A 56,054-nucleotide genomic window follows, 5' to 3' on the forward strand; every position below is an offset into this window, starting at 1 on the left:
TAGACGATGTAGCGCTTGCCTCCGATGATTGCGGGGTGGGGATCGTAGATGCCGTCCTCATCGGTGTCGGGCAGCGACAATATCGCCGCATTGAGCACCACCCAATGAAAGCCGTCATTGGACACCGCGTGCTCGCAACGTCCGCCGGACTTCATGAATTCGGTCTGGATAAACATGTGGAAGACGCCGCACTCATGAATGACGCCGGGTGCCGCAACGCCCGATCCGGTAATCGGCAAGACGATCGGCTCGTGCTCTGTCCAGGGTCCATAGAGATCCGGCGCCGTGGCATGGAGTATTTTCCAGCTTTCGGTCGTGACCGTGCCGCTGGAGCCGAAGACGTGCCAGAGCGTGCCGTCGAAGACGGGACAGGGGTCCTTCAGGTCATCCACGGCCTGCGGGTGAAACAACGGAAAGACGTTGGTTTCAAAGTCGATCTTCATTCGCCAACCATTCCTCGATTCCTCGCGGGCTCCATTCAAATGAACCATCTGCGCGACTCAGATGAATCGATTCGCAGGCCTATTTATAGCTCCGCTGATGAACGGTTGTTGAACGATTGAAGGATTTGAACCGCTCTGTGGCAAAGGGCCACATTTGGGGAGCCCGACCTGACGCGATGGGCTTCATCATGTGGATCGAATGGGGGCGGCCGGCTCGCCCCTTCTCTGTCGAGCCGTCGCAAGTGGAGCGGACGGCTGGTCTCGCCCGAGACAGTTTGGAGCTATGGAACAACTTATCGGGATGGAAGTTATATAGAAGGCTGCGAACTTCATGTCAAAGCTGCCTCGATTGACTTTTGTTAGTCGAGGCATTTTGTAACTATATCGAAGGATAATCTACATGGAAATGGCGGCGGGCCGGGCCAAAACACCAAAAAACCCTGTACAACCGTCTATTTTAATTTGCTTTTCACACCTCCGATGGAACTTCGTATATCAGAGACCACAACACATTCTGACCCTGGCGTCAAAACAGCAACAGCTAATTTACTTCGAAGAGCCGATCTTCGATGAGAGGAACCACCCTTCGATGCGGGTGCACAATATTACCCCCAAGATCAGAATAGTGACGCCGCTGATCCCAGTTGGTACTTCCGCGACCAGGGCGGACGCAATCCAGCGCAGGTTCGTCGATCAGATCCTCGCCTCCACGCCGCATGACCGATTGACGACCTGGTATTACACGCCCATGGCGCTACGCTTCAGCGATCATCTCGCCTGTGACGTCTGCGTCTACGACTGCATGGATGAACTCTCCGCGTTCAAAGACGCTCCCGCAGAGTTGACGCAGTTGGAAAAGGCGCTGTTGCAACGTGCCGATGTCGTCTTCACGGGCGGGCAGAGCCTCTACGAGGCCAAGCGCAGCTTGCATCGGGCGATCTTTCCCTTCCCGAGCAGCATCGACGTTACCCATTTCCATCAGGCTAGGGCGCCAGGTGAAGACCCGTTCGATCAGGCCGACATACCTCACCCGAGGGTGGGGTACTTCGGGGTCATCGACGAACGGCTCGACCTTGAACTTATCGCGCATGCGGCTGCGGCAATGCCAGACGTGCATTTTGTCATGCTCGGCCCTGTCGTCAAGATCGATCGGGCGAGCCTTCCCACGGCAGGCAACCTGCATTGGCTGGGCGGCAAGTCCTATGCAGACCTGCCGAACTATCTCAGGCATTGGAGTGCCGGCTGGATGCCGTTCGCGCTCAACGAAGCGACCCGCTACATCAGCCCGACCAAGACTCCCGAGTTTCTTGCGGCAGGGCTGCCGGTGTTGTCCACGGCGATCGTCGACGTTGTGCGTACCTACGGCGTCGAAGGCCTTGTCGAGATTGTCGAGGCGGAGGACATCGAGGCCAAGCTTCGCTCGATCCTGGCCCACCCCCGCGATTTCCTGGTGAAGAAGGCCGACGCCTACCTCGCCGACATGTCCTGGGAGAAGACCTGGAGCGCGATGGCTGCCCACATCGAGCGCGCCCATGCGATGAAGAGCGTCGTCCCATTCCTGAGGAGGGCGTGAGCGTGTTCGACTGGTTGATCGTAGGGGCCGGTTTCGCCGGCAGTGTGCTGGCCGAGCGTATCGCATCGCAACGGCAGGAAAGCGTCCTGATCATAGACCGACGAAATCACGTCGGCGGCAATGCCTATGACTGCTACGACGAGGCGGGAATACTAATTCACCGTTACGGGCCTCACATCTTTCACACCAACGCCCAATCGATCGTCGACTATCTGTCGCAATTCACGCAATGGCGGCCTTACGAACATCGCGTGCTGTCGCTTGTCGATGGAAAGCTGCTGCCGATACCGATTAATCTCGACACCATAAACCGCCTCTACGGCCTTGAATTGACGTCCGAGCAGCTGCAGGACTTCTTCGCTTTCCGACGCGAAACGGTCAAAGAAGTCCGCACCGCCGAGGACGTCGTGGTGAGCACAGTAGGCAGAGAGCTCTACGAGAAATTCTTCCGCGGCTACACGAGGAAGCAGTGGGGTGTCGACCCTTCCCAGTTGAGCAAGTCAGTGACGGCGCGAGTCCCGACCCGGACCGATCGCGACGATCGGTATTTTGGCGACAGCTTCCAGAACATGCCGGCAGGCGGGTATACGCGCATGTTTCAGCGCATGCTGGATAGTCCCAAGATCAAGATCATGCTGCAGACCGACTACCGCGAAATTCGCGACAAGATCGCCTTCCAGCAGATGATCTATACCGGTCCGATCGACGAGTATTTCGACTGGAAGCTTGGTCGCTTGCCCTACCGTTCGCTGCGCTTTGAGCACACGACGCTGGATTGCGAGCAGTTTCAACCGGTCGCCGTCGTCAACTATCCGCAGACGGAAAAATACACACGGATCACCGAGTACAAGCATCTGACCGGTCAGCAGAGTCCGAAGACCAGCCTCACCTACGAATACCCCACCGACGTCGGAGATCCTTATTACCCGGTGCCGCGGGCCGAAAACGAGGCTTTGTACAAACGATACGAAGCTTTGGCCGCGGCGTGCCCGGAGGTCTGGTTCGTCGGACGTCTTGCAACATATCGCTATTACAATATGGATCAGGTGGTCGGCCAGGCATTGGCTACGTTCGGGCGCATTCAGACACGCCTGCCAGCAAACGGGATGCTCGTCACGCCGACGCAGCGCGAGGCGGCCGAGTGAATGATGCGCCGGCCTGACCGGCGTCGGGCGACCCACGGCCAAAGAGACCAACGATGTTTCTCGGCTTCTCGGCGAACAGCTCTAGATATGCTGTGCTGTTGATGCAGCTGAAAAGCGCGCACTGTTCGTATCAGCGAGGCTATAGCGCGCTTGCTTGTTGTTCCTCAAACGCCAAGAACGATTGGCGCTGGCGCTCCAACTCGTCCGCAAGTGGCTTGCGAACAGTGCGCGAGCCGTCCGCATGAATGGTGGAGAACAAGCCGACTTCGGCGTGGCGCGAATTGTCCCAACCTGGGTAGGCCGTCACCGGGTACAGGCATATACCCTGAACAGGTGCACCGAGGCTCGTCGCATCGCGCACTTCGTCGCAAACGTAGTGAAGCCAGGCTGGCCGGCCTGAACCTTCGGCGCCGGTCTCGGCGATGAACATCGGCTTCTTGTATCGTTCGGCGACCTCGACCAGCAATTCCGAAAGTGCACGGTATTCGTGGTGCCCCATCGGTATCGTTGGGCCATTCAAGTACCATTGGTTGTGCGGATAGAAGTTGAGGCCGATGACGTCCACAACGTCCTCGCTGCCGCCCAACTCCGGTTCCACGCGCCCGATCAGCATGTCATACGCCTCGAATTGGCCCTGGCGAGCATTTTCGGCGCGCCGCCGCTCGGGGTGAGTACGGTCACGAGGAGCAATATGGATCAGCGGTTCAGCCCAGATGAACCTGCAGCCGGGTTCGGCCTCCCGCATGGCCCTCACGCCGGCGACCGCTGCCCTGACAAGGTGTCGTTTGAACCATCCACGCTTGTTCGGCCCGACGCGGGGGAAATAGCCGACCTCCACAGCCCATGCAAAAAACGAAATCTCGTTGATCGGGCACACCAGGGGAGCCACCCCGGTAGCGGAGCGATGAACCCGAACAGCTTCCGCGGCGAAACGGACGTAGGCCTTGATAAACCCCGGGCCACCTTGGTCGATATGGTCTGGCGAGCCATAGTGGAAGATATCCCAGATAATCTGCACCCCGGCCGCCTGGGCTGCTTCGATCGCCGACGTCCAACTCGACCAGTCGAAGACTCCGGGCGCTGTTTCAATCAGGTGCCAGCGCAAGCCGTCGCGGATCGTGCGAAGCCCAAGCTCGGCACAACGGCGATAGTCGGCATGTGCATGGATGTCATGTGAGGTCGCGCGGATCAGATCAAGACGGGCCCCGTCGGCGCGCCTGTGGGAGGAACACTCGAAACCAGCCATGAAAAAGCTGTCGAACCCGGAAGAGCCTGCCGTGGGCCGACGAGCGGTATCCTCGTTCATACCAACATCCTGTCGCCCAAGGCGTGGGCAAGTAATCGCATTCGCAGTCCCCCATTGTCAGTTCCGGTGGGCTAGTTGAAGCCGGTCGGCCACCACCACGTCGACGGCTCGGCGGCTGCGGTGTACACGTGTGCCTGGATTGGCGAATACAACCAAGCTCCAATCCAGTCTGCCGGGGGCCGCGGTCGCGTCGATTCGATCCGAAGTTATGCGGCCTGTTGCATCGCCCGTTCGTTGACGCCTGTTTCGCCTAGTCGGGTGAGCGCCTCATCGGTTGCTTTTTCTTCCTTGAGCGTCTGTTCGAGTAGCGGGACGGCGTCTTTCAAGCCAAGTAACCCGGCCCATGTGACAAGAGTCCCGTAGCGCGCTATTTCATAATGTTCGACGGACTGGGCTGCAGCCACGAGACCCGCGTCCAATGCCGGAGCCTCCTCGAATTCCTCCAAAATCTCCTGTCCTTCTTCGATGATGCCGTCGATCGCCGGGCACGTTTTCCCTTGGGCTCTCTTGCCAAAGGCGTCGAAAACTTGCTGCAGGCGCTCGATCTGCCCTTCCGTCTCGTCACGATGTTTTTCGAACGCCGCTTTCAACTCTTCGGACTCCGCGCCCTTTGCCATTTTCCGGAGCGCCGTCAGAATTTTTTGTTCGGCGTAGTAGATGTCTTTCAGACCATCATAGAAAAGGTCTTCCAAGCCCTTGGAGCTGCCCTGAGAGCTTTTTTTCGTCGCCATTGTCATCTCCTCTTTCATTTCTATCGACGCATGCATGGCTCTAACTGGACCAGTCTCTTGTTGTTCCTTCGGCGACGGCACACCGGCAGCCAACAGCGAGCGACGGTCGGGTTGACCGCTGATTTCAGTCCGCCGCGCCAGCAGCGGCTTGAGCATCTCGGCTGCGCTCCATTGCGGAAGTTCCGGAATGAGGATCGTCTGCCTGAAGGGTTTCCGCTGTCATCGAGTCCTTGCGGCCGCATTTTTCGCAACGGACCTTTGCCCGCACCTGATCAAGGTTCCCGATCTCTTCTCGGAGTTCGAGAGGGTTGGAGAAGCGCTTAAGGCGTTGGCGTCCCGGATCATTGCAAATTACATGGCCGGACTAGTGGACGAGGAAGAACTACTGTCGGCTTCCCGGCAGGCGCTTGGACGGCAAGTGCAGACCTGAGCGAATCCCCTGGCTAGAATTGGTCCGGAACCGTACAATAGCAAATCGTCAGCAATACAACATGGCCGCTGACGCTTGGGAGCGACTGTCGCACTCTTGGCCCAATACGAGGCATTGGTGTAATGGCGGAAGAACAAGGGCGGCTCGGCCCGAAATCTGAAATCGTCAGCGAGCTCGCGCGAGAGTCAGGCGTATCCGAACACCACATACGCGAGATAATGTCGCTGGTCGGCTTCGATCGCGGCTCAATCCTGAGGGAAGCTCGTCTCCTCAAAAAGAACAAGTAGGGCCGGCGGTTTTGCACGGCGTCGGCGGCATCTGGTCCACCGGAAATGCATTCTGGGCCGAAGCATCCTTCTGGTTGCTCGGCTTTGTCCTGTTGATGAGCGCTGCCGCGGCGCTGGCCGGCTTTACCGATTTTCTTGGAAATTCAAGGGTGCGGTCCATCAATGCAGCGAGGCACCATATGGTCGGCAATGTCGTGGCCATGGTGCTGGCGCTGGCCAGCTTCATGCTGCGCCTAAGCGCCGGTGCCGCCGAGGGCGCCTTGCCCTGGGGCCTGGCGCTATCAACGATTGTCGTTCTGCTGCTCGTCTACACCGGCTGGAAAGGCGGAACGCTTGTCTACGAACACAGGGTAGGCCTCCATCCCGAAGAGGGTGAGGATCTCAACTCCCGCCCGGAATTATCCCGATAGGTTGACGAATGGCCGAACTGCGGGGAGCCGTCGTCGTGGTCGCCGGCGCCTCGAGCGGCATCGGCAGAGCGACTGCTCTGGGTTTGGCGCGCAAAGGCGCACGGCTAGTGCTGGTCTCAAGAAACGCGGACGCACTCGACAAGGTCGCCAAGGAGTGCGCCGGCTTGGGCGGTGAGGCGCTGACCTTTGCCACCGACATGGCGGACGATGCGGCCGGTGGAGAATGCGCAGCTTTGCCGTGTCGCGTTTCGGCAGGATCGACGTGTGGGTGAATTGCGCCGCAGTCCTGCTTTTCGGCCGCTTCGAGGAAATCCCGCCGCATGTGTGATCAGGACGTTTCTGGTGGATGGCGCCGGTACTGAACAAAGCTTGTGACCAGTCGGATGCGGTGAGTGGAAGAGCCCGCCGGCTTCCCCAGCCCCCTTGGGGTGCAACCTGTAGTGAATGGACTGGAAGACAATCTTGCCGTCCTGAATGACGGAACTGTCGGCGCCCTCAATGGCGTCGGACCTGGACGAAGTTGCCGACCAGATCAGCAGTGCATAGGGGCCGCGGACCTGTTTTGCGATGTAGTTGAACTCACCTTGAGGCAGCTGCTCGCGCAGGCGTTTGGACGACAGGCGGACGGCATCATGGCCTCTAAATTCGAATTCGCGGTCAAGAGGACCACGTCCACAGCATAGTTGCGCCTAAGATCCTCCTCGATGTCGCCAGCGGCGCGAAGCCTCAGATGGTCTTCGAAAACCCCCTCTGCGGCCGAGCACGTCATGTCTCCTTTGCAGTACCGGAAAGGCCGTGGACAGCCGTCTCGTCCTTCGCGATGCTGAACGGATGCGACCGCGGTTTGTTCCTGAGGCCAACATGCGCTGGAGCCGGATTGCCTTGTACCCCCGATCACAAACGAATGAGAACATTCAATCGGGGTCCTCATGGCTTCCGCCATCGACATTCTGGCATGCTGACCAGCGACGAGGTCGGCAATTGTCCAGGACTAGAGCGGCCGGCCAGGTGCGCTTGCAGCGGTGCCGGGGGGACCTCACGCTCCAAGGCCGTCCTGGCCTTCGCCAGCGACAACCACAAGGCCTGCAAAAAAGCTTCATCTGCTTGCGGTGTTAATCCGACCTCCTTGCAATGTTCAACGATCCTGTCCTGAATCGACACTGCGGTTTCATACCGTTGGACAACCCTTGCCAGAACGTCCTGACAGGTGCCAATCGCCACCTCCCGAATGTGGTCAGCGACGGGAGAGAGGGCAGCACGGGTGACATCATGAGCAACGGGGCGTCCCGATCAGTCGGATGTATTCCGCCTCGGGCTGCCCATAAGAACGATCCGCCAACGCGCGTCTATAGCAATAGCTTCAGCCTTCAATTGAACAAGCAATCGTGCGGGGACTGGTCCTCACCCATGACCAGGGCTGATCCGGTCATACCGTCAAAGCCAATAATGCCAACCTCGGCCCCGACCTCAGCCCGAAGCTTCGCCACCATTGACCCGAGACCGCTCTCGAAGAAATCGAGGTGTCAATCGGGACCGAGGCCTGCTCCAGGTGCGTCGTCAGTCCCAAGTGACGGCCTTCGAGGTGAGGCTGCAGCAATGTCAGATCCGGCGCGCTCAGGCGCCGCAACAGTTCGTTCTTGAACGAGGTTTCCATCTGCGCTGTCTCCCGATCGGGGCGGAAGCGCGATGGTCGCTCACAGCTGACGACGCCCTAACAATTGTCGACAGTCAGGGGAAAGTATACCTAAAAGGGCCGGGAGTCTCAAAAAGCTACTATGCTGACCAGAGAAGCTCGTCACTTTGGCGATCATCAAGATGCTGCTAACAAGCAGTGTCCACCTCTACTGGTCGAAGGTTGCCTTCGCAATCTGGTGTGCGTCTTTTTTCGAAGCATACGGCCCCAAACTGATTCATCCTGTGGGGAAGCCAAGCGGTATCGACGCTGCCTGAAAACTTACGCGCAAGCGCTCCACACTTTCGGGCGGCGCTTTGTCGATCGCCCAGAGTAGCCAAGCACCCCTTCTTTATCCCATAGTATTCGTCTTCGCCTATTGCTCCGGAACGGCAGAGGTTTGCGGACGATTTCGTGCTGCTTCGGCAATTTCCGGGATGTATTTCGTCGCGGTGCAGCTTCGGTTCACATTGGCGCGTGCGTCGAATACCTCTTTCTCGCAGACCCGCTTGGCGAGCTCGATAGGCACATGAACTGCCAGAGGCACTTCCACCTCGGAGATTCCAAGCTCCCGTGCGATCTGCTGTTTCACTTCGTGCCTGCCAAGCGAAACGTCGACGCCGACATCCTCGGCATCTTCGGTTGTCGATGATGCGCCTTGCCCCGGAAGATCTTGCTGCTCGGTCTGAGCAAATGACTGCACGGCAAAGAGTTGCAACGCGAACACGGCGAGCGGCAAAATTCGTTGGAATACTCTCATGCCTGGCTCCTGCAGGTGCCTTTAACAACGGCAAAGTGTTTGAAGCGTTCCAGAGGCGGGGATGCGCGCGCTTAGCGGCAGTCGAGGCGGGTTTTTTCTGTTGGCGTGGAATACGATATGGCGACCATGGTTGGGTGCCGACAGCCGACTGTGCTGGCACATCGGAGTGTAGGAAGTTGCCTACCGAGAAAGAAAGACAAGCCAGGAGACGAGCGCGCCTCGGATGCTGCACGAGGATTGACCGACATTGAGCCTGCGGCACGAGACGCAAAGACCGCGGCTTCGGGAGCAGCGCCTGAAGGCCGCACTTGCTGTGACGTCGGCCCGCGGCATCTAGGCTCTGCAGCTCTCTAGGCTCAGAACGTCGTGCACCCAAGTTAGATCCTGCTGCAGCAGTCAGGACTACCCCAGAACGAATATGGCCAGCAGGGCAACAAAGAGAACAAGGGCGATCGCGGCGCCCCAGATGAGGACCTTTCCGGTGCCGCGTTGCTCTTCCTCGCGAGAAACGTCTTTCGCCATTCCATGCATCCTTTGCGAAGGTCCAAACTGAGCAACGTGCCGTGCCAGGCTGTTCCCAACGCTCTCGGAGCCAACTTGGTGTCAGTCCAACTGCCGGTTGCCGTAGGGCTTCTTCGCTCCAGCGCTATCGGCAATACAGCGCGGCTCTCCTCTGAGCGCGACCGCAGCTCCCTTCAGGCAAGATGCGCGAGCAGACGGATATCTATCTGACCGAAAGCAAAAGAAACCACGCGTGCCCCACTGAAAGCACAAGCAAGCGCAAAGGTTCCTGAACTGATGCTCGGCTGGCGGGAACTTGCTCGCCAGCCGAGTTGAGTTCAGGCGGTGGTCGGGGGAGATCAGCCAGCCACACGCTGGTGATTCCAACCTGAGCCGATGTGCCAATCAGCAACCTTCGTCGGTCTTTTTCACCTGGCCCGGCGCGGCGGTGTTGGCTGCCGTGTCCTGCTGACCAGGCGCCGCCTGCTGAGCGCTGCCAGTCTGCTGGCCGGGCGCGCAGTCCCTGGCCGAGTTCGGATTCGTGGTGCCGCTGGTGGTCGTCGTGTCGGTGCCTTGATCGCCGGACATGTTGGTCCCGCTGCTCGTCGTGCCGGTGCCCTGATCCGTCGTGCTGGGCATGGTCGTCGTGGTCGAGGTTCCGCTCGTCGAGGTTCCGCTCGAAGTTCCGCTGGTCGTCTGGGCAAAGGAAAGCCCGGCCGACACCGCCAGCACGGCCGAAGCCAAAAGGATGCGTTTCATCTTCTTTCTCCTGTCTGAATGCGCGGGATGCGCCTGGCAAATTGAACAGGCAGACAGAAGGAGTGTTCCCCGATGACGTTCAACTTTTGTAACTCTGGTCGTAGGTCAGCCTTAGGATGGCCGGCGTATATTAGAACCTCATGACGGCGGCTCGAGTCGAAAAGCAATCAACGAGCGGAGAGGCCGTCGCGTTCCTTGTGACTGCGGTGGCGCGGTGAGGCACAAGGCTCAATGCGGAGCGCCAGCGGCCGCGATCAGCGCCTCGTCGAGAATCCACTTCAGCTTCGCCGAGCGCTGGTAGCTTCATCTGCTTGCCGTTCTTACTTGCCGGGAACGACATGCAGCGGTCGCAGTATGCCATGCGGGACCTTCAATATGTCGCCGTATGTCGCCGCGTCGGATGGCCAGGAAGCGGCCAGTGCCAGTTGGACTTTGTGATGGAGCGGCGCAGCGGCGAGCGTCCACGGGCCGTTTTCCTTGCGCCGATCTTCCGCGATCTTGGCCTTTTCCACGCATCGCTGCAGGATTTTTCGCGAGGTGAATTGAGACCCGCCACGACGCTGATCTCTGCGACGGTCAAGGCCCGTTCGGCGGGCTCTACTCCGGAACAATGTCCTCTTCTGAAAGTTTCCTTAGATCGCAAAGGAGATTCGAGATGTCAGAAAGCCGCGAATGGTTTGTCCAATGGCTTAGAGATGCCCATGCCATGGAAGAGCAGGCCGAAACGATGTTGAACGGGCAGTTGGGTCGCATCGAGAACTATCCCGAGCTGAGCGACCGGATCCGACAGCACCTCGACGAGACGAAGCAGCAGGCTGCCCGGCTGAAGACTTGTCTCGATCAGATGGACGAGGGTTCATCCACGATGAAGGACGCTGGCGGTAAGCTGACGGCGATGGCGCAATCGCTGAGCGGCGTCTTCGCTGGAGACGAGGTGATGAAAGGATCGCTCGCGAGCTACACGTTCGAGCACATGGAAATCGCCTCCTACACGATCCTGATTGCCGCTGCTCGATCGCTCGGCGAAACGGAGGCTCTTCGGGTTTGCGAAGAGAATCTGCGAGAGGAAGTCGCGATGGCGGATTGGCTGAAAACCCGTCTTCCCTCGACGACCGAGCAGTTCCTTGCGCGGGCCGAAGCGGACAGCGACAGCGCCAAGCGGTGATCGGGTAGGAACGTAGTGACCGTGAACTGGGTGATCGGGATTCGTCCGCTAGCGCGTCCCCTTCGTGAAGGCTGGACGACGAACACGCCTGGCTGTAGCAGGCGGTTGTCGAGCTGCGCATTTCGAGAAATTGCAACGACGAGCGATGCTAATATTGCGGCGTCGTCACTTAGAGAGTTGAAGCGTTCGTCTGCGCAAGCCTGGTCGAATACGCATTGGCACCAGCCAAGATCGGAAGGGCTAGCGCAGCGCTCGGCGAGATCAAGCTTGAGGGGGCGTGTTAAAACGTTCGAAACGAGGTCGCGATAGCGGAATGCCCGAGAACACTCGTCCCTGATCACTGAGCAGTGCGTGCGCGGGCACCGGCAGCGCCAAGCCGGATCGAAGAAAGTTCGTCCTGACAGCGGACAGAGCGCGCCGTTGCGCTCACGTTATGGGGTCGGCAGCACTTGCACGGTTCGGGGTGAATTCCGCTTCAGCCGGTCGCTGGCGGTTTCGCTGAAGGCCGTGACCGACCGGCCGACGATCATCATGCTCGAAGGGGTTGACCGCTTTGTCCGATCTTCTCCGCCGTGCGCATCGTCATCGCGCCGTCCGTGGTTCCAGAATATGCAATCCGATGGCTGAACTCGTCGGGACTCGATAAATGTGAGCGCGGCATCATACTTTGCCTTCAGGACGACTGTTTCTCTGCAATGACCTCTGTCTACGCTCATCCAGTTCGGTCGGTGTCCATCCGGTCATTCAGACGTCGTTGATAGGCAAAGCCGACAGCCGCGGCGACTGCCAAACCCGCCGCCGCCAGAAGGAGTTTGTCCTCGGTATGCTCATTGCCCGATGCGTCTTGAACAGCTAACGAAGCTTCATCGAAGGGTGCGGATGCTTTTGCGACAGTCTCGCCCTGGTGCGGCCCAACGCCGCTATGGCGGATACCCGCAGCCAGACGTTCTGTCTTCTCTTTAACAGTTTCCTTGGCCACGCCGGTCAACTCGGCAGCTTCGCGTTTTATTTTGCCAGCCGTTTCAAGAGCGAAATCACTGACGCTTTCCGCCAAATCGCTAGATTGCTCCTTCAGGCGCTCCTTGGCGTACGATAGGTGATCAATCTGCTGCTCGCCGGGTGGCCGGGCTGAATTGGTCCGCAATAAGCTGATCAATCCCGCTCCGACGAGTGCGGTTGCGATCGGCGGATGGCGGAGGAAACGCCACCCCAAACCGGCCCCTATCGCCAAAGCAGCGCTCGGATTGGCAGCCGCCTTGGCCTTGAGATCGTCAATAATCGCCTGCGCCACCGATTGCATTGAGGATCTTGCTTTCTCCACCAGCGCATCCTTTGTCTCAAGCGCTTCGTGTTTCAAATCATCGGTAAACTCGGACAGCATGTTTGGCGACCGAAGTGTCGACAAGTCGTCGGCGAGCTTAGCCCGGGCAGCCTCAACTTCGTATTCAAGATGCTCAAGTTGCGGATCCGCCATCATAAATCTCTCTTGCCACCGGGGCGGGCAGGTTTGCTCGACCGAGCGTTGCCCGCCCGCTGCGATTTGGCCGTTATTCCTTCCGAAGGGGTGGCGCTGCCCGGGTGCAGCTTGGCGGCCGGACTGGATGGACCGCTAGATCCACGTGGGCTTGGCGAAGACGGCTGCACGGATTCACTTGATTGCTGTTCTGATAAGGCGCTTCCAAAGGTGCCCGCAACGTCCTTTGCGACCTCCTTGAGGCCGTCCGAATTCAGCCCATGTTCCTCGGCGGCGCTTTTGAGCCGTTCGCCCGCCTTTGCTGTCGAGGACTTCAAGCGTTCCCCAGCTTTTTCAGCAGCATCCGTCAATCGCTCTCCTGCTGGGCCGAGCGTGCGCCTCTCGAGATCGCTGGCCGGCAAAGCAGCAGCTATAGCGGCACCAGCTGCGAAGCCGGCCAGAACAAAAGCCAATGGCTGTTCTTCCACCATGCGGCCAATCGTGTCTTGCAACGTTGATTGGGCTTGCTGCACCACGCGCCCTGACTTCTCGGATACGGAGCGACCGGCCTGTTCTGCGTATGACGCGGCGGATGATGCGTACTGACTTGCGGTTTCACTCACCTTCTCCCCAATGCCGGCTAAATTGTCGCGCATGGCCTCTGCTGTCTCGCTAGCCTCTTCCTGCGCTTTGGACGCCCCGCCGCTGGCGGTGCGTACGTGCGGAGCATTTTGGCGCCCGTCGGTTGCACGGGATTGCTCGCGATGCCCGGCACTTGAACTGCGGCTGCGCATTAGCAGCGCGCACCCTGCTGCGACGAGCAGAAGGCCTTCGGGATTGTTCCTAGCGGAGCTGAGAAGCCATTCTTTCGTTCCAAAATCCTGGACCTGTGAATTGCGGCTCATGTTAATTGCTCCTTGGTTGTCGCAATATCCTGCTTTATTTGGCTTATGGAGTGTGTCGGCAGAAGTTCTTTTTGCGCATCAGCGCGGCCCCGATAGTAGGCGAAAGCAGCGGCGAGGGCCGTTGCGGCCGCGACGATCAGACACGACCAGTGCAGGGCCATCCCTAAGCTGGCTATTCCAAGTACGAGGGCTTGCACTAGAAGCAGAGCGGCGACCACTCCCAGCACGCCAGCAGCAGACATCCACACACCTGCTTGGAGCTTCGTTGAGACGTTGGCGGACAGCTCCGCATGCGCCAGGCGCAACTCTTTTTGAAAGAGGTCCGCGACGTCCGCCAACACTGCCGACAGTGCTTGAGGGAGAGGCGAATTCTTCAGTTGTTCCTGTGCCATCAGATCAGTTCGCTCCCTGCCGCCTTCCCTTGTTGGACTCTGGTGCGGGAGGCGCGCTCTTCAGTGTGCGGAACGTCAAAAAGCCCGCTACGGCGGCCAGCCCAAACACCAAACCCGGCTTGCGCCTCGCCAAATCGGACGCTGCAAGAACCAGCTGATCGACGGACCTGTCTCGCAGGTCGTCTGCGTATCCATCAAGCCTATTCGCGAAGGTGCGCACGACCCCAGCGACTATCGGTGCGTTTGCGTCGAGGTCCTCGGCCGCACGCTTGGTCGAACTCGCCAGTTGGCCCATCACCTCGGCGCCGCTGCCGACCTGACGGTCCAACATCTCCTTCACCTGATTGGTCACGGTGGACGCGCCACCAACGGCCGCCCGTTTGGCGGTTTCCGCTGCCCCTTGCGCTATGTCGGACGCTTTGGATAACGTGCCGCTTACGGTCGCTCCTATGTCTTCCGAGGTACCGTCACCAGCTCTTACCGCAGTCGGGGGACGCCGTTCAGAATTCCGGTTGTTCATGGTTTCCTCCATTCGAGGAGCAAACGGAGGTAAGGCCCGTTGGTTCCCAATGAGTGACTATCTGGGGTGTCAAGTTGCGTTTGCGAACTCGTGGCGCGCATCGCGTGCTTTTGCATTGGGAATGATGGGTAGCTTGCGGGCGGGCGCAATGCGAATAGTCATCTTTTCCTTTCCTGTCTGAAGGCGCGGGGGGATCATATCTGGCGACGGTGAGCGCGATGAGGAAGAGGCTGGAGCGCGGACCTTTACGGCCGCCGCGCACCGGTCTTCGACCGCTGCGTCTGCCGCTGTCATTGGCGATCGGCGCCAAGCCCACGAGTTTGGCGATGGCCTTATTGGAAAGGTGTCAATCTCGGACAACTCGGCCATCAGGAGTACGCGGGGCCCTTGACCGAACCGAAGGCCTGATCGAGACAGGCCCACAGCGGATCGTCGTCGAGTAGCGAGGCGATCTCGCCCTTCAAGTCGGCGGCTCTGACGCTTGAGCAGAACAATGAACCTCGTCGAGGCTGGCGAGGTTTCGGCATCGGCGACGATGCTTTTGCGTTGCTTCTGGATGGTGAGACGCCAGTCACCTGGGCAAGCCGGGCGACCAGCGCCTTGAGCCGTTGCTCACGCTCGGCTGCAGCCGCTTGACGATGGCGTGCAAATTGATCTGCGCGCTACGCGTTGCGCTCGTCCAAACGCGACTGCTGGTCGGCGGCATCGGCCGGTCCGCCCAGTGTGTCGGCGACCGTGGCACCTCGCGCACCCATCGGCTGCTGCGCACCTGTGGTGGTGTCCATCGCTGTCTGATGCTCCATCTCGGAATTCAGCTCCGCACCTACAACCAGGATAATCACAGAAATCCAAGTCCACATCATCAAGCCGATGACTGCCCCAAGAGCTCCATACGTGGCGTTGTAGTTGGCGAAGTTTTCAAGATAATAGGAGAAGCCTATCGAGACTGCGATCCAGACCACAGCGGCGAGGAAGGCGCCCCATGTCGCCCATTGCCACTTTGCCCTTTCCCGGCTGGGTCCGTAGCGGTAAATCAGCGTGATCCCGACGCCCACCATGATCAGCATCATCGGCCACCGAAAGATCCGCACAAGGGCTTCGGTCCAGCCGCCGAGGTTCAGCAGCACAAGCATGGCCGGCACAATCCCCACCGAGATGATAAAGCCGATACCAATGAGGATGGCGCCAAGTGTGAAGCCCAAGGCCAGGAGATTCAGGTGGATGAAGCCGCGCTTTTCACTCTCCTCGTAGGCGATGTTCATGGCTTCGAATAGCGTCTTTATGCCGTTACTGGCGCTCCACAGTGCGACGGCAAGGCCGAAGATGAAGCCGAAGCTGAGCGCGCCAGCCTTCTGAGCGGCCAAGGACGCAAGCTGAGATCTGATAATATCCAGACCTCCCGAAGGCAGTACGCCGCCAAGGAACGCAATGTGCTCAGCGATGGTCTGAGGGTCGGCGACGAAACCATAGATGGACACGAACGCGGCAAGCGCTGGAAAGAGGGCAAGAAGCAGATAGAATGCAGCCCCCGCCGCGATCAGCATAACACGGTCCTCGGTTACCTCAGCAAAGACCCGCCACAGCACGTCCTTCCAGCCGCGGCTGGGAATCTCTGACGGCCATTCGGCATTGCGTCCGCGGCTCTCCCGTTCGGCCCGCCGCTCAAGTTGCACTTGACCTTCGTAAGCGTCCTCGGTTGGTTTCTTCGACATGGCCGCCGGTCCGGAGCATCTTCTTCGCGGGGCAAACGTATAATAGCGCCAAAGGATGCAGGTGCAGACCTGCGCTTACAAATAAACATCCGCCGCCTGCAGCAACACCTGCGCCATCCCCACTTGGCCCTTCGGCTCCCATGCCCATCGGCTGAGCGTGCATGTTGTCGGGACGACGCAGCCTGATCTAAATCCTCATTGCGCTGGATCACTTTAACGACACCCACGTTACCAGCCATGATCTCACTCGCGCCTGAACATCAGTTCGTCAACGCCGGAAGTATTCGGCTCATGTCGTTCAGGCCGGGCCTGCCGAGGGTAAGCCGGTCATGCTCCTGCACGGCTTCCCGGACTTCTGGATCGGCTGGAGACGGCAGATCGGTACGCTCGCTTCCGCCGGATATCGGGTCATCGTTCCCGACCAGAGGGGCTACAACACCAGTGACAAGCCAGAGGGCATCCGCGAGTACACCCTCCCCAAGCTCCTCGGCGATGTCGTCGCCCTGGCCGACGCGCTCGGCATCGGAAGGTTTCACCTCGCCGGCCATGACTGGGGCGGCATCGTCGCTTGGGCCGCCGGGGCAAAGTTGCCTCATCGCCTGGACAAGCTCGTCATCCTGAATGCGCCCCATCCCGAGGTGCTGTTTACCCATGCCCTGCGATCTCCGACGCAGTTTCTGCGGAGCAGCTACGCGGTTTTCTTCCAGAGCCCCTTGCTGCCCGAAGCCGTTTTGGGTGCGCGCCGCTCGGCCTTGCTCGCACGAGCACTCAGGACATCCAGCCGGGAAGGCGCCTTCGAAGAAGAGGAGATTGCAGAATATCGGCAGGCTTGGGAGCAGCCGGGAGCGCTGACCAGCATGCTCAACTGGTATCGCGCCTTGCGCTTTCGCCCGAGCCTGAAGGAGCGGATCACGACGCCTACTCTTGTTATGTGGGGGATGCAGGACCAGGCTCTGGAATCCGGGCTGGCCAAGCGCAGTCTCGCCCTTTGCGACGATGGCCGCCTGCAGACTTTCGAGGAGGGGACGCATTGGGTTCAACGCGAAGAGAGCAACGCGGTGAATGCGGCGCTTCTGGCGTTCCTGGAGGGCTGAGGAACTCAAAAATGGATAGAAACTGGGGGCAGCGTCAGATGGAGCCGGAGGAGGCCTGCAGGGCATTCCTGGCTGCTGCAAAAGAGGAGGGGACATTACAACTAGCTAAGTTGGATTGCGGTATAAGGTTCTATTATCTCCGACCAACACCGCGCTTTGCGGAGCCCGCCGCCAGCAAGGAGAGGCGACGGACCCCCGCCACAGCGGCTGCACATCCGAAGAACGACCGCTGCAACTGCAACCTCTAAACCCGCGAGGGGCCTACATCGTTCCCCTATCCGCGCCTACAGCTGGGGTGGTCAACGGGCTCTTCCCGCCTAAGTTCCCCCTCATGGCACTCCACTGGTTATCCCCTCCGGTCTACGTCAGGGCCAACCGACCTGGGCTCACCTACGGGGTGAGCCACGTCAAGGGAGCCGCCGAGGAACATGAAGTGGCCGAAGAGGGGACCGAAGTGGAAGCTGGCGATCCAGTCCTGCGCCGACGCATTTTAGGGGCGGCTGACCCCGGTGGAGGTCCGTCAGGCCTTCGAGGCTGCTGCCAAAGAGGCCAAGACGTTCCTTCCTGCTGATTAGCCATCGAGAACGATGCAGAGTGCCCCTCTTTGCGAATGCCAACGCCGGCACAGTCCCGGTTATCTTCGGTTCTCGTGCCGACCTGGCTGAACCAGCTGACGGCCACCACCAGATTAGTTGCCACCGCCGCGACTTGGGTCCTGGCTGTCCCGGACGAAGCCAGGGCCTTCTCACGTCCAGGCTAATAGCCCGTTTGAGGCGTTTCGGCTGCCGCGGGAGAAGGCAGTATTTCGGGCTTCAAGTGGGGCGGCTCTTCAGTGTTAGCGAGGGCGGCATGACCTCACATCAGATCTTCAACCATCCGCGCAATTTTCCCCAGACCTGCGGTGGTCCCTCTTGTTCTAAGGAGTCCCTGTTCAGCCGCCGCCTTGAAGGCCTCGAGCGCAGCTTGCTGGCTGCAATGCCCGGCGAGGGACTCCTCGACCATTCGGATCGCGTTGAGCCGCCCCGGCTTTCCCATTCTAGGCCATGGTTGCTGAAGCACCTTCATTGCGTCGGCTATGGACGCGACCACCGTCAGGTTGCGATTGAGGCAGATTGTAATTGGACTGAAGGCCCGCATTCTTGTCGCTCCCCACGATTGAACGCAGCTAAACGCGAAGACAAGGGCAGTGGTTGCATGAATGTGGATTACCGCGAATTCAAAGAACCGCTGGCCGATGCGATTGAGGCTGAGCAGGCTCTCCTTGGGCCCGGCTCTTTGCCTCGCCGGACCATCCTTCTCGTCGAACAACAGGACCCGACCGGCAAAAAGCATCTGTGCACCGTCCGACGCCGCGAACTATTTTTCGAGCTCGTCACGCCGCTTGCCCGACGGCTTCTCAAGCACACCGCGACGAATTCGACGGCTGTGAGGGAGGAGATGAAAAGATTATGGTCGTTTCGTTGGGCCGTCCTTTAGAGCAGGGGCTCCGAGGCGGTTTGTATCGAGCAGATGTCGCATCAGATCTTGACCTGGAGATCGGCTCCGGCAGCGGGATCGGCGCAGCGCGGCAAGGATGCCACGTTCCTTCGGCGGCTCATCGGCGATGGTCTGGCTGACGGCCCCGCGAAGGCGCGAAGCATCGAGGCCTTCTTCTGCCAGTCGGGCGAGCCAACTTTCTTTGGCTGGGAGGGCGGTGCAGTGCTTCGGCTCGGAACTGTTGACACATGCGCCAGACTGGCAGACCGGAAGCGGCGGCGTGCCCTGACGTCATGGAGACTAGCCTCGCTTCCGAAGCCGCAGATTGTGATCTCGTTGACTATGCAGAGCATCCAGCCGTCGTTTTGATCCGTTTCCGTCATCCAGAGCCAGCGACCATCCATGATCCGTCTCAACCGCTTAAAAGCCGGTCTTGCCCCGCCGCGACTGTGTGGAAATCAGCCATGTTTCAAAGTCGGAATGCTGGACGAACTCGCCAAGGAACTGGAGCGACGCAAGCACTGCTTCGTTCGCTACGCCGACGACTGCCCTCTATGTTCGCAGCGAGCGTGCGGGCGCACGGGTGATGGCCAGCGTCGAACACTTCCTCGACAGGCGTCTGAAGCGAGGGTCAAGATACGGAAGAGCGCGGGTCAGCTTAGGCGAGGAGCGTTTCATAGTCTGGTGGGGCCTAATTCGCCTCGTAGTCCTAGTGGTCACCTATAGGCGCTCACCGGTCCCCTGAAGCGCCGGATAAACGCTCCGCTCACTGACCCCCAGTTCCTTTGGCTATCGCTGTTCTGGTCATGCCCTCGGCATCCAACTTCACGATCTTGTCGCGCTTCCCCATCGCTGCTGGCTTCCGTCCTGGGTACTTGGTCTTGTCGCCTTTGACGGCATCGATCCCGATCCGTTGGCGCTCCAGCATGACGCTACGCTAAAGGCCATCCGCCAGTATCTGGCGCCCTTCTACAAGTGGCGGCAGGCCGAGATCGTGGCGACGGCCGAGCCGCTGATGCCTGGCCCCCAGGCCTTTATGCGCATCATCAGCCGGCGCGATCAGGCCAGACCTTTGATACGCCTGTTCGTGGCCTCCACGCTCATATCGGCGCAGCCGGCGCTCGACATCACTAGAGCTCATTGGCAAGCAGCCCGCCGATATACACTGGCCGTGTCCAGGCGTGGGCGTGGCCTTTCCGCTTGGGTATAGGGTGCGGCCTGCCCGGTCGGCCGTCCCTCGATCGACCCTGAGTTGCTGATCCGCATGCGGATCGTCGGCAGCTCGTCCTCGACTCGATGCGCGAAGTCGTCGACGCCGTGCGCACCGGGAAGACAAGCCTGGAGCTGTAGCGGCCCCGCCTGTCCCGCCCCGGTGTCGTCGCTTCGCTGGCGCTAACGGTGAGACCGCATAGATCTGGTCCAGTATTTTCAGCATCAGAACGTTGAGCTGGCGGGAACTTGCTCGCCAGCCGAGTTGAGTTCAGGCGGTGGTCGGGGGAGATCAGCCAGCCACACGCTGGTGATTCCCAACCTGAGCCGATGTGCCAATCAGCAACCTTCGTCGGTCTTTTTCACCTGGCCCGGCGCGGCGGTATTGGCTGTCGTGTCCTGCTGACCAGGCGCCGCCTGCTGAGCGCTGCCAGTCTGCTGGCCGGGCGCGCAGTCTCTGGCCGAGTTCGGATTTGTGGTGCCGCTGGTGGTGGTCGTGTCGGTGCCCTGATCGCCGGACATGTTGGTCCCGCTGCTCGTCGTGCCGGTGCCCTGATCCGTCGTGCTGGGCATGGTTGTGGTGGTCGAGGTTCCGCTCGAAGTTCCGCTCGTCGTCTGGGCAAAGGAAAGCCCGGCCGACACCGCCAGCACGGCCGAAGCCAAAAGGATGCGTTTCATCTTCTTTCTCCTGTCTGAATGCGCGGGATGCGCCTGGCAAATTGAACAGGCAGACAGAAGGAGTGTTCCCCGGTGAAGTTCAACTTTTGTAACTCTGGTCGTAGGTCAGCCTTAGGATGGCCGGCGTATATTAGAGGCCTCTTGAAGAAGACACTGCCCGCACCAGAATCCATGGCATGGCTCGGAGAATAGGCATTGGTGACCAGGTGGCGATTACGGCCAGGGTTCTGACGCGGGTAACAGAGGACCGCGTAAGGGTCTCGATCCCAGGTTACGACTTCCCACATTCCATCATCGACCACACCAAGGTGAACCGAGGCCAGCAAATCGACCTGAAAGGCGAGGTCACGCGCATCGACGAGGACACCGTGACTATCGGCCTCGGGCCGCTGGTCACGGTCGACCGTGACAAGGTCCGGCTAATGGAGAAATATCGGCCGCCAAAACGACGAAAGGCACTTGTCGTTGCCCCGGATTAGAACCGACAACATCGCGACAGGCTATGAGGGCAGGCCGCATGACGGGCCGGTAGAGGACGAGTCGAAGCACTTGGTCTACTGCCCAGTCTGCGGCCAAACGTTCGACGCGCGCGATCTTGGACAGGTGTTCCACCACGCTGAGCCGCAGCACGAGCCGCTTCCGGTCGAGCAATAGTCCAGCTAGTTGAGCTCCGGCGGCAGACCGACGTTGAGACCCTTCAGCGCGCCACCGACGTACGTTGGATGAGAAAAGGGTGCTGCGTGCACCGCGCCTTCCCCGCGCGCCGATGTTCCACCTGGACCGCAAAAAAGTCCCGCCGCACTGCCAGAACGGCGGGACCGATCAAACGCTTTGCACCAGGCGGGGGGATGCGGGGTGGGCTTGCCAAGTGAGCGCGGACCGTAACCAGCCCTAAGCGCAACGGCGGCAACGCGTCCACCAACCGCCGGTTGGAGCGACAGGACGATTGAGCCGCCGGCAGGTCAGGTCATCCCGGGTCGCTATCGCTCGCAACCAGACGGTAGCGGAAACTGTTGCGGATGTGGTCGTTGAAATAGCGGCCCTTGGCGAACGCGGCCCGGAACGCGGCAAAGGTTTCCGGCGGTACCCCCTCAAACTCGTACCGCTTGCCGCTGGCGACGAACCACACCGAGAGGGTCCTTCTATCCAGATCATATTCCATCTTGCGGATCGAAGTAGATGGCATGAGCACCACAGGCCGAGGCCCGCGCCCTTGCGGGGAGCGCGGGCCGATCGGGATACCGATCTGCAGCAATACCTGGAGGGGAGGAATGGCTGCGTGCACCGAACTTGCGCGGCGGTCCCGTGTTCCAACCAGGATACACAAAAAGCTAGCCGCACCTTTCGGCATCATGCGGACGTTGGATTTCTGAGAAAGCGGGAGCGTCAATACCAACTTCTGGCGATGGAATTTTCCCGTGAGATAGGCACGCTCCACGGCGAAAGGAGTGCCCCGCCATGACCGTCCTCGCCTATAACCTTGCCAATGACATCAAAGGATCGTGGAGGGTCGTCTTTGTGCCGGACGAACTGCATCTGTATGTGGAATTCAGCCAGCCAGACGCCGACACAAACCCGGCTGATTGGATGAGCGTTGATGATTTCCTTGCATGGCGGCCGAAAGGCGCACTCCACGAGCGAGCGCGCGACAGCTTGGTTTCGCTCATTTGCAAGGCGCTGACAGGGCGATGAGACACGGCAAACCCGCACCGAGATCGAGTGCGAGCGCCGCGAGTGGGCCTAGGGCCCCACCCGGCAAACCGCGGCGGGCGGGTGCCTCGGGGACACGATGGTAGATTGCCAATGCGTTCGCGGGTGTGGCCTTAAGTCGCAAACTATTGGCTTCAGAAGCAGGGCGTCGGGCTTCATTGACGGTGCTACCAACACCATATAGTCCGTAGCCCTCCCAAACGAGAGAAGCTCGCCCCGACGGGTCGCACTGCGGCCGTCAGCCGGCAATTGCTGTGAACTAGGAAACCATCATGCCTGAAAATATCAGACTAACTTCGAGAGACGTCCCTCTCATTCAGCTAGGCCTCTATCAGTGCCGCTTCCCGGTGAGCGAAGACCCGTCAGTACCCGGCGGCTATCGTTTTTGTGCTGGGCCAACTTCGCCGGATCGCGTCTACTGCGATCACCACCACAACATTGTGACCGCCGTGGACCCTCGTCGAGCCCGTTCGGGTCTTCACCTCGCTCAACGACGCGCCGCGTAAGCCTGACTGGCGGCGGCCTCCCGGCCAGGCGCTATGCGCTCCAAGGCCTTGGCTACGACCTTGCCGTCGGCTCGGTCTGGCCCATCCTGCCTTATGCCGTCTTCGCCGATGTATCCCCGTCGCCCGATTGAGAACGACGACTTCTCGCCGAGCCCTTCAGCTCGCTAATCGCACAAACGCGTCGGCTCCAAAGGTTTGTCTGTCAGCACATCTTCAATGTGCCCGCGCCTGAAGCCCCAACATCTTCTGCGACCAAACCGCGTACCTGGCACCGCCGATCGGTTGCTGCGGCGGATTTTTGCTGTTCGCAGCTGAACAATGCCTATCAACCTTGTCATCGCACCTAGTCGCACGTAGCGGCCGTTCGAATTCTCATCGCTCGGCGCGATGTTTGGTCCGTCTGCCCAGAAGAGCGGAGCAAGCCATTGACACCCACGAAGTTGCTGATTGGGCAGATCGCTGTCGTATTCGCAATTGTCATTCTTGGCGTGTGGACTGCAACCCAATGGTGCGCCCACATGCTCTCCTATCAGCCGCCACTGGGCGCGCCATGGTTTGTGACAGTCGGCTGGCCGATCTACCAGCCGTGGAAACTGTTCGAATGGTGGTTCCAATTTGACGCCTATGCGCCTGAAGTCTTCGACAAGGCTGGCATACTTGCCGGAGCCAGCGGGTTCCTGGGCTGTGCCGCCGCGATAGCTGGGTCCCTCTGGCGCGCACGGCAGCGGGGGTTGGTCACCACCTATGGGTCCTCACGATGGGCCATGAAGCTGGAAATCGAGAAGGCGGGGCTGTTTCAGCCGGCCGGCGTTTTCCTTGGCGGACTGAATTATCGCTATCTGCGCCATGACGGACCAGAACACGTCATGGCCTTTGCGCCGACACGTTCGGGCAAGGGCGTCGGACTCGTTGTTCCAACCCTTCTTTCCTGGACCGGCTCGGCCGTCATTCACGACATCAAAGGCGAGAACTGGCAGCTGACCTCTGGCTGGAGGTCGAAGTTCTCGCACTGTCTCTTGTTCAATCCGACCGATCCGAGATCGGCGCGGTACAACCCGCTGCTGGAAGTGCGCAAAGGTCCAGTTGAGGTCCGCGACGTTCAGAATATCGCCGACATTCTCGTCGATCCGGAAGGCGCGCTGGAGCGGCGGAACCATTGGGAGAAGACCAGTCATTCACTCCTAGTTGGCGCCATCTTGCACGTGCTCTACGCCGAAGAGGAAAAGACACTCGCCCGTGTCGCCACCTTCCTGTCGGACCCGCAACGCTCATTCGCTGCGACACTGCAGCGGATGATGACCACAAACCACCTCGGCACGGTGGACAAGCCCCAGGTCCATCCGGTCGTGGCCTCGGCGGCTCGTGAGGTGCTGAACAAGTCAGAGAACGAGCGCTCAGGCGTTCTCTCGACCGCCATGTCGTTTCTCGGGCTCTATCGTGATCCAACGGTGGCCGCGGCAACATCGGCCTGCGACTGGCGCATTGCCGACCTTGTGGATGCCGAGCGACCGATGTCGCTGTATCTGGTCGTGCCGCCGTCGGATATCTCGCGCACTAAGCCCCTGGTGCGATTGGTGCTCAATCAAATCGGCCGGCGGCTGACCGAGCGCCTGGAGGGCGATCCAAAGAAGAGCCGCAAGCATCAGCTCCTGATGATGCTGGATGAATTTCCGGCGCTCGGTCGGCTCGACTTCTTCGAGACTGCGCTCGCCTTCATGGCAGGCTACGGCATCCGCGCTTATCTGATAGCGCAATCGTTGAACCAAATCTCCAAGGCCTATGGCGAGAACAACGCCATTCTCGACAATTGCCATGTGCGGATTGCCTTTTCCTCAAATGACGAGCGCACGGCCAAACGCATCTCGGACGCGCTCGGTACCGCGACGGAACTCAGATCGATGCGCAACTATGCCGGCCATCGGTTGGCGCCCTGGTTGTCCCACGTCATGGTAAGCCGCCAAGAGACCGCTCGCCCCCTGCTGACGCCGGGTGAGGTGATGCAGTTGCCGCAGGCTGACGAACTAATCCTGGTTTCGGGATTGCCGCCGATTCGCGCCAAGAAGTTGCGTTATTACCAGGATCCGAATTTCACGGAGCGAGTGCTGCCTTCGCCGGTGCTGCGCGACGGTGCCTACGCGGATCGGCCCACGTCGCGCCCGGACGATTGGAGCGGACAGGTGCGCGGCGTGGATCGGCGTCTTGCTGGCGATGACGACAGTGCCGGCGCGGCAATCGAAGACGGAGGTGTCCAGCAGCAGCGCCATCCGGGCCTGCGCGAAGAACGGACCCTCGTCGTCCAGGAGCCTGATCAGGGCGATCTGTTCACGCCCGCAGACGATGACTGCGAGACGCTCGCCGACAAGCGCGTCATGGATCGGATTTCCACCGCCGCACGTGCGTACGGCCTCAACGAGGGAATGGGCGACGACAAGGACATCGTGCCCGGCTTCTGAACGGCGTGCCATACGCGGGCGCATCTCAGCGTAGATAACGGCCGTAAGCGATTTCGAGGATCTCGACGATGCTCGTTCCCGTCGCCGGTGCATCAGCGCCGGTCAGAGGGAACGAGCAGCATGAAGCCCCACCGCATTCGTCACCAGTTTTTGCTTGAACCCGAGTTGAGCGAGAAGCTGGAGAACCTCAGCCGCAATCCATCGACCACCAAATCGGCCATTGTGGCGCACGCGGTCGAGACCTTTATCGAGCGGCGTGGGGAGAATGAACTCGACCAGCGCTACGGCAAGAGGCTCGACCGTCTTTCCCGCGACCTCGGACATGTCAGGCGCGATGTCGAGATGATCCTGGAGAGCCTGGCGCTCTTCATCCGCTTTTCGATCACGCTTCATGCTCACACGCCGGTGCCGGACAGGGCCACGCAAGCAATTGCCCAGGAGCGCTTCGACAAATTCGTCGAACAGGTCGGCCGCCAAATCGCTTCCGGGAAACGGTCACTTGGCACCGACGATCGCAGGGGAGGGGAAGGATGAGTTCTCATCCGGAAGCCGACCATCGCCGCCGCGTCATGCTGCGCACCGCCATGGGTCCGGCGATCACCGAAGCCCTTGCCGATCCGACCGTCATTGAGGTGATGGTCAATCCCGACGGTGCGCTGCGGCTCGACCGGTTTGGTGAAGGCCGGGTCGACACCGGCGTGCACATGCATCCTTCTGAGGCCGAACGCATCATCCGCCTGGTCGCCTCCCACGTGCGCGCCGAGGCGCATGCTGACAATCCGATTGTCAGCGCCGAATTGCCATCGGGCGAGCGCTTCGAGGGTCTGCTGCCGCCTGTCGTGCTGGGGCCATGCTTCGCCATCCGAAAGCCTGCGGCGAAACTCTACACGTTGGCCGACTATGTCGCCGACCGCGTCATGCTGCCGCTGCAGGCCGATGCGCTGAAGAAGGCGGTCCGCGAGCGGCGCAACATCCTGGTCGCCGGCGGCACGTCGTCGGGCAAGACAACACTTGCCAATGCGCTGCTGGCACAAGCCGCCGATTGCGACGAGCGGGTGATCCTGATCGAGGACACGCGCGAACTGCAATGCGCGGCGAAGGATTGCGTTGCCTTGAGGACGAGGCGGGGGTCGGTCACGCTCGCCGATCTCGTGCGCTCGACCCTGCGGCTCAGACCCGACCGCATCATCGTGGGCGAAGTCAGGGGCGCGGAAGCCCTGGACATGCTGAAGGCATGGAACACCGGGCATCCCGGCGGCATCGCGACGGTTCACGCCAATTCGGCGCGCTCCGCTCTCTACCGTATCGAGCAGCTCGCCCAGGAAGCCGTCGTCACCGTTCCCCGCCGCCTCATCGCTGATGCGGTAGATCTGATCGTCTTCATCGCTGGGCGCGGATCCTCGCGCCGCATTGACGCGATCGCTGAGGTCACCGGTCTCGACAGCAGCGGTGATTACGCCGTCACCCCGCTCACGCTTCCGCAACTCCAGCAGTTTTGAAAGGTCACCTCATGCTCAAGAAGCTTCGCTTCCTTTCGTCCACCGCGCTCGCGTTTCTTCTCACCGTCCCGGCCCACGCAGCGGGCTCCGGCATGCCTTGGGAACAGCCGCTGCAGCAGATCCTTGAGTCGGTGCAGGGACCGGTCGCCAAGATCGTCGCGGTGATTATCATCATCACCACCGGCCTGACCCTTGCTTTCGGTGACACGGCAGGCGGTTTTCGCCGGCTGATCCAGATTGTCTTCGGCCTGTCGATCGCCTTCGCGGCATCGAGCTTCTTTCTCTCCTTCTTCTCCTTCGGCGGCGGGGCACTCGTCTGATGGCCACCGGAGAGCAGCATGTCGAGGGTTTCGAAGTCCCCGTTCACAGGGCATTGACCGAGCCGATCCTGCTGGGCGGCGCGCCGCGAGCGGTGGCGATCCTCAACGGCACGGTGGCCGCGGCAATAGGCCTTGGCCTGCAGCAGTGGATCGCCGGACTGGCGCTCTGGATCGCCGGCCACACCCTCGCGGTCTTTGCCGCTCGCCGCGATCCGGACTTCGCCAGCGTGCTTGTCCGTCATCTTCGCCTGAAGGGGTGGCTTGCATGCTGAACCTTTCGGAGTATCGCGGCAAAGCCGATCGGCTTGCCGACCATCTGCCCTGGGCCGCTTTGGTCGCGCCCGGCATCGTGCTCAATAAAGACAGTAGCTTCCAGCGAACCTTCCGGTTCCGTGGCCCCGACCTTGAAAGCGCGACCGAAGCCGAGTTGGTCGGCATCTGCGCACGAGCCAACAATGCGCTACGAAGGTTGGGCTCCGGATGGGGGTTGTTTTTCGAGGCCGAGCGCGCTGAAGCGCTGGGCTATCCGAGCTCGGCTTTTCCCGATGCTGCCTCATGGCTGGTCGATGAGGAACGGCGCGCGGCCTTCGAGGGCAAGGTCGCGCACTTCGAGAGTCGCTATCATCTGACCTTGGTCTTCATGCCGGCGCCAGATGGCCAGGCGCGGGCGGAAAGCGCACTGGTCGACTCGCATCACTCGGGAGGGGCTAGAGACTGGCGCCAGGAGGTGGCGTGGTTTCGCGACGAGACCGACCGCGTCCTGGATTTGCTGTCCGGCTTCATGCCGGAAGTGCGCGCCCTCGATGATGCCGAGACGCTAACATATCTGCACGGCACAATCTCGACCTACCGCCATCCGGTCGCCATGCCGGAAACGCCAATGTATCTCGACGGTGTTCTGGTTGACGCGCCGCTTACCGGCGGCCTGGAGCCGATGCTGGGTGAGCAGCATCTGTGCACCCTCACCATCCTTGGTTTCCCGAACGTCACCCGGCCAGGGATCCTCGACGCGCTCAACCATCAGGATTTCGCCTATCGCTGGATGACGCGCTTCATCCCGATCGACAAGACGGAAGCCACAAAGACACTGACCCGGTTGCGGCGGCAGTGGTTTGCCAAGCGCAAATCGATCGTCGCGATCCTCCGCGAGGTTGTGACCAACGAACCGGTCCCGCTCGTCGACAGCGATGCCGACAACAAGGCGCTTGATGCCGACGAAGCACTTCAGGCGTTGGGCGGCGATCATGTCGGCTTCGGCTATCTCACCACTACCGTGACGGTGTGGGACGAGGATCGCCAAGCCGCCGCGGAGAAACTTCGCGCGGTCGAGCGCATCGTCAACGGACTCGGCTTCACCACAATCCGTGAAAGCGTCAATGCGGTCGAGGCGTGGCTCGGCTCGTTGCCCGGCCATGTCTATGCCAACGTTCGCCAGCCGCTCATTCATACATTGAACCTTGCCCATCTCATGCCGCTATCGTCGGTTTGGGCCGGTCCGGCGACAAACGAGCATCTCGCGAAAGTCACCCGGATCGAAGCACCGTCGCTTCTTGTTGCCGAGACCAGCGGGTCGACCCCGTTTCGGCTTTCCACCCATGTCGACGATGTCGGTCACATGCTGATCGTTGGTCCAACTGGTGCCGGCAAGTCGGTTCTGCTTGCCCTCGTCGCTCTGCAGTTCCGCCGCTATGCCGGCGCACAGGTCTATGTCTTCGACAAGGGCAGCTCGGCTCGCGCGGCGACACTCGCCATGGGTGGAGAGCACCATGGGCTTGGTGCGGACGGTGCGCTTGCCTTCCAACCGCTGCGCAATGTCAACGACCGGGCTGTCCGCAGCTGGGCAGCCGAATGGATCGCCGGCCTCATCGCCCATGAGAATGTCACCGTCACGCCGGAGGTGAAGGAGGCAATCTGGTCGGCACTCACCAGCCTTGCCACCGCGCCGGCGCAGGAACGCACGCTGACGGGCCTGTCGGTTCTGCTTCAGTCCAATGGGCTCAAGGCCGCGTTGATGCCCTACACGCTCGACGGTCCCTTCGGCAAGCTGCTCGATGCCGATGAAGATCGGCTGGCTTTGTCGGATGTGCAGTGTTTCGAGACCGAAGAGCTGATGCACAGCCAAGGCGCTGTGCTGCCGGTGCTTACCTATCTCTTCCATCGCCTCGAGGAGCGGTTCGACGGCCGGCCAACATTGCTCATGCTCGACGAGGCCTGGGTCTATCTCGACAACCCGCTCTTTGCCGCCCGCATCCGCGAATGGCTGAAGGTGCTGCGAAAGAAGAACGTCTCCGTCATTTTCGCCACGCAGTCACTTGCAGACATCGCTGGCTCGTCGATCGCGCCGGCAATCATCGAGAGCTGCCCACAGCGCATTTTTCTTCCCAATGACCGTGCCGTGGAACCGCAGGCGCGGGCAGCCTATGAGCGCTTCGGCCTGAACGAGCGGCAGATCGAATTGGTCGCCCGTGCCACACCGAAGCGCCAGTATTATCTGCAGTCGCGCCGCGGCAACCGCCTCTTCGAGCTCGGGCTCGGCCCGATCGCTCTTGCGCTCTGCGGCGCCTCTGATCCGGCCACGCAAGCTTTGATCGACACCGTCCTGTCAGAGCACGGGCAGGAGGGCTTTGCCTCCCGGTTCCTGAGTGCGCGCGGCCTCGATTGGGCTGCCGAGCTTCTCCAGCAATTCCCTCAACCAGACAAGGAGCAATCGTCATGATGCGGCGCCGCCTTCTCACCAGCCTGATCACCGTTTCCCTAATCGCAAAACCGATGGCCGACTACGTCCAGCCGGCCCATGCCCTAATCGTGTTCGATCCGTCGAATTATGCGCAGAACGTGCTGACAGCGGCACGTTCCCTGGAGCAGATAAACAACCAGATCCAGTCGCTTCAGAACCAGGCGACCATGCTGCAGAACATGGCGCGGAACCTTCAGCGCCTGGATTTTTCTTCCGTGGGCCAGCTCACAGGTTCGCTCCAACGGATCGACGGCCTGATGACCCAGGCCAGCGGCTTGAGCTTCGATCTCGACAAGCTTCAGAACCAGTGGCGTGTGCAATATCCGGAAAGCTACGACGCCACAATCGAGGTCAGCGATGTGGCGAGCGCCGCGCGCGAGCGCTGGCAAAACGCCATGCAGGCGTTCCGCCAAACCATGAGCGCGCAGTCGCAGATCGTGGAGAACGTGCGGGCCGACGGCGACCTGCTTGCCGATCTCGTCAACCGCAGTCAGGGCGCGGCAGGTGCCCTTGAGGCAAGCCAGGCCACCAATCAGCTGATCGCACTTTCGACCAAGCAGCAGATGCAGATCCAGACGCTGCTCGCGACCCAGTTCCGGGCTGAAGCCGAAGATGCTGCCCGCAAGGCGCAGTCCGAGGAAGCCGCCCGGGAGACGACGAAGCGTTTCCTGGGCACCGGTACGGCCTATCCCGGCAACTGATCAGTAGTTCTTCAAGACAACGAGGAAGGCGGCGACATGAATGACCTCGGCGTCATCGATCGCTTCATGGAGACTTTTACCGGCTATATTGATAGCGGGTTCGGTCTGCTTTCGGGCGACGTCGCCTTTCTCACCACCATCCTGATCGGCATCGACATCACGCTGGCAGGCCTGGTCTGGGCGTTCGGCGGCGAGCCCAATGTTCTTGGCCGGCTTGCCCGAAAAGTGCTCTATGTCGGCGCCTTCGCCTTCATCCTGAACAATTTTAAGAACCTCGCCGACATCATCTACCATTCCTTTGCCGGGCTCGGCATCAACGCATCGGGCGGCAATCTGTCCGCCGACAGTCTCCTGCGGCCAGGCCGCATTGCCGCGGCCGGCTTCGAGGGCGCCTGGCCGCTGCTCAATCAAGCGAGCCAGCTAGTCGGCTTCCCCGACATCTTTGGCAACGCGCTGACCATCTTCGTGCTGCTTCTCGCCTGGTTCCTAGTCCTCATCGCCTTCTTCATTCTTTCGATTCAGCTCTTCATCACCATCCTGGAGTTCAAACTCACCACATTGGCCGGTTTTGTTCTGGTGCCCTTCGCGCTCTGGAACCGCTCGGCGTTTCTGGCCGAGCGCGTGCTCGGCAATGTGATCTCGTCGGGCATTAAGGTGATGGTGCTTGCTGTCATCGTCGGCATCGGCTCCACGCTCTTCGGCGAATTCGCTTCCGCGCTGCAAGGCAAGGAGCCGGACTTGGCCGCGGCCATGTCACAGGTACTGGGCGCGTTGGCGCTGCTTGGGCTCGGCATTTTCGGGCCGGGAATTGCCTCAGGTCTTGTTTCCGGCGCGCCGCAGCTTGGCGCGGGAGCCGCACTCGGAACCACCGCGGCGGCCGCCGGATCAACGCTCGTTGCCGGAGGTGCGGCGCTTGCCGGCGCGCGCATGGCAACCGGCGGCGGTCTCGCCGCCGTTCGAGCCGGCACGGCCATGGGATCGCCTGCTTCCACAGCTTGGCAGATGGGGCGTGCAACATCGCCCGAGTCCGGCCTCTCCGGCGTAGCTGCTGGACTGCAGGGCGTTGCCGGCGCAGCTGGCGGCGCCGCGATGCGGGGAATGCGATCTGCAACAGAACCATTCCGGCGCAGCGCCGATGCCGGCCGCGATGCCGCCTGGACCGCGACGGGCGGCACCCCGACCGCATCAATGACCGGAAACCCTGCCGCGTCAGGTGCCAATGCCGCGCCGGCATGGGCGAGGCGCTTGCGTTCCGAACAGACCGCGCGCGCCCATCGCCACGCCGCCACGCAGGCCGTCCGCGATGGGGACCGGGGTGGAAGCGGGGCCAACCCCTCTCTCAACGATAAGGAAGACTAGATGCTCTTCAAGCGACCTGTTCAGCGTTACGGGAAGACGCCCCACCCCGTCACACCATACCAGAAGGCCGCCCAACTTTGGGACGAGCGCATCGGCACTGCGCGCGTGCAGGCAAGGAACTGGCGCCTGATGGCCTTTGGCTGCCTCGCTCTGGCCATCGGGCTCTCTGGTGGACTCTTGTGGCAGTCGATGCAGGGCCGCGTCGTGCCTTATGTTGTCGAGGTCGACCGCTTCGGTGAAACACGGGCTGTCGCGCCGGCAATCCAAACCTACGAGCCCGACGATGCTCAGATTGCCTGGCATCTCGGCCATTTCATCCAGAATGTCCGCTCCGTCTCCACCGATCCGGTGCTGGTGCGGCAGAATTGGCTCTCGGCCTACGACTTTGCCACCGACCGTGCAGCCCTCTTTCTCAACGAGTACGCTAAGGCCAATGATCCGTTCGGCAAGATCGGCACGCGCAGCGTCTCGGTGCAGGTGACGAGCGTGGTTCGAGCGTCCGACAGCTCCTTTCAAGTCAAATGGACCGAGCAGGTCTTTGAGCGCGGCAGCCTCGCCAGCACAACGCGTTGGACCGGGATCCTCACCATTGTGATCCGGCCGCCGAACAATACCGATCAGCTGCGCAAAAACCCGCTCGGCGTCTTCATCAATGCCATCGACTGGTCGCGCGAGCTCGACAGTGCCGCGCAGACTTCCGTTCCCCCAAAGGAGTCCGCCAATGATAAATAGACTCTCGTCGCTTCGCACTGCGCTGGTCCTGTCGACGTCGGCTGCGGTCATCTCCGCCTGTGCCTCGAAGCCGGTGCCGCCACCTCAGATTTCCTATGATGCTGCCAAGTTCCAACCGGCGGCAATCGAGAAGGCGCCGGAGAAGCCCGTCAAGGTCGTGGAAGTGCCGACACCGCTGCCGCTGCCCGGCCAGTTGCAGCCCGAGCCGGGCAAGGCTGCTGAAGACAGGCGCTCGCCTGAAGAACGTGTCGCCGATGCCAACAAGGCGGCGACGCAGCAACCCACCAAATATGGCTATGTGAATGCGGTGCAGGTTTACCCTTTTGCCGAAGGCGCGCTCTACCAGCTCTATGCCGCACCGGAGCGCGTCAGCGATATCGCTCTGCAGTCAGGCGAGAAACTCCAATCCGTGTCGGCCGGCGACACAGTGCGCTGGGTAATTGGCGACACCGTCAGTGGCTCCGGCGATGACCAGCGCACCCATGTGCTGGTGAAGCCCTTCGCGCCAGGACTTGCCACCAATCTGGTGATCACCACGGACCGGCGAAGCTATCACCTGCAGCTTCAAAGCACGGATAAGACCGCCATGGCGGCCATCTCCTGGACTTACAGCGAGGACCAGATCATCGCGCTACGCCGGCGCAATGCGCAGGCCGACGCCGCTATGCCAGTGGCGTCGAATGTGGCTCTCGAAAATATTCGCTTCCGCTATTCGATTACCGGCGACATGCCGCCCTGGAGGCCGACGCGCGCGTTCGATGATGGCAGCAAGGTCTACATCGAGTTTCCGCGCCGCATCGATCAGGGCGAGGCCCCGCCGCTCTTCATCGTCGGTGCTGACGGGGACAACCAGCTCGTCAACTACCGCGTACGGGGCAACTATTACATCGTCGATCGCCTCTTCGCCGCGGCCGAACTGCGCCTCGGCGCCAAGCAGCAGCAGGTGGTGCGCATCACGAGGACCGACGGCAGGCAAGCGCCGCGGCGGATATTGCTCTTTTCGCGTTCCAGCAGGTGAGGGACGGCCCATGACGGATACTTCCCGCTCCGATGCTCCACCGAAACTCGATCCAGAACAGCTGCAGCTGCGGGCCTCGCCTCGCCGCGCTGTGCGCTTCAAGCGCGGCATTATTGTCGCCATTGCTGCTGTTGGTTCCGGCAGCGTTCTAGGCGTCACCATGATGGCGCTGCAGGGACCGGCGCTGCGCATCAAAGAGCAGGCTGAAGAGCTTTACAACACCGAGCGGAAGCCAACCGCGGAGGCAATTGAAAGGCTGCCTAAGGACTATTCCGGGATCAAGCCCAAGCCTCCGGTGCTTGGACCACCGCTGCCCGGCGACCTCGGCCGCCCCATCCTTGAGCACCAACGCCAGCTGGGCATCGCGCCGGGCCAGGAGGTTTCGGCGGAGGAGCAGCGCCTTGCACAGCAGGCGATCGAGGCGCGCGAATCGCAAGTCTTCTTCCGGATCGAAAATCGACCCCGGCAAGCGGATGCCGCCGGCAACGGGCAGGGCGGGCGTCCACCCTTTGATGGAACGGCTCCACAATCCGATGCCGCACGCGATTCAGCTTCCGTTGCACCGGCCGAGGGCGACCAAAACAATCAACAGCGCAAGCTCGATTTTGTCAGCCAGCGGAACACAAGTGGAATCTACAATCTGCATGCACTGCAGACGCCCGCTTCGCCGTATCAGCTGATGGCCGGCAGCGTCATCGCAGCGAGCCTGATCACTGGCATCAATTCCGACTTGCCCGGCCTCGTCGTCGCACAGGTCACCGAGAATGTGCACGACACAGTCACCGGCAGCACCTTGCTCATTCCGCAAGGCTCTCGCCTGATTGGCACCTATGACAGCGTTGTTGCCTTTGGACAAAGGCGCGCGCTGCTGGTCTGGCAACGGATACTGCTGCCCGACGGCTCTTCGATCGAAATCGACAATCTGCCGGCGACGGACACCGCCGGCTATGCCGGGCTTGAGGACAAGGTGGATTTCCACACCTGGCAGCTGATGAAAGGCGTTGCGCTGGCCACGTTGCTAGGGGTCGGCACCGAGCTGAGCCTCGGGGAAGACGAAAGCGACCTGGTCAAAGCAATCCGCGAATCCGCTCAGCAGAACGTCAGTCAAGCTGGCCAGCGCATCACCGAGAAGAACCTCAATATTCAGCCCACGATCACCGTCCGCCCTGGTTGGCCACTGCGCGTCATCGTGCACAAGGATCTTGTGCTACGGCCGTACCCGAATTGACTGGAGTCATCATGACCAATCTGAAACTCGGCAAACTTCCGGATCGGACACCTTCGAAGATCACCATAAGCGTAAGTGCAGACCTGAACCAAGCACTGAAGGACTATGCGGCGCTTTATCGTCAGACCTATGGCGAGTCCGAATCGGTAGCGGAACTGATCCCGTTCATGCTGGCGGAGTTCCTGGAGAGCGATCGAGCGTTTGCCAAGGCCAGAAAGGCAGGGCTCCCTGTCGTCGACAAGTCAGAGAAATCGCGGCGGAAGGCAATTTCAGGGTCCGAATAAGTCACAGCGACCAGTGAGTCCGAGGGGGCACCTTTCTAGGCGGGCGAATGCATTCAAGCAACTTGCCGGCGGCAAGCCGAAACATAGGGCACAAAAGACGAGCTGATCTGCCCCGAACCAATGCCGGCTCTGCGCCTTTGACGGCCGTAAAGGTCCACTTCACAGCTTCTTAAAAGCAGACATCGCTGGCGATGCCCTCGAAGTCGACCATGCCCACTTCCGGACGTTGGCTTCTTGTTGGAAGCGGGCATTGGTTGGCAGGGCCAGAATTGCCGCTTGCGGCCCGTCGCGCTTGCCTTCATCAACCACAGATCGAGGCATTTGCGCCTCATGGCGTGCTCGCTTTGTCTGTCGCCTACTGACACCAACAAAACAGGCAGGCCGGGATCAGCCTGCCTGTTACGAGGGCTACTGCGGCGGCCCAAAGGAAGTGAACCGGGTCCAGACACGGCCCAGCGCAGACAGCACACGCTTCAGGAAGGACAGACGCGCGGGGTCGCCGTGCGCGTGGCGTTCGATCTGCTTGCGCATCACCGCTTGCGACGTGGCTGGATCGAAGGCGCGCAGCCACTCAACCTCGCCGACCGTAATGAAGTAATGCGAATTGCAGGGTGCATCGCAGACGGCAATCGAAGGGCGCACCGTCGCCATACCGCCTTGTTCAGTGACCTGGTGGCTGTCGGGCACCAGCAACGAAACACGATGACCACAGCCGCAAGCGCACAGCAGGGCCCCGATCTCGAACTCCTCGCTGTGATAGACGACGCCCGGCACCAAAGGCTTGGGCATGCGCTCGACCGCTTCATAGCGAAATCTCATCTAGACTCCCCCCGCCCGGTCCATTTCGAAGGTTACGGTATCGAAGATTATCGAGGTCGCATCACTCTCCCGGTCCAGCAACCCGAAATGCTGCTTGAACCGGATCACGGCCATGTTGGCATTCAGCGCATTGAGCTCGGGAATCTGCGCCTGCTTGCGATATTCGTCAGCCTTCGCGTTTTCGACCGGCAGACGCACCGTACCCCGATTGTTGTCGAAGGCGGCACGGTCGGTGCCCGTAATGCGCACGAAGCCGCTGAGCCCGACGGCCGAGCGGTTCAGGCCCATGCCGCAATCGACAAAGGGAATGTTGTTCGCACTCAGCCAGTCCACGATCAACAGGCGCGCCGGCCCCTCATCAACCGAGACGAAGACGAAATCGAACTCGCGGAGGCGAATAACATTGTCGGCCGTGATGCGTTCGGCGACCGGCACAATGCCCGCATGCCATTGATCATAGTGCATGGCAAGCGCCTCGACTTTCAGCTTGCCGATGGCGCCGGGGATAAAGCCCGGCCATCTGAAGATCGTGTGGAGATGGACCTTGTCATCATCGAACAGCGCAATCTGCTCAAGATGCGTACGAGCCACTGAATCGAGAATGAAGGAGCCAGTTCCGCCAAGGCCGACGATGGCGACCTTCTTGCCGCGCATGAGCGCTGAGAGATCATTGAGGTGATAGCGCGCGGACATGGTGTCGGGAAAGCGCAGCGGCGAACCCTGCGCGGCCGCCTTGACGGCGATCCCACGTAGGGGTGTAGCCTGAGGATAAGCATTGACCGCCGGCGTCGTGATCGTATCGATGTATGTCTGTACCTTTTCCTCGAACGACTGGTACGCGCGCAGCGCGCCCTGCTCATCCATCAACTTGTAAGAGAAGGAGCAGCTCATGACGAGATCAGGCGTCACCTCAACGGGATTGGGACCGCCGCCAAGCCTGAGCTCGCGTCCCTGCTGGTCGTGGGGTCGGCTGCCGCGCCACCAGGCTTGGTGATCGGCGGGGGGGCCGATGACCGGGCCGGTCAGACCAAGTGGGCAGGCCCAATCGCCGTGCTGCAAGCCGGCCTCGCTGTCGAGGTAGGGCAGACCGTATATAACGAAATAACCGCCCACGAAGTCGATCAGGTATCCCGTCTCGTCCAGATCACGAAGGAAGGGGTTATGATTCACCAGTTCCGGCAACTCGAAAGCGCATTCCATCCTTCACCTTCACCTTCTGACCCGGTGCGAGCGTGCCGCTCGGGTTCTCGACCGGACCGTGGGAGTATTTGACGAGATATTCGTTCGAGGGCTTTCCGCCCTGCCCGATATAGAGATCGACCACGCGGGCGTAAGTGATCTGTTTGGTGTCGATCTCGTGGTCATCGCCATTAACCAGAATGTCGAAGACCTTCTGGCTGTAGAAATGCTGATCCTGCGTCAGATGGATCGGCGTGTCATCGCGCGGAATGCGCTCATCTTCCTCGTCGCCCGCGACCTCGCGGTAGAGCCTCTCGTGCTGCTTAATGTCGGCCAGCGCATAGAGCGCTTCACCGGTCGTTGGGTTGGGCAAATTGATCGCCACTCGATTGATGTGGATGCGCACGATGTGCGACGCAGCAATGTCCAGCATGACTTATATCCTTTCCCGCCTCTGGCGGCGCTTGCGTTTCGCCCCGACCGGTGGCATTTTGGTGTCCGGCCAGACAACAGAAGGGGTTCGAAAAAAGCCCTGGTCTAATTCACATCAGATCAGAGCCTGTTGTCCACACAGACAACAAATAGCGATTGAAAAAAATTTGTCAAGGAGGGCGAATGCCGGAAACAGCACTGGGTGTGTGGTTGAAAGGCCTAAGGGAAGAAAGAAAGCTGAGCCTAAGGGATCTCGGCCAGCGCAGCGAGGTCGATCACGCCTACATTCACCGGCTTGAAACGGGCGTAAAGGAAGCCCCATCCGAAGACGTTTTGGACAAGCTAGCGACTGCGCTGTCAGCCTCAAAGCGCGATCGCGAAGTTCTGCGCCACCTCGCGCGCCAGGAGAACGTTAATCCGAATATCTTGGAATTTGTCCGTCAGGATCAGAGTATCAGCGCCGAGGAGCTGCAGATGCTTTCCACCGTTGTGAATCGCGGCACGCGCGCGGATTACGCGACCTCGCTCGCGCGCATCAGGCGCATGATGATGGAAGACGATGATGGATGAGTTGTCAGTCGTTTCATCTGCACGGGCGTTTATCAGCAAATGCGGGCCGCTTGCGCAGCCGGTCTCAGTCGATATCTATGCGGCAGCAATCGACGGCACGATCAAAAAGGAAGCCTTGAACGACGGCGAAGATGGCTGGTCGTTCAAGACGCCCAAGGGCAAATACAAGATCTGCGTGAACTGCAATCAGAACAACAGGCGTCAGAGGTTTACCGTCTGCCACGAGGTTGCCCACGCGGTTTTAGACATCGCCCCCGATCATAGCCAGCCAAGCTGGAGTCTCAGCAAGCGGCCCCAAGGCGAGATTTTCTGCGACATTTTCGCCGCCGAGCTACTCCTACCATACAAGCTCTTCAAGCCGCAGGTTGACATGTCGGAAATGGGCATGGCGGCCGTCGGCACGCTGGCCGATGATTTCGATGCCTCGCTTCTTGCCGCCGGCTCGCGTTTCGCAACCTTCTCGAAAAATCTCTGCGCGTTCGTCGTCTCCGAAGGCGGCAAGGTTCGCTACAGCGCCCGCTCGGCAAGTCTACGTCAGGCAAAGGGCTGGGTCAGGCCCGGGGCGCTCCTGCCCGAGGGTTCCTACAGCGCACGAGCACGAGCGGGCGAGAAGCCATCAGGGCCTGAAGAAGCGGAGGCCGATGAGTGGTTCGAAGACTGGGACCGCGATGGCGGCCTATTCGAAGACGTCTTGCATGTTGGTCAATGGGATCAGACCATGACGCTGCTGTGGTACGAAGAGGACGACGCCCCGCCCGCGCGTCTCGAGCGCAAGCAATGGGAGGAACAGACCTACGGCCTGCGTGAGCTTGACGGCAATCTGCCCTGGCCGGGCGGCAGGAAGCGGCGATAGGTGGAGACCTGAGTTTGCTAGGCCAGCGGATCGATCGCCCAATATGCAGACCTTTTCAGCGTCCGGGCAGGATCATTCCCAGACTTTTTGCGCTCCCAATCGAGCGGCCGATATCTTTCTTTCGAGAGAAAAAGCGGTCCGTCGGGTCACGGCCCCATTTTGACATTCAGTCAGACGGTCCCGCAATGCGCCGACGACAATTCTTTCTCTGAGATGCCTCAGTTGGCTCCACTTTGCATTCTGCTGGAGCTTCGTCGAAGAACATTCCTGCCGCTAACCCAAAGGTTATCGTGGAATTTTGCTAGCCACTTTCTTTGACAAGCGGCTTGGTTTCAATCGCTCCTTGAGGATAGGTTCTTCGCTTCAACTTTAGTTGGCGACGCTCTTGATGCCAGATGCGACCGCTGCGTTATCAGCGGATTGGGTTATGCTGTTGAAAAGGACACACGCACTTTCTTTTTTGCGGAAATTGAACCCTAAGCAGGATTTGTCGTTTGCACATTGCAGTATGCAGTCTGGATATCGGAGCGGAGAGGTCCAATAGGCGTTGCCAGAAATTTCCGTTTTTGTGGCGAACACCAAATTCGAGTAGCGCAAATTGCTCTCGACCACTTTTTTTGCGGCCATGATCGACTCTTCGCTTTTGACCAGTAGCGATGCGTCCCCTTTCATGAAACAAGCTCGAAATTTTGTGTTATAAGTAACCGCTAGACACCTGAAGTCGGTGTCGCAGGCGGTTTGACACTGCTCAGAACTCACGTTCCTAATTGGCATATCCGGCAGGTCGTTTCCGATCGCGTCCCACCCGGACACGACAACAAATCCACTATCTGGATCGACCTCTGTCGCAGGAGTTTCTGCGGGGACAGTTGCGGCCTGCTCTCGTGACGAGTCAGGAATGATGTCTGAAGACGCAAATGTGCGACCATCCAGCCACGCGCATCTTGTTGCAAGATCGACGGCGGATGAATCATTAAGGCCGACCAACTGAAGCGTCTGAGCAGCAGCGCCAGGCCCGGCTGGTGGCGCTGTCGGTGCAGAACGAGCTGCCAATGATACATTTACGTCTACGCCGTTCACACTCCGCCGAGAGTAACACCACGCTCGGTCCCAGGTTTGGTCGTTCTCATCCTTGAAGTGGTGACCTGTGATTAACTCCCAAGTGGTGCCTTGGAACTCGACGTTCTTGGTGGCGAACTTGTTGAAGTCGACGGTCACCACGTCAGGCTTGGTAGGGACGTCAGCCTGGGGCGCCTGCTCCTGAGTTGGCTTTGGAGTTGGAACAGGAATAGGCGGCTCATCTTTTGGGGAGGTGAGATCGCTTGGCTGCTCTATGGTCGGCAAAGCCGCCGGCTCCGGCAAGGTTTTGTCCCATAGACCAAGATTGATGCCCAGCCCAATCCCGACCGCCGCCACTGCAATGGCTCCGCCAGTCGCCATTCGGCGAAAGGCGGTCGCTCGGGCTGTCTTCTCTTGGGCCGCGGCTTGAGCCTGCAAGGTTGGAATCGCTGACCTTTTGACGGCGAGATCGACGGCTTGCTCAAGCAGGGTGGTATTATGCCGGACGAGCACTTTTGCGACCCTTCATTGATACCGTCACGAGGTCTGAGACCTCAGGCGGCAAATCCTGGTCGAGGGCCTTGCGAAGGACTTCGGGATCATCGGTGAAGAGCGGAACATAGAGGATCTCTTTGACCACCTTTTCCACAGGCACCTCAACCCGCTTCTCAACCTCTTTCTCGACCATAACTTCGACTGGTACCTTAATCGTTCGAATTCGGCGCCACCGCCAACTCAGAAGCATTCTGCGGAGCAGCCTGGAAGTCTTGCTGTCTGAATTGTCCTCTTCTCGGGCGGCAATGCGCTGGAGCGCTAGAGCGACCATTGCCGTAATTGGTCCCGCGAGCGCGGCGATGAGCGCGAGCGAGCCGAACCAAATCACAGAGATTATTCCGGCCTGTGCCTCAGTCACCAGTTCAGGTTTGCTGCCGTACCACCGTGAGGCAATACGGCGGACCTGATCTGTCCGCGCCATTGGGATCCGCTCCTTGGCCGAGGCGCTGAGGGCTTTGGCAATCTGGTCCTGTCTGACCTGGTTTTGCGCCGAGGTGTTTGCCTTGTTGGCTTCTGCCGCCTGGGCATCTGCGAGCCGTTTGCCCGCTTCATCCAATCGACGCTGCCAAGCCGCGGCATCACTATCGCGCGTTTGCTCCAGAGACGAACGCCTATCGACAAGCTTCTGCCTCTGGTCAGTAGTCATAGGAGGGCTATTTGCCCGCAAACGATCGAAATTTTCGCGCAGCGCAGCAATCTCTTGATCGAGCGGCTCAATCCGAGTGTCGAACTTGGTGATAATTTTCGTGCGGGGGTTGGCAAGTTTAGCCACTTCCGATTCTAGCCTGCGTGCCGAGTCGCTGTCGCCTGAATCGCGCGCCATCTTGATACGTTCAACAAAGCTGTCGCGTTGGCGCTCAAACTGATCGACAGCGTCTTTAACTTCGCGATCACGCTGTTGAATCAGCGCCGATCGAACAGCATTTTTCTCATCCACTTGATCGCGAACACGCGAGGCCTCTGGAGTAAGGGCTGTCGTTCCCTCCAATTCCGCATTGGCCTCGGCAATTTGCGACTGAGAGGTCGCACGCGATTTTTCTGCAAGAGAGGTCAGCTGCTCAAGTTCGGAACGGGCTTGATCGACCTGATCGGCTCTTCGACCAAGTTCGTCAGCAGAGGCGAGCTTTGTCGCTTCCTGCTCAAGGGCATCAATCTTGTTTACGAGCTCCTCATAACGCAGCTGACGCAATGCGCCTGCCCTCTCCATCCCCATAAAGACAGTTTCGAAAGTGATGCCTGCAAGAACCAGGAGGAAGACCAAGATTATGGGCTTCCAGAGCCAAGACGCGCTGAAAAGCAGTGTAGCTATCGGTATCTTGGTGAGCTCCGCGATTGCCACCATGAGAAAGGGTGCACTGGCGAGCGTCAAATCCATTGCAGTGACAGACTCGCTTGCAGAAAACGCTTGTACGCCTAATGCTACACCTGTCGTAAGACCAATCGCTGCGGCCGCAATCTCTAGGGCCCAGGCACCACGGTAGGTCCACTGGCCATAGCTTGCCAGCTTTTGACTCATCACAGTCTGCATTTTACTCGCCCCCCCGACAGGGCAACATCACGCCTTGATCGCCTGCCAGCATACATTTAACGGTTTTGAAAGTCTTAGTTAAGGCGTCTCTTCTCTCTATTGTCGCAATAACTTTTTCTGCCCTTCAGATATAGAATACCTCGTCAAAAAAATGGGGTTAGCAGACCGCGTCGCCCATGCATGGTTTTCGTTGGATCGGTGTAAGCGGAAAGCCGAACAGGCCGTAGCGCGCTTACTCCGTTACATTTCAGCTAGCAGAGTGTTTCGCATGCGATCCCATCCTTGTCGCGATCGAGTTTTCCGCCCCATGAGCAGTTTTGCAGGTACCAGTTGGCTTCGTCGCAGGAACCGATCTGCTTGCACGTTCTCCGCGGCTCGCAAGAATAGCCGCTCTGCGCGACCAGCTTACGGCTGATGATGCCCAGCGGGCGACTCGACGGCGCCGCGCCGTCGGCGTGCGCAGCGCGCCATTCCCAGGGTGCCTGAAACGTCCCGGCCCACAGGCCGATCTTTGAGGCTTGGGCTTGCGCCTGCTGCCCCCCATAGGCGCCCTGGCTGTAGTGAGGCCAATCCAGCGCCTGGCCGTGCTTGACCATCCAGGCGGCCACGCCTGCGCCGTCGGCGCGCCGACAATCGCCGACAAAGCGGTGGTAGCGGTCCCACGTCACGAATGTGCATTCGAGCGGCCTCGACGCGGCCAGGAAAGTGTCCAGCGCTTCGGCCGATCGCCGGCCGCAAGGATACTCGGCGCCATTCGCATCGCGGCACAGCTGCCGGCCCTCTGGCGCGTCGATGCCGTTGAAGCGGACGCGCTGGCCGTGGATTTCGATCGTATCGCCGTCAATGACGGAAGCGACACCGGTAAGCGAGGCGGGCGCCGCCCTTTGTGGGCTGGCCTTTGATGCATCGTCGCTACGTTGCGCGCCCGACGGCGCCAGGAAGGCGGCCACCGCCGCCGCTGCCGTAAGACCGAACATTGCCGGCACGCTCGCAAGTTGGCGCCGCCACAGCTTGGCACCGGTGGGTCTCTGCCACCGATTGGATCGATATTTGCGGTATGGCCTGCTCATCCGCTACGCCGACCAGCCCGGCCATGCGCTGTCGACCATGGGCAGGCCGGCGCAATAGTAATCGTCAACGAACCGCCCGGTGGACCGGTCGCGGCAGCGCCAGATAACGCTGTAGTTCTGGCCATAGAATTGGTCCCACGCGACGCCATAGGTTTGTGGTGGCGGTGGCCGGTAATATGTTCCGCCTCCATAGCCGTTGTTGGCAGCGACACCCACAGCTGCGCCGCCGACAGCCGCGATCGCTATGCCTGTCGCGACAGCATTGTCGGTTTGCACAAGCCTGGTGCACCTCTCTGCTGTTGCGCCCCTGCGCACTAGAAGGGCCGCTACCCTGCTACGATACTGTTCGTCCGTGCTGCTGGCGAGAACGTGACATAGCGCAACGGTATTCATTGCCGTGAGATCGCTGTCCGACACGACAGCGGTCGTAGAGCAGCCGCTGACGCACAGGGCTGCACTTGCGATGAGTGCTCCAATTTTCATGTGAATCCCCCAAACAAATATTGGGGCGAGTCCGACCTAGAAGTCCAGAGTTTTGTTTTTCACTTTGCTACGATTCACAGCATGCTGCGGCTAGCTGGCATCCACTGCAACCAACCCTTCCGCCGGTCGTTGACTGATGCTGGGTTGATCTCAGCCACTCCAGAACTTGCCCGCTGGCTCAAAACCGGCGGGCTTTTTTTCCGCGACGCCGGAAGGCTCTATCTCGCCGTATGTTGTGGTACATCGGCACGCCGTCATCGGGCCGTGCCGTTGACCGAGGTGGTCCCTCCGCCATGGTCGGCCGGCGCAGCCTTGACCGTCCGCGCGGGCCATCCCAATCAAGCCCGCTGGCTTCGGTCGGCGCCTTTTTATTTGATGCCCGGCGCCGTCGGCTTGGATCTAGATCCTCGCCAGTGCCGGATTGAAGGTAAGCTGCGGCGGTATGATCGCACTTCGCGCGGGACGGACCATTGGTGTGCAGCAAGAGCGCCGAGTTCATTCGGCCAAGATTCTGCACTAGGCCGAGGTAGGTGAAGGCAGATAGCTATCCGGTAATCGCTGAGATATTGGAGATAATGTTCCCCCATGGAGGTGTGTACCAGTATTATAAGTTTCCAAACTTCATGTACGAACGCCGTGGACGAGCTGCTGTGTGCGCTTGCCGTAAATCGCTTCCGCGAGTTCACAGTCGGAGGTTGGCTAGGACCCTAACGCGAGAGCTTCAACGGCCCCCTTCGCGATGAACTCCTCAACGAGACGCGGTTCACGTCCCTGGCCCAGGCCCGCGCGAGGCTCAATGTATGGCGCGCCGATTACAACGGCGCGCGTCCGCACTCGCACATCGGATGGCAGACACCCAACGAATGTGCATCGACCTTCAACCCGCGACGGTCGCTCGCGCTGCGCAACGTGAAACGCTCCGCGCCAGCACCCGTCGCGTCCACCGGCAAATCCACCCCCGGAAACGAACTCACGACTGGATAGAATTGGGGGAAACGTCAGGGCGGCCATAACTTTGCAGTCTTCAGACGCGAGGCGGCCTACAACAGCGCTGCCCACCATGCTTGTGGCCCGCGACCCACACGGCTTTTCCCTTCAGATCGTACATTATGCTTCCTTCATGATTACCGATGTCTGCATGACCTTGAGGTCTTCCCGCACCATTTCCGCGGCGAGCTCGCGCACGGATGTCTCATGCACCCAGCCGAGCTTCTCCTTCGCCTTGGTGGCATCGCCCAGGAGAAGATCGACTTCCGTGGGGCGGAAGTAGCGTGGGTCTACCTGGACTAGGCATCTGCCGGTCTCGACATCATAGCCCTTTTCGTCGACTCCCTCACCACGCCATTCGAGCGCGACGCCGACATCTTCGAAAACCCATTCGACGAATTGGCGGACAGGGGTCGTCTTGCCCGTCGCCAGCACGTAATCATCCGGTTGATCCTGCTGCATCATCATCCACATACCACGCACGTACTCACGCGCATGGCCCCAATCGCGTTGAGCATCCAGATTGCCGAGATAAAGCTTGTCCTGCTTGCCGAGGTAGATAGCAGCGGCGGCGCGGGTGATCTTGCGCGTCACAAAAGTTTCGCCGCGCAGTGGGCTTTCATGATTGAAGAGAATGCCGTTGGAAGCATGGATACCATAGGCCTCGCGATAGTTGACCACGATCCAGTAGGCGTAGAGCTTGGCGGCGGCGTAAGGGCTGCGCGGATAAAAGGGCGTTGTTTCGTTCTGCGGTACGGATTGCACGAGGCCGTAGAGCTCTGAAGTCGAGGCCTGATAGAAGCGGGTCTTGTCCTTCAGACCGAGGAGGCGGATCGCCTCAAGAAGTCGCAATGTTCCGATACCGTCGGCGTTTGCTGTGTATTCCGGCGTTTCGAACGACACCTGGACATGGCTCTGAGCGGCCAAGTTGTAAATCTCGTCTGGCTGGGATTCCTGAACTACTCGGATGAGATTAGTCGCATCAGTGAGGTCACCGTAATGCAAAATTAGGCGCGGATCGGGATCGTGCGGGTCTTGGTAGATGTCTTCGATGCGACCCGTGTTGAAGGAAGAGGAACGTCGCTTAATCCCATGAACGACGTAGCCTTTTTCCAGCAGAAGACGGGTAAGATAGGCACCATCCTGTCCCGTTATGCCCGTAACCAGAGCAACTTTCCTGTTCTCGCCCATTTTCTTCCTGCTCTATTATAGTTGAAGTTTCGACTCCGGCTCGCCACACCGCCAGCAAACTGCGGCCCGCCCCATACCCTATGGTAGGATTTCGACAGATGCGGCGCGGAGCTCGTCATTGACAGTGTCAGCCAGCGAGCACACCTGCTCCTGCTTGGAGGCATAGCAAAACAGAGTCTCGCCGCTAACCTGCCTAAGTCGCACATGCGGCCTGAGTGCCGAACTCAGCTCACGGGGTGAGCGACATAGATTTCAATCACGTCGCACCCGATTTGCTCATCAATCAGCGAGTGAGGACGCACGTCCGTTCTCAAGCACGCAGGTCGGTTGCATAGCCGCTCCGCTTCTTCCACGAAGTGGGTGGCCAGTAGAATCGTCTTGCCCTGCGCCAACAGGGCACGTAGCCATTCCCAGATAAAATGGCGGGCATGTGGGTCCAAGCCGACAACTCCACCTTACCGCTCTCTTGCGCTAACCAAGTAATCTTAATCATTGCCTGCTTCAGCGTCTTCTAATGGAAATTGTTTTGATCAGTGAAATCGATTGTTTGGATGAGGTGCATCCATAAAATGGATTGTTTGACAGGGCAGCGCGGCACATCGGCGGCACAAAGTCGTGGGCGCGAGGTTTCGCTCCGCGCGAAGACAAAGTTCGTGGCAGTCGGGGGCTTTGGGCGAACCGCACATTTGAGACGGCGGCGAAAAGCCGGGTAGGGCATTACGTATTGACCTCCAAGGAATTTCGGGCGCGCTAGCCCGAAAACGGTAGCTGGGCTTCAACGATGGGGGGACGAGGCGACCATCAAACTGTGTTTCATACTGTAGGCGATCGCAGTGCGGCGAATTTGAACGGCCGCCTTTGCCAGCCCTCGCCATCGCATCCGGCTACAGGTGCCGAAGATCTTCTCGATCCGAGTACAAATTCTGTGGATCGGTTGGTTCCAGGCGTCGAGCTTTCGGCCTCGTCGCGCCCCCACAGCGGTTGCGACGATGCGCGGCCTTCCACCCTTGGCGCGCACCGCGTCGCCGAGATGATTGCCTCGGTAGGCGCTGTCGGCAAACACTTCGCCGGGATTGTCGGGCAGAGCATCAGGAACGGCGTTGCCGTCCTCGGTGTGGGCGCCGTGACGGCGATCTCCTCGACAAGGGCCGTATCGGCGTAGGCACCGAAATGGGCTTTGAAGCAATGAAACGCTGGTCGGCGCTTGTACTTGACCCAATGGCCCTCTTCATCATCTTCGCTGGCCGAGGCGATGATCGCCGCATCGACAGGCGTGCCGATCTTCACCTGGATCGCTGAAAATCTCGGCGAACAACAGGGTCATGAACCTCAAGGGCCTGTCGAAAACGGACGAGAGCGGGTTCGCACAGGTGTCGGCTCCGACACCGAGAACCCGCAGAACCGTCGGAACGATCCTCCACATGGCTGCAGACGCCAAAATTCCTCTCTCGGCCGTCGTCGCACAGCATCGCGTGCCAGTCGCTCAGTCCGGCCGGATCGAAAGCTATCCGGTCGACACGAGTTGCGCCATGTTGGCGCACTTGAAAGCGTCAGAGGGCGCTGTGTCGCATCTTTCGATGGGACCGGACGCCATGATGGCCATAAATGACGTGGATGGCCTGCGCCTGACATTCGACGGCTGGCGGGTCCTGCACATCCGTCCTTCAGGAAACGCCCGCAAATGACATGTTACGTTGAGGCAGTTAAGAATTGGACTTGAAAAAGGGACTTTGTGGACTGCCTCGAACGGCTGTTTCGCTTAGCAAAGCGCGGCCTCGCGTCAGCAGAGGCCCATCGTCAAGGAATGCCTTAGTATCCAACACATGGATGGGCCACATCCACGCAATCAATTTTACAGATGTCGCCCGGCGCATTAGAGAACGCTGAATTTAACCGGAAGCGGGAGTACCCGGCGTCAAGATTTGCGAGCGTCACAGAGATAAGGATAGGCAGTGCAGAGGGAGCTCTTCTGCCCCACGCGCAGCCTCTACCAAATCGCCCGGCGTAACGGTCGACTAGTATCGATTAAGAGATCCCAAGCCAGATGCAACCTCGTCTCTGAAACGAAATTTCCGAAAATGCAGGTCAGTGGATTGGTAAAGCGCAGGTTCGTCGTCTCTCAGAGGCGTACGGGGTTCGGTGATTGTCTATGGTCGCTGGCGGCCGCTTGGCGCTACGCTCAGCGGTCGGGACGAACGCTAGCCGTCGACTGGCGCGGGTCCTGCTATCTCGACCAACCCTTCACAAATGCCTTTCCGGTGTTCTTCGAACCGATCAATGACATCGCTGGCGTACCGGCTATTTGCGACGACCGGATCAACGACTTTTCCTTCCCGGGTCCATTCTTCCCGGAGTGGTGGAATAGGCCAGCGATCGACTGCCTTTACCGCCCAGATGAGCAGATTTTCCAAGAGCGCGACGAGTTGGGCGAGCTCTTTCAGGCCGAACACGATGTCGAAGCGAACACAGTAGTGTGTGACGCTTGCTTGATGTGGCGCTGCGATGAGGATGCCGAGCGGCAGGTCTTCCAGAGTGTCAAGCCTCGGTCTGAAATTCAAACACGCATAAATGCCATTTACCAAGAATGTTTTGAGGGGCACAGCATCATCGGGGTTCATGTTCGACATGGTAACGGTGAAGACATCATGGACCATGCGCCCTACTGGGCCGATCCGGAGTTCGCCGTTCGACAAGTGTGCACTGCGGTTGATAAGGCTAAAGCGTTACCGCACCCCAAGCCTGTGCGGCTGTTCTTGTGCACGGACAGCGCGCAAATCCTGGATCACCTGTCGGCCAGGTTTCCCGATCTTCTCACCGTCCCCAAGCATTTCCGATCGGATCAAGACGGCCCCTTACACACTGCAGCACTTGGGATGGACGGCGCAATTTCCGCCCTCGTTGAGATGTATCTTCTCGGGCGCTGCGATACTGTAATTCGGTTTCCTCCGACGAGCGCCTTTACACGATATGCACGCCTTTTCGTACCACGCGTAATTGAGTTCGATCTGAAGGAGCCAAGTCGTTTGATTTTGATAGAAGACAGCCAAAGAATCTCTGGTCTCAGTTAAGACCCGTCACCTGCACAATTCGGCGGATGCAACCAACAGACATAGTTGAATGTCCATTTCTCATCGAGGCCATGGAAGCGTCGTACGATACCGATAGCGTCGTCATCTGAGGCCGTTCGGCAACGCGCCAGAACTTCGCTGTTACTCGGAGGCCGCAGACCAAGCCAGAGCGACGGCGATCGTGACGCTAACGCTCGAAAGGGCGCGGGCAATCACTCCAGAGACGAAATCGAGGTTGTTATATGAAAGTGGTTCCCGTCATCATCAGCGGCGGAGCCGGATCGCGGCTATGGCCCGCCTCAAGGCAATCGCACCCTAAACCTTTCCTCAAAGTGGCAGACGGGCATTCACTGATGCAGCACACTGTGTTGCGCGCCGGTTCGATAAAGGGCGTAGTGGAACTCGTCGCCGTGACATCTGGGGAACACCTCTTCCTTACCAAGGACGACTTCGACGAACTAGAGTCCGTGGTCCTGCCACGCACCTTTCTGCTCGAGCCTGAAGGCCGGGATACGGCCGCAGCCGTTGCGGCAGCCGCCATCCATGCCAAGGCGACGCAAGGCCCTGACGCGATTCTATGCGTCTTCCCAGCCGATCACATGGTTGGCAACCTGCCTGCATTTTTAGACGTCATGTGCCGGGCCATCGAACATGCGAAGCTCGGGCGGATCGCCACATTGGGCATCACCCCAACCAGACCGGACACGGCATTCGGCTATATCGAAGCGGATGGTGAGAAAGTCGTCCGTTTCGTTGAAAAACCGGATCTGGACACAGCCAAAGCCTATGTCGCGTCCAAGCGCTTCTTTTGGAACGCCGGCATTTTCTGCTTTAGCGCACAAACCATGCTCGACGAGATGGCATCGCATTGCCCCGCGGTGATCCAGGCCGTCTCCGACAGCTACGAGAACGGCCGCTTCAGTCAAGGCGAAGGCTTTGCCAAGATCGAACTCGCGCCTGAGCATTTCGGCTCCGCCCCGCGAATCTCGCTCGACTACGCTGTCATGGAGAAGACGAACAAACTTGCCGTGGTTGCCTGCGACATGGATTGGAACGACATCGGATCCTGGAACGCAATGGCCGATTTGATCGCCCCCGACGAAAGCGGGAACAGGATACGCGGCGATGTGCATATGGTCGACACGACCGGCAGCTATGTGAGCTCCGACAAGCGCGTCATCGGCACGGTCGGCGTCAGCGATCTGGTGATCGTCGATTCCCCGGACGCTTTGCTTGTCGCATCCCGCGACCGCGTTCAGGACGTCAAGAAGCTGTTCGAGGGCCTCAAGGCTTCAGGACATGAAGCTCACCTGGTCCATAGCACGGTACACCGGCCGTGGGGTACCTACACGGTTCTTGAGGAAGGCGAGCGCTTCAAGATCAAACGCATCGAGGTGAAGCCCGGTCGGCGGCTGAGCCTGCAGATGCACTATCATCGTTCGGAGCACTGGGTCGTGGTCAGCGGCTCCGCGAAAATCGTCAATGGCGAGCAGGAGTTGTTCCTGGCGACAAACGAATCAGCCTACATCCCCTGCGGCCATAAGCATCGGCTGGAGAACCCAGGCAGAATTGACCTGGTGATCATTGAAGTGCAGAGCGGCGATTATCTCGGCGAGGATGATATCGTTCGCTTCGACGACGTATATGGTCGAACGTAGATTTCACCCGCGTGACGAGAACGGTCAACGTGTCGCTGACTAATTACCACTAGGAAGCCCGTCTGCCCACTCAGGACCGGATGCTTGTGGAATCGGGAATTGACCAAGGCAGCGGCGAATGACCGCAATCGGCATCAGGGGTGGGACAAATCAACCGGAAAAGACCGGAGAGCATAGTAACGCAACACAGTCCCACTGTCGAATAGCCTTTGATATTTCTGACTTTCCAAGCACCCTCAGGGCCCACCAAAATTATATCAATGGCTTATGGCCGACTTCGCTCTGAAGTGGGCCAAATCGACCTCGCTATCCCCGCAGCACTCAGTTCGATTGTTTTCGCATGAAAACGAGCAAGGACAGGGGGAGGGCGATCTTGTGCTGGCTTCTATGTCCAATCTTGCTCCTGTTCGTCGTCAGGTTGTGTGCAGCCACATAGCGCGGCTATCGCGAGGCTGGAAGGCCTCCGATCGATAGGTGCGGCGAACGGCGGCAACGAGGTGCGAATAGGATGGCTGAGCGTATGATCGAGAATACCGCAGTTGCGGTCTAGCGCGAAATGCAGCGTCTGTGACTCATCGGTCATTGCAGCGGGAATCATGACCCTAAGCCGCCCTTCATCAGCCCACCAGCGCCCAGAAGAAGGCGAAGATCCGTCACAATGCCTACCTGTACCAAGGCTTCAAGCAGTTCACCGCGAATGGGAAGACCGCCAGCCATTGCTTCTTCATTTTCGGCCATTCGCTCGCTACGAATGACGACCACATCCTTAACCGCATAGCGCGTGGCAAGTTTCTGGCACCTATGGTGAACCAGCATCCGCGGATAACCAGCGGATCATGAACCACGCGAACGAGCTAGCGGTGCAGCGCAACGAAAAATCGCCGCTTGATGTCGTCTTTTATGATGCTGCTACAGTTCATGTCTGGGGTTTAGGCTTAGAAGCGGAATGACTGCCAACCAGGTCATCGAGCCGGAAACTGACCGGCCGGTGGGCCCAAAAATGACATTCAGTTGCCTCCAGCCTTTCGACACGAGCCACTTCACGATCTCGCGATTGCCAGCTAGCGGCTTGTTGCTCGAGCTGCGCGATCCTAGTCTGTGGTCGCTATGCCTCAGCAAGAAGAGTCCGGTTCCTAGCCGGGCGGAGGCGCAACGAGATAGCCAGCTCAGGACAAGGAGAGCAAGCCATGGTCGCTTTTACCCTCAATGGCGAGGCGCGAACACTCGACGTCGATCCAGAGATGCCGCTGCTCTGGGCGATCCGTGACGGCATCGGACTCACAGGAACGAAATTCGGTTGCGGCCTTGCCCAGTGCGGCGCTTGCACGGTTCACGTTAACGGCATGCCGACGCGCTCGTGCCAGACCGCAGTCGGCGACATCGAAGGAGCCTCGATCACCACCATTGAGGGCGTGTCGGGCAAGATCGGCGAAACGGTCCAGGCCGTGTGGGCCGAGTTCGACGTACCTCAATGCGGCTATTGCCAGTCTGGCCAGATCATGTCGGCCGTGGCCCTCCTGACAGAGACGCCGAAGCCGACGGACGATGATATTGATTCGGCGATGAGCGGCAATCTCTGCCGCTGCGCCACCTATCATCGCATCCGCGCGGCCATCCACGAGACCGCCAACCGGCTGGAGACTTGAGGCATGTTGCAGTTTCTCCCGAAGCATAATGCCGTGGGGCCCACGCGGCGCCAGTTCCTCCTCGGCACGGCCGTCACCACCGCGGGCTTCGCCGTGGGCTACCGGCTAATGATGGCCGCGCCCGCCAACGCACAAACGACGCCTGCAGCGGTCCAGGCGAACCCCTTCCAGACCTATGTCGAGATCACACCGGAGAACCGAATCGTCATCCACTCGTCGCAGTTCGAGATGGGACAAGGCTCCTATTTCGGCATCGCCACCCTGGTTATGGAAGAGCTCGACGGCGCCTGGGCGCAGGTCCACGTGGTCGGCGGATATGGCAATACCGCGCTCTACGGCAATCTCGCCTGGGGCGGGGCCGCGCAGGGAACCGGTGGCTCCACGTCGATGAGCTCGTCGTGGGAGCGCTACCGCAAGGCGGGTGCTGCCGCACGGGCCATGCTGGTGGCGGCCGCGGCGCAGCGGTGGGACGTGCCAGCCGGCGAGATCACAGTCGCTTCCGGGGTCGTGTCGCACGCCTCAGGGATGCAGGCGCGCTTCGGTGACCTGGCTAAAGCCGCAGCGGGAATGCCGGTTCCCGACGACGTGCCGCTAAAGCCGCGCGACAAGTGGGCCCAGATCGGATCGGACAGCCTCAAGCGCTACGATTCCGCCGGCAAGACCAATGGCGCGCAGACCTACACGATCGACCTCAAGATAGATGGACTCAATACGGCCGTTATGATCCATCCGCCGAAGTTCGGCGCTGAGATCGAGAGCTTCGACGCCTCCAAGGCCAAGGCACTCGACGGCATTGTCGATGTCGTCCAGACGCCGCGCGGCATTGCCGTGGTCGGCAGGGACATGTGGACGGCGCTCAAGGGCCGCGATCTCGTGGAGGTGACCTGGAACGAAGAGAAGGCCGAAAGGCGCGGCACGGCCGAGATCATGGCCGAATACACTAAGGCAGCAGACGATCCGGGCGCGGCCACCGCGCGCGACGACGGTAACACTCCCGCAGCGTTGGCCAGTGCTGAGAAAGTCATCCAAGGGCACTACGAATTCCCCTATCTTGTCCATGCTTCGATCGAGCCACTCAACGCGGCCGCCCGAATCAACGAAGACGGCACCATCGACGTCTGGGGCGGACACCAGATGCCCGATCTTTATCAGGCGGCTGCCGCTCAAGTAGGCGGCACCACGCCGGACAAGGTGAGGCTGCACGTGATGAAGACCGGCGGCAGCTTCGGCCGCCGAGCGGTCTCGGACGCAGATCTCATTATCGAAGCTGTTTCCACAGCGCGTGCACTGGGACCCGGCAAGCCAGTGAAGGTGCAGTGGACCCGCGAGAACGACATGCGGGGTGGGCGGTACCGGCCGGTCTATGTGCACGCAGTCAAGGCGGGGCTCGACAAGGAAGGCAATGTCGTCGCTCTCCATGACCACATCGTGGGCCAATCGATCGCGGGCGGTTCGACCTTTGCGGCGATGATCGAGAACGGCATCGATCCGACCTCCGTGGAGGGCGCCACCAACCTGCCCTATGCGATCCCGAACCTGAAGGTCGAGCTGACCACGACGGACGTGAACATCCCAGTGCTGTGGTGGCGTTCGGTAGGCTCCACCCACACCGCTTACGCAATGGAAACCCTGATTGATGAGCTCGCCGCCGCTGCGAACCGTGATCCGGTCGATTTCCGCTTGTCGATGCTCGGTCACCATCCACGGCATGCCGGCGTGCTGAAATTGGCTGCTGAGAAGGCAGGCTGGGACAAGCCTCTGCCGGAAGGCCGTTTCCGCGGCGTGGCCCTGCATGAAAGCCTCTCGACCTATGTCGCCGAGGTGGTGGAGATCACCTTCAACGATGCAAATGATTTCAAAGTCGACCGCGTCGTCTGCGCGGTAGATTGCGGCACCGCGATAAATCCTGACCAGATCCGCGCTCAGATGGAGGGCGGTATCGGCTTCGGGCTAGGCGCGATCCTCCAGGAGGAGCTGACCCTGACGGGCGGTGTCATAGACCAAGAGAACTACGACACCTATACGCCGCTCAGGATCGAGCAGATGCCGCGCGTCGAGGTGCACATTATGCCCTCCGACGAGCCGCCCACGGGCGTTGGCGAGCCCGGTGTGCCGCCGATCGGCCCGGCCGTCGCCAACGCGCTACGGGCGGCGACGGGCAAGACGATCCGCAAGCTGCCGATCATAAAGAACTTGTCAGCATAGCCGGGAATGACACCATGAAAACGGCCGCGATGAAGATCGCGGTCGTAGGTCGTTTTTGAACGCTCCTGACAGGCGATCACCTCCATTCGATCAATTTCCGGCGGCTGCCCGGTCCAATATCCGGTTTAGAGACGGTAACCCGTGTTCTGAACGACCGCAGACGGTCGTTGGTGCTGGTAGCACTGAAGAACCGCTTTCGAGACGCAAATGCCGCACGCAAATGTCTCGAAAGGGTCACACTAGAGACTTTTGTACCACCTATTGCATGTCTGCTATCGCTTTCTGGGCGCGAGAAGCGGCCGGTCCTCTGACGGCCCCATAACAGGACATTGATGTCTTCGCGCTGAGCGTCAGCAGTTGGCTCTACCGCGACCTTTCTCAGGAAGGCTGCACACCGACGCGATCTTCCTTTCACCTTGCGCAAACCTCCCTTCCGAGTGAGGCGTTCAGTGCGTCGGCTTGGTGGACTGAGGCACTTCTGAGTGGGACAACAACATTGAAAAATATTGGAAAAGATTTGAATGCTCTGAAGTCCCACTGATCTCTTACCAATTGATTTTTATGGCTTTCTGAATACCCTCCGGGCCCACCAAAACATACAGTTACATATTTGATTCTATTCTATTTTTTCCTGCTTGCCCATAACGTGGACTCGAACCCTCTGTGTCCGCCGAACAGAACAGCACCGAATATCTGACAGTCCACCCAATGATGGATGGGGCAGTTTCCCTCTCTCTCGTTTCTGCGGTCAGCGGCCTATGGGTGTCTTGAGGCGCCGTTTGCCGATGGCGCTTGCCAGAGCCGCGACGGGTCCGGCCACCGCATCGCATTCGCTGCTACAGATTTGCTGCGCGGCGAAAACTAGCGAACCGCGAAGCTGAACTGTGCGCAGTACGAAGGCGACAACTCTCTGCTGGTCAAAAGCCTTCAAAGACGCCATCATGCAATAAAAATTGCGAGGATGTGCATTGTGGAACAGAAGGTCGAGGCTCCCAAGGACTATGAGGATCTCATCCGCGTGATTCACGACCGGTATGAGGGGATGAGCAAGTCGTACCAGAAGATTGCGTTGTACCTCACCCAAAATCCGAATGACGTCGCCGTGCGATCAGTGAACTCGATCGGGGAAGGCAGCGGCGTTCACGCATCCAGCTTCGTCCGCTTTGCCCAAGCACTCGGGTATGAGGGGTTCAAGGATCTGCAGAGCCTCTTCCAGAAACGATTGTCCACCGCGGCTCCCGGCTTCGAAGCCCGCGTCAAGGCTTTGGAGAAGGAACTGGGGGAGCGGACGGATCGCAGCGAGATGGGATTCATGCACGACCTGGTCGTCCGTGACATCACGTCCCTGAAAGCGATGCTGACCGATATTCAACCCGGGGATCTGGCCGAAGCCGTTGCCCTGCTCGAGAAGGCCGACGTCGTCTATCTAATGGGACAACTTCGCTCGGCACCGGTGGTCGAACTCCTTCGCTATATTTTGACCATGCTAGGTAAGCGCTGCGTGCTCCTGGATCCGGGCGGCGGACTGGCCACGCATATGGCCCGCGCAATGCGCAAGACGGATCTGCTGTTTGCGGTGTCGT

At 59.9% G+C, this 56,054-nt stretch carries 55 protein-coding genes and 3 pseudogenes (2 of these 58 cut by a window edge); 31 read left to right on the forward strand and 27 right to left on the reverse strand.

Annotated elements, in window-relative coordinates:
- A protein-coding gene (locus NKH12_RS03970) for a glycoside hydrolase family protein (protein ID WP_352884871.1) crosses the window boundary here: on the reverse strand, positions 1–443 show its 5' portion. 481 nt of this gene lie to the left of the window's left edge; 443 of the gene's 924 nt are visible here — the first part of the coding sequence; the start codon lies at positions 441–443; its stop codon lies beyond the left edge, outside the window.
- Between the two features lie 400 nt (positions 444–843).
- Between NKH12_RS03970 and NKH12_RS03975 the strand changes: the two genes are divergently transcribed.
- Positions 844–2,016: a glycosyltransferase family protein gene (locus NKH12_RS03975; RefSeq protein WP_352884872.1), complete on the forward strand. Its 1,173-nt coding sequence runs from the start codon at positions 844–846 to the stop codon at positions 2,014–2,016.
- Positions 2,017–2,018: 2 nt separating this feature from the next.
- Entirely contained in the window at positions 2,019–3,161 is a 1,143-nt protein-coding gene (glf, locus tag NKH12_RS03980) for a UDP-galactopyranose mutase (protein WP_352884873.1), read from the forward strand.
- Between the two features lie 139 nt (positions 3,162–3,300).
- Here glf and NKH12_RS03985 read toward each other — a convergent pair whose 3' ends face one another.
- Both NKH12_RS03985 and NKH12_RS03990 read right to left on the reverse strand, forming a co-directional pair.
- A complete protein-coding gene (locus NKH12_RS03985; RefSeq protein ID WP_023677857.1) occupies positions 3,301–4,467 on the reverse strand; it encodes a glycoside hydrolase family 1 protein in 1,167 nt (388 codons plus the stop codon).
- A gap of 206 nt (positions 4,468–4,673) precedes the next feature.
- The gene (locus NKH12_RS03990; RefSeq protein WP_352884881.1) at positions 4,674–5,198 is read right to left on the reverse strand and encodes a YciE/YciF ferroxidase family protein; all 525 of its coding nucleotides are present in this window, start codon (positions 5,196–5,198) and stop codon (positions 4,674–4,676) included.
- Between the two features lie 187 nt (positions 5,199–5,385).
- Between NKH12_RS03990 and NKH12_RS03995 the strand changes: the two genes are divergently transcribed.
- The 3 genes from NKH12_RS03995 (at position 5,386) to NKH12_RS04005 (ending at position 6,597) form a co-directional block, all read left to right on the forward strand.
- A complete protein-coding gene (locus NKH12_RS03995) occupies positions 5,386–5,628 on the forward strand; it encodes a hypothetical protein (protein WP_352473700.1) in 243 nt (80 codons plus the stop codon).
- Positions 5,629–5,926: 298 nt separating this feature from the next.
- Positions 5,927–6,325 (forward strand): DUF2231 domain-containing protein, encoded by a 399-nt coding sequence (locus tag NKH12_RS04000; RefSeq protein WP_352473698.1) that lies wholly within the window; start codon positions 5,927–5,929, stop codon positions 6,323–6,325.
- 8 nt (positions 6,326–6,333) lie between these two features.
- A complete protein-coding gene (locus NKH12_RS04005; RefSeq protein WP_352473697.1) occupies positions 6,334–6,597 on the forward strand; it encodes an SDR family NAD(P)-dependent oxidoreductase in 264 nt (87 codons plus the stop codon).
- A 1,154-nt stretch (positions 6,598–7,751) separates the two neighbouring features.
- Here the strand turns inward: NKH12_RS04005 and NKH12_RS04010 are convergent.
- The 4 genes from NKH12_RS04010 to NKH12_RS04025 all read right to left on the reverse strand — a co-directional run bounded on the left by NKH12_RS04010 (position 7,752) and on the right by NKH12_RS04025 (position 10,529).
- Complete coding sequence (locus NKH12_RS04010; protein WP_352884875.1) at positions 7,752–7,979, reverse strand: hypothetical protein; 228 nt, start codon at positions 7,977–7,979, stop codon at positions 7,752–7,754.
- 394 nt (positions 7,980–8,373) lie between these two features.
- On the reverse strand, positions 8,374–8,757 hold the full coding sequence (locus tag NKH12_RS04015) for a hypothetical protein (protein ID WP_352473695.1): 384 nt from the start codon (positions 8,755–8,757) through the stop codon (positions 8,374–8,376).
- A gap of 906 nt (positions 8,758–9,663) precedes the next feature.
- Complete coding sequence (locus NKH12_RS04020; RefSeq protein ID WP_023680319.1) at positions 9,664–10,017, reverse strand: hypothetical protein; 354 nt, start codon at positions 10,015–10,017, stop codon at positions 9,664–9,666.
- Between the two features lie 320 nt (positions 10,018–10,337).
- Positions 10,338–10,529, reverse strand: a complete 192-nt coding sequence (locus NKH12_RS04025) for a hypothetical protein (protein WP_023680339.1) — start codon at positions 10,527–10,529, stop codon at positions 10,338–10,340.
- A gap of 143 nt (positions 10,530–10,672) precedes the next feature.
- Between NKH12_RS04025 and NKH12_RS04030 the strand changes: the two genes are divergently transcribed.
- Positions 10,673–11,182, forward strand: coding sequence for a ferritin-like domain-containing protein (locus tag NKH12_RS04030; RefSeq protein WP_352457928.1), 510 nt, complete (start codon positions 10,673–10,675; stop codon positions 11,180–11,182).
- 712 nt (positions 11,183–11,894) lie between these two features.
- On the opposite strand, the gene NKH12_RS04035 is transcribed toward NKH12_RS04030, so the two are convergent.
- The 6 genes and pseudogenes from NKH12_RS04035 to NKH12_RS04060 all read right to left on the reverse strand — a co-directional run bounded on the left by NKH12_RS04035 (position 11,895) and on the right by NKH12_RS04060 (position 16,164).
- The gene (locus NKH12_RS04035) at positions 11,895–12,659 is read right to left on the reverse strand and encodes a hypothetical protein (RefSeq protein ID WP_352457929.1); all 765 of its coding nucleotides are present in this window, start codon (positions 12,657–12,659) and stop codon (positions 11,895–11,897) included.
- On the reverse strand, positions 12,656–13,540 hold the full coding sequence (locus tag NKH12_RS04040; protein ID WP_352884877.1) for a hypothetical protein: 885 nt from the start codon (positions 13,538–13,540) through the stop codon (positions 12,656–12,658). Before NKH12_RS04040 ends, NKH12_RS04035 begins: the two co-directional genes overlap by 4 nt.
- Positions 13,537–13,932 carry a phage holin family protein gene (locus tag NKH12_RS04045; RefSeq protein ID WP_352457931.1) on the reverse strand — a complete coding sequence of 132 codons (396 nt, stop codon included), beginning with the start codon at positions 13,930–13,932 and terminating at the stop codon, positions 13,537–13,539. The genes NKH12_RS04040 and NKH12_RS04045 overlap by 4 nt, the downstream gene beginning before the upstream one ends.
- A 4-nt stretch (positions 13,933–13,936) precedes the next feature.
- Positions 13,937–14,284, reverse strand: coding sequence for a hypothetical protein (locus tag NKH12_RS04050; RefSeq protein ID WP_352457932.1), 348 nt, complete (start codon positions 14,282–14,284; stop codon positions 13,937–13,939).
- Positions 14,285–14,521: 237 nt separating this feature from the next.
- Positions 14,522–15,066 (reverse strand): annotated as a pseudogene (locus tag NKH12_RS30545) (transposase); the annotation flags it as partial.
- Positions 15,067–15,114: 48 nt separating this feature from the next.
- Positions 15,115–16,164: a YihY/virulence factor BrkB family protein gene (locus tag NKH12_RS04060; RefSeq protein WP_352473691.1), complete on the reverse strand. Its 1,050-nt coding sequence runs from the start codon at positions 16,162–16,164 to the stop codon at positions 15,115–15,117.
- Positions 16,165–16,493: 329 nt separating this feature from the next.
- Here NKH12_RS04060 and NKH12_RS04065 point away from each other — a divergent pair, with 329 nt between their 5' ends.
- The gene (locus NKH12_RS04065) at positions 16,494–17,258 is read left to right on the forward strand and encodes an alpha/beta fold hydrolase (protein ID WP_352951962.1); all 765 of its coding nucleotides are present in this window, start codon (positions 16,494–16,496) and stop codon (positions 17,256–17,258) included.
- Between the two features lie 855 nt (positions 17,259–18,113).
- Here NKH12_RS04065 and NKH12_RS04070 read toward each other — a convergent pair.
- The 3 genes from NKH12_RS04070 to NKH12_RS04085 form a co-directional block, all read right to left on the reverse strand.
- Positions 18,114–18,590 carry a DUF982 domain-containing protein gene (locus NKH12_RS04070; protein ID WP_352951963.1) on the reverse strand — a complete coding sequence of 159 codons (477 nt, stop codon included), beginning with the start codon at positions 18,588–18,590 and terminating at the stop codon, positions 18,114–18,116.
- A 910-nt stretch (positions 18,591–19,500) separates the two neighbouring features.
- Complete coding sequence (locus NKH12_RS04080) at positions 19,501–19,662, reverse strand: hypothetical protein (protein ID WP_352755486.1); 162 nt, start codon at positions 19,660–19,662, stop codon at positions 19,501–19,503.
- A gap of 620 nt (positions 19,663–20,282) precedes the next feature.
- Positions 20,283–20,621, reverse strand: coding sequence for a hypothetical protein (locus NKH12_RS04085; RefSeq protein WP_352457937.1), 339 nt, complete (start codon positions 20,619–20,621; stop codon positions 20,283–20,285).
- 176 nt (positions 20,622–20,797) lie between these two features.
- Between NKH12_RS04085 and NKH12_RS04090 the strand changes: the two genes are divergently transcribed.
- Positions 20,798–21,100: a hypothetical protein gene (locus NKH12_RS04090; RefSeq protein ID WP_352752448.1), complete on the forward strand. Its 303-nt coding sequence runs from the start codon at positions 20,798–20,800 to the stop codon at positions 21,098–21,100.
- A gap of 488 nt (positions 21,101–21,588) precedes the next feature.
- Here the strand turns inward: NKH12_RS04090 and NKH12_RS04095 are convergent, their stop codons facing one another.
- Positions 21,589–22,059, reverse strand: coding sequence for a KTSC domain-containing protein (locus tag NKH12_RS04095; RefSeq protein WP_352951964.1), 471 nt, complete (start codon positions 22,057–22,059; stop codon positions 21,589–21,591).
- A 20-nt stretch (positions 22,060–22,079) separates the two neighbouring features.
- Here NKH12_RS04095 and NKH12_RS04100 point away from each other — a divergent pair, with 20 nt between their 5' ends.
- From NKH12_RS04100 to NKH12_RS04165, 13 genes are all read left to right on the forward strand, one after another.
- On the forward strand, positions 22,080–22,313 hold the full coding sequence (locus NKH12_RS04100) for a hypothetical protein (protein WP_352951965.1): 234 nt from the start codon (positions 22,080–22,082) through the stop codon (positions 22,311–22,313).
- A gap of 949 nt (positions 22,314–23,262) precedes the next feature.
- Positions 23,263–25,290, forward strand: coding sequence for a conjugal transfer protein TraG (locus tag NKH12_RS04110; RefSeq protein WP_352951966.1), 2,028 nt, complete (start codon positions 23,263–23,265; stop codon positions 25,288–25,290).
- Positions 25,291–25,410: 120 nt separating this feature from the next.
- Positions 25,411–25,824, forward strand: a complete 414-nt coding sequence (locus tag NKH12_RS04115) for a CopG family transcriptional regulator (protein WP_352541492.1) — start codon at positions 25,411–25,413, stop codon at positions 25,822–25,824.
- A complete protein-coding gene (trbB, locus tag NKH12_RS04120) occupies positions 25,821–26,789 on the forward strand; it encodes a P-type conjugative transfer ATPase TrbB (protein WP_352951967.1) in 969 nt (322 codons plus the stop codon). Before NKH12_RS04115 ends, trbB begins: the two co-directional genes overlap by 4 nt.
- An 11-nt stretch (positions 26,790–26,800) precedes the next feature.
- Entirely contained in the window at positions 26,801–27,109 is a 309-nt protein-coding gene (locus NKH12_RS04125) for a TrbC/VirB2 family type IV secretion system protein (protein WP_023680310.1), read from the forward strand.
- Positions 27,109–27,381, forward strand: a complete 273-nt coding sequence (locus tag NKH12_RS04130; RefSeq protein WP_352571685.1) for a VirB3 family type IV secretion system protein — start codon at positions 27,109–27,111, stop codon at positions 27,379–27,381. Before NKH12_RS04125 ends, NKH12_RS04130 begins: the two co-directional genes overlap by 1 nt.
- A complete protein-coding gene (gene trbE, locus NKH12_RS04135; RefSeq protein ID WP_352951968.1) occupies positions 27,375–29,825 on the forward strand; it encodes a conjugal transfer protein TrbE in 2,451 nt (816 codons plus the stop codon). The genes NKH12_RS04130 and trbE overlap by 7 nt, the downstream gene beginning before the upstream one ends.
- Positions 29,822–30,547 (forward strand): P-type conjugative transfer protein TrbJ, encoded by a 726-nt coding sequence (gene trbJ, locus NKH12_RS04140; RefSeq protein ID WP_352752442.1) that lies wholly within the window; start codon positions 29,822–29,824, stop codon positions 30,545–30,547. The genes trbE and trbJ overlap by 4 nt, the downstream gene beginning before the upstream one ends.
- Positions 30,548–30,583: 36 nt before the next feature.
- Positions 30,584–31,906 (forward strand): P-type conjugative transfer protein TrbL, encoded by a 1,323-nt coding sequence (gene trbL, locus NKH12_RS04145; RefSeq protein WP_352951969.1) that lies wholly within the window; start codon positions 30,584–30,586, stop codon positions 31,904–31,906.
- Entirely contained in the window at positions 31,907–32,638 is a 732-nt protein-coding gene (trbF, locus tag NKH12_RS04150) for a conjugal transfer protein TrbF (protein ID WP_352752438.1), read from the forward strand. It begins immediately after the preceding gene.
- Positions 32,628–33,656, forward strand: a complete 1,029-nt coding sequence (trbG, locus tag NKH12_RS04155) for a P-type conjugative transfer protein TrbG (protein WP_352567554.1) — start codon at positions 32,628–32,630, stop codon at positions 33,654–33,656. Before trbF ends, trbG begins: the two co-directional genes overlap by 11 nt.
- 10 nt (positions 33,657–33,666) lie before the next feature.
- Entirely contained in the window at positions 33,667–34,884 is a 1,218-nt protein-coding gene (locus tag NKH12_RS04160; protein ID WP_352885005.1) for a TraB/TrbI/VirB10 family type IV secretion system protein, read from the forward strand.
- A gap of 11 nt (positions 34,885–34,895) precedes the next feature.
- Entirely contained in the window at positions 34,896–35,168 is a 273-nt protein-coding gene (locus NKH12_RS04165; RefSeq protein ID WP_352951970.1) for a DUF2274 domain-containing protein, read from the forward strand.
- 408 nt (positions 35,169–35,576) lie between these two features.
- On the opposite strand, the gene NKH12_RS04170 is transcribed toward NKH12_RS04165, so the two are convergent.
- Genes NKH12_RS04170 through NKH12_RS04180 form a run of 3 tightly spaced genes read right to left on the reverse strand, consistent with a single transcriptional unit; the run spans position 35,577 to position 37,599 of the window.
- A complete protein-coding gene (locus NKH12_RS04170) occupies positions 35,577–35,987 on the reverse strand; it encodes a ubiquitination-like system serine protease family protein (protein WP_352467836.1) in 411 nt (136 codons plus the stop codon).
- Entirely contained in the window at positions 35,988–37,187 is a 1,200-nt protein-coding gene (locus NKH12_RS04175) for a ThiF family adenylyltransferase (RefSeq protein ID WP_352473671.1), read from the reverse strand. It abuts the gene before it with no gap.
- Positions 37,147–37,599: a multiubiquitin domain-containing protein gene (locus NKH12_RS04180; protein ID WP_352951971.1), complete on the reverse strand. Its 453-nt coding sequence runs from the start codon at positions 37,597–37,599 to the stop codon at positions 37,147–37,149. Before NKH12_RS04180 ends, NKH12_RS04175 begins: the two co-directional genes overlap by 41 nt.
- Positions 37,600–37,781: 182 nt before the next feature.
- On the opposite strand from NKH12_RS04180, the gene NKH12_RS04185 reads away from it, so the two are divergent.
- Complete coding sequence (locus NKH12_RS04185; RefSeq protein WP_352467833.1) at positions 37,782–38,168, forward strand: helix-turn-helix domain-containing protein; 387 nt, start codon at positions 37,782–37,784, stop codon at positions 38,166–38,168.
- Positions 38,158–39,021, forward strand: a complete 864-nt coding sequence (locus NKH12_RS04190; RefSeq protein WP_352473670.1) for an ImmA/IrrE family metallo-endopeptidase — start codon at positions 38,158–38,160, stop codon at positions 39,019–39,021. Before NKH12_RS04185 ends, NKH12_RS04190 begins: the two co-directional genes overlap by 11 nt.
- 369 nt (positions 39,022–39,390) lie before the next feature.
- Here the strand turns inward: NKH12_RS04190 and NKH12_RS04195 are convergent, their stop codons facing one another.
- From NKH12_RS04195 to NKH12_RS04210, 4 genes are all read right to left on the reverse strand, one after another.
- Positions 39,391–40,593: a PAN domain-containing protein gene (locus NKH12_RS04195; RefSeq protein WP_023680065.1), complete on the reverse strand. Its 1,203-nt coding sequence runs from the start codon at positions 40,591–40,593 to the stop codon at positions 39,391–39,393.
- Positions 40,577–42,163 (reverse strand): hypothetical protein, encoded by a 1,587-nt coding sequence (locus NKH12_RS04200; RefSeq protein ID WP_352951972.1) that lies wholly within the window; start codon positions 42,161–42,163, stop codon positions 40,577–40,579. The genes NKH12_RS04195 and NKH12_RS04200 overlap by 17 nt, the downstream gene beginning before the upstream one ends.
- A 251-nt stretch (positions 42,164–42,414) precedes the next feature.
- Complete coding sequence (locus NKH12_RS04205; protein WP_352467051.1) at positions 42,415–43,113, reverse strand: thermonuclease family protein; 699 nt, start codon at positions 43,111–43,113, stop codon at positions 42,415–42,417.
- A 123-nt stretch (positions 43,114–43,236) separates the two neighbouring features.
- Entirely contained in the window at positions 43,237–43,509 is a 273-nt protein-coding gene (locus tag NKH12_RS04210) for a hypothetical protein (RefSeq protein ID WP_352467052.1), read from the reverse strand.
- A gap of 921 nt (positions 43,510–44,430) precedes the next feature.
- Here NKH12_RS04210 and NKH12_RS04215 point away from each other — a divergent pair.
- Positions 44,431–44,700, forward strand: a pseudogene (locus NKH12_RS04215) (integrase core domain-containing protein); the annotation flags it as partial.
- Between the two features lie 123 nt (positions 44,701–44,823).
- Here NKH12_RS04215 and gmd read toward each other — a convergent pair.
- The 3 genes and pseudogenes from gmd to NKH12_RS04230 all read right to left on the reverse strand — a co-directional run bounded on the left by gmd (position 44,824) and on the right by NKH12_RS04230 (position 47,181).
- Positions 44,824–45,894, reverse strand: coding sequence for a GDP-mannose 4,6-dehydratase (gene gmd / locus NKH12_RS04220; RefSeq protein WP_352474458.1), 1,071 nt, complete (start codon positions 45,892–45,894; stop codon positions 44,824–44,826).
- A 141-nt stretch (positions 45,895–46,035) separates the two neighbouring features.
- Positions 46,036–46,337, reverse strand: a pseudogene (locus NKH12_RS04225) (nodulation factor ABC transporter ATP-binding protein NodI); the annotation flags it as partial.
- A gap of 370 nt (positions 46,338–46,707) precedes the next feature.
- The gene (locus NKH12_RS04230; RefSeq protein ID WP_352467054.1) at positions 46,708–47,181 is read right to left on the reverse strand and encodes a hypothetical protein; all 474 of its coding nucleotides are present in this window, start codon (positions 47,179–47,181) and stop codon (positions 46,708–46,710) included.
- Between the two features lie 35 nt (positions 47,182–47,216).
- Between NKH12_RS04230 and NKH12_RS04235 the strand changes: the two genes are divergently transcribed.
- From NKH12_RS04235 to NKH12_RS04265, 7 genes are all read left to right on the forward strand, one after another.
- The gene (locus tag NKH12_RS04235; RefSeq protein ID WP_156937465.1) at positions 47,217–47,579 is read left to right on the forward strand and encodes a hypothetical protein; all 363 of its coding nucleotides are present in this window, start codon (positions 47,217–47,219) and stop codon (positions 47,577–47,579) included.
- A gap of 393 nt (positions 47,580–47,972) precedes the next feature.
- The gene (locus tag NKH12_RS04240; RefSeq protein ID WP_023680057.1) at positions 47,973–48,962 is read left to right on the forward strand and encodes a nodulation protein NodZ; all 990 of its coding nucleotides are present in this window, start codon (positions 47,973–47,975) and stop codon (positions 48,960–48,962) included.
- Positions 48,963–49,204: 242 nt separating this feature from the next.
- Positions 49,205–50,620 (forward strand): mannose-1-phosphate guanylyltransferase/mannose-6-phosphate isomerase, encoded by a 1,416-nt coding sequence (locus NKH12_RS04245; protein ID WP_031212902.1) that lies wholly within the window; start codon positions 49,205–49,207, stop codon positions 50,618–50,620.
- Positions 50,621–51,286: 666 nt separating this feature from the next.
- Positions 51,287–51,460 (forward strand): hypothetical protein, encoded by a 174-nt coding sequence (locus tag NKH12_RS04250; protein WP_352474479.1) that lies wholly within the window; start codon positions 51,287–51,289, stop codon positions 51,458–51,460.
- Between the two features lie 347 nt (positions 51,461–51,807).
- Entirely contained in the window at positions 51,808–52,266 is a 459-nt protein-coding gene (locus tag NKH12_RS04255; protein WP_352467057.1) for a (2Fe-2S)-binding protein, read from the forward strand.
- Between the two features lie 3 nt (positions 52,267–52,269).
- The gene (locus NKH12_RS04260; protein WP_352951973.1) at positions 52,270–54,471 is read left to right on the forward strand and encodes a xanthine dehydrogenase family protein molybdopterin-binding subunit; all 2,202 of its coding nucleotides are present in this window, start codon (positions 52,270–52,272) and stop codon (positions 54,469–54,471) included.
- A 970-nt stretch (positions 54,472–55,441) separates the two neighbouring features.
- Positions 55,442–56,054, forward strand: partial view of a MurR/RpiR family transcriptional regulator gene (locus tag NKH12_RS04265; RefSeq protein WP_352951974.1) — the 5' portion only. It continues 263 nt past the right edge of the window; only the first 613 of its 876 coding nucleotides appear in the window; the start codon lies at positions 55,442–55,444; its stop codon lies beyond the right edge, outside the window.

Origin of the sequence: Mesorhizobium sp. M1322, from assembly GCF_040318085.1 — a bacterium.
Lineage (GTDB): Bacteria > Pseudomonadota > Alphaproteobacteria > Rhizobiales > Rhizobiaceae > Mesorhizobium.

Excerpts from the sequence above, each read along its gene's own strand:
- NKH12_RS03975 (WP_352884872.1), top strand. The coding sequence starts at position 844 with ATGGAAATGGCGGCGGGCCGGGCCAAAACACCAAAAAACCCTGTACAA.
- NKH12_RS03985 (WP_023677857.1), bottom strand. The coding sequence starts at position 4,467 with ATGAACGAGGATACCGCTCGTCGGCCCACGGCAGGCTCTTCCGGGTTC.
- NKH12_RS03990 (WP_352884881.1), bottom strand. The coding sequence starts at position 5,198 with ATGGCGACGAAAAAAAGCTCTCAGGGCAGCTCCAAGGGCTTGGAAGAC.
- NKH12_RS03995 (WP_352473700.1), top strand. The coding sequence starts at position 5,386 with ATGAGGATCGTCTGCCTGAAGGGTTTCCGCTGTCATCGAGTCCTTGCG.
- NKH12_RS04005 (WP_352473697.1), top strand. The coding sequence starts at position 6,334 with ATGGCCGAACTGCGGGGAGCCGTCGTCGTGGTCGCCGGCGCCTCGAGC.
- NKH12_RS04010 (WP_352884875.1), bottom strand. The coding sequence starts at position 7,979 with ATGGAAACCTCGTTCAAGAACGAACTGTTGCGGCGCCTGAGCGCGCCG.
- NKH12_RS04015 (WP_352473695.1), bottom strand. The coding sequence starts at position 8,757 with ATGAGAGTATTCCAACGAATTTTGCCGCTCGCCGTGTTCGCGTTGCAA.
- NKH12_RS04020 (WP_023680319.1), bottom strand. The coding sequence starts at position 10,017 with ATGAAACGCATCCTTTTGGCTTCGGCCGTGCTGGCGGTGTCGGCCGGG.
- NKH12_RS04030 (WP_352457928.1), top strand. The coding sequence starts at position 10,673 with ATGTCAGAAAGCCGCGAATGGTTTGTCCAATGGCTTAGAGATGCCCAT.
- NKH12_RS04035 (WP_352457929.1), bottom strand. The coding sequence starts at position 12,659 with ATGATGGCGGATCCGCAACTTGAGCATCTTGAATACGAAGTTGAGGCT.
- NKH12_RS04040 (WP_352884877.1), bottom strand. The coding sequence starts at position 13,540 with ATGAGCCGCAATTCACAGGTCCAGGATTTTGGAACGAAAGAATGGCTT.
- NKH12_RS04045 (WP_352457931.1), bottom strand. The coding sequence starts at position 13,932 with ATGGCACAGGAACAACTGAAGAATTCGCCTCTCCCTCAAGCACTGTCG.
- NKH12_RS04060 (WP_352473691.1), bottom strand. The coding sequence starts at position 16,164 with ATGTCGAAGAAACCAACCGAGGACGCTTACGAAGGTCAAGTGCAACTT.
- NKH12_RS04065 (WP_352951962.1), top strand. The coding sequence starts at position 16,494 with ATGCTCCTGCACGGCTTCCCGGACTTCTGGATCGGCTGGAGACGGCAG.
- NKH12_RS04070 (WP_352951963.1), bottom strand. The coding sequence starts at position 18,590 with ATGCTTTTTGCCGGTCGGGTCCTGTTGTTCGACGAGAAGGATGGTCCG.
- NKH12_RS04080 (WP_352755486.1), bottom strand. The coding sequence starts at position 19,662 with ATGCTGGAGCGCCAACGGATCGGGATCGATGCCGTCAAAGGCGACAAG.
- NKH12_RS04085 (WP_352457937.1), bottom strand. The coding sequence starts at position 20,621 with ATGAAACGCATCCTTTTGGCTTCGGCCGTGCTGGCGGTGTCGGCCGGG.
- NKH12_RS04090 (WP_352752448.1), top strand. The coding sequence starts at position 20,798 with ATGGCTCGGAGAATAGGCATTGGTGACCAGGTGGCGATTACGGCCAGG.
- NKH12_RS04100 (WP_352951965.1), top strand. The coding sequence starts at position 22,080 with ATGACCGTCCTCGCCTATAACCTTGCCAATGACATCAAAGGATCGTGG.
- NKH12_RS04115 (WP_352541492.1), top strand. The coding sequence starts at position 25,411 with ATGAAGCCCCACCGCATTCGTCACCAGTTTTTGCTTGAACCCGAGTTG.
- trbB (WP_352951967.1), top strand. The coding sequence starts at position 25,821 with ATGAGTTCTCATCCGGAAGCCGACCATCGCCGCCGCGTCATGCTGCGC.
- NKH12_RS04125 (WP_023680310.1), top strand. The coding sequence starts at position 26,801 with ATGCTCAAGAAGCTTCGCTTCCTTTCGTCCACCGCGCTCGCGTTTCTT.
- NKH12_RS04130 (WP_352571685.1), top strand. The coding sequence starts at position 27,109 with ATGGCCACCGGAGAGCAGCATGTCGAGGGTTTCGAAGTCCCCGTTCAC.
- trbE (WP_352951968.1), top strand. The coding sequence starts at position 27,375 with ATGCTGAACCTTTCGGAGTATCGCGGCAAAGCCGATCGGCTTGCCGAC.
- trbJ (WP_352752442.1), top strand. The coding sequence starts at position 29,822 with ATGATGCGGCGCCGCCTTCTCACCAGCCTGATCACCGTTTCCCTAATC.
- trbL (WP_352951969.1), top strand. The coding sequence starts at position 30,584 with ATGAATGACCTCGGCGTCATCGATCGCTTCATGGAGACTTTTACCGGC.
- trbF (WP_352752438.1), top strand. The coding sequence starts at position 31,907 with ATGCTCTTCAAGCGACCTGTTCAGCGTTACGGGAAGACGCCCCACCCC.
- trbG (WP_352567554.1), top strand. The coding sequence starts at position 32,628 with ATGATAAATAGACTCTCGTCGCTTCGCACTGCGCTGGTCCTGTCGACG.
- NKH12_RS04160 (WP_352885005.1), top strand. The coding sequence starts at position 33,667 with ATGACGGATACTTCCCGCTCCGATGCTCCACCGAAACTCGATCCAGAA.
- NKH12_RS04165 (WP_352951970.1), top strand. The coding sequence starts at position 34,896 with ATGACCAATCTGAAACTCGGCAAACTTCCGGATCGGACACCTTCGAAG.
- NKH12_RS04170 (WP_352467836.1), bottom strand. The coding sequence starts at position 35,987 with ATGAGATTTCGCTATGAAGCGGTCGAGCGCATGCCCAAGCCTTTGGTG.
- NKH12_RS04175 (WP_352473671.1), bottom strand. The coding sequence starts at position 37,187 with ATGGAATGCGCTTTCGAGTTGCCGGAACTGGTGAATCATAACCCCTTC.
- NKH12_RS04180 (WP_352951971.1), bottom strand. The coding sequence starts at position 37,599 with ATGCTGGACATTGCTGCGTCGCACATCGTGCGCATCCACATCAATCGA.
- NKH12_RS04185 (WP_352467833.1), top strand. The coding sequence starts at position 37,782 with ATGCCGGAAACAGCACTGGGTGTGTGGTTGAAAGGCCTAAGGGAAGAA.
- NKH12_RS04190 (WP_352473670.1), top strand. The coding sequence starts at position 38,158 with ATGATGGATGAGTTGTCAGTCGTTTCATCTGCACGGGCGTTTATCAGC.
- NKH12_RS04200 (WP_352951972.1), bottom strand. The coding sequence starts at position 42,163 with ATGCAGACTGTGATGAGTCAAAAGCTGGCAAGCTATGGCCAGTGGACC.
- gmd (WP_352474458.1), bottom strand. The coding sequence starts at position 45,894 with ATGGGCGAGAACAGGAAAGTTGCTCTGGTTACGGGCATAACGGGACAG.
- NKH12_RS04235 (WP_156937465.1), top strand. The coding sequence starts at position 47,217 with ATGAACCTCAAGGGCCTGTCGAAAACGGACGAGAGCGGGTTCGCACAG.
- NKH12_RS04240 (WP_023680057.1), top strand. The coding sequence starts at position 47,973 with ATGCAGGTCAGTGGATTGGTAAAGCGCAGGTTCGTCGTCTCTCAGAGG.
- NKH12_RS04245 (WP_031212902.1), top strand. The coding sequence starts at position 49,205 with ATGAAAGTGGTTCCCGTCATCATCAGCGGCGGAGCCGGATCGCGGCTA.
- NKH12_RS04255 (WP_352467057.1), top strand. The coding sequence starts at position 51,808 with ATGGTCGCTTTTACCCTCAATGGCGAGGCGCGAACACTCGACGTCGAT.
- NKH12_RS04260 (WP_352951973.1), top strand. The coding sequence starts at position 52,270 with ATGTTGCAGTTTCTCCCGAAGCATAATGCCGTGGGGCCCACGCGGCGC.